Raw genomic sequence first — 57,671 nt, 5'->3', positions numbered from 1 at the left:
TTGGTTTACAATAAAGAATCAGTAGATCCTAAGGAATTAAGTACCTATGAAGATTTAGCGAATGAAAAATGGAAAGGGAAAATATTAGTACGCTCTTCCACAAGTCCATATAACCGATCATTGATCGCTTTTATGATTGCAAAAAATGGTTTTGAAAAAACAAAAGAATGGGTGAGTGGAATTGTAAGCAACATGGCAAGAAAACCAAGCGGTGGTGACACAGATCAAATTTATGCTGTAGCCGCTGGTGAAGGAGATATTGCAATAGTAAATAGCTACTACTTTGCAAGAATCCTTTCATCAGAAAATAAAAAGAATATCACAGAAAAGTTAGGAGCTTTCTTTCCGAGTGATGGTGTAATGGTGAATATTAGTGGCGCAGCAGTAACAAAAAACGCAAAACACAGAGAAAATGCCATAGCTTTATTGGAGTTTTTTGTAAGCAAACAGGCTCAAGAGCTATATGCTAAAAAAAATCAAGAATATCCTATTGTTGAAGGTATTGAAACTTCTGATGTGTTAAAATCTTGGGGAAATTACCTACAAAGTACTCTGCCTATAAGTGAGCTTGAGAAGCATCTCTTTGAGGCTGTTATGATAGCAGATGAATGTAAGTGGAAATAAAATTTTATAGCTTCCTTCTACTTTACTTTACAGTTGTGTAATTGAAATTAAGAAAGTAGAATAAGCTCAAAAAAGGAGCTATGGACAAGAGAAGGAATTTATTAAATATCTCAGACCTCACAATCGGTGATGTAGAAAATATAACTAAATTAGCCAACCAATACCTTGAAGAAAAAGTTGAAAATAGTCATGTTCTGAAAAATAAAATAGTCATAAACCTATTCTTTGAAGATTCAACACGTACGCTCGCATCTTTTGAAATAGCAGCAAAAAGCCTTGGAGCAAATGTTGTAACTTTGCCAATAAAATCTTCTTCTATTAATAAGGGAGAAGATCTAAAAGATATGATAAAAACATTAAATGCAATGAATCCTGACTATATGATAATCAGGCATAAAAGTAGTGGTATTATTAATACATTGGCAAAGCATGTCAACTGCTCGCTAATCAACGCAGGCGATGGAAGCAGTGAACACCCAACTCAAGCTCTTGCAGATTATCTCGTAATTATCAGTCATAAAAAGCAAATAAAAAACCTCAAAATTGTGATATGTGGAGATATTTTGCACAGTAGAGTTGCAAGATCAAATATAAGATTGCTAAAAATGTTTGGAGCAAAAATAAGCTTAGTTGCACCACCAGCTTTGATTTGTAAGCATTTTCCTGAAGTAGATTCAATTCATTATTCATTAATCGAAGGTATAAAGGATGCTGACGTAATTATGCTTTTAAGATTGCAAAAAGAGCGCATGAATAATAATTATTCAGAAAAAGAATATTTTCACTTGTATGGACTTGATGCACAAAAACTATCGCACGCAAAACCAGATGCAATTGTTATGCACCCAGGACCAATAAATAGAGGTATCGAAACTAGCAATGATATAGCAGATTGTATTATTTTACAGCAAGTAAAGTTTGGATTAGCAACGCGTAAGGCAGTACTGCACTATTTAATAAATGTTTAAGTTAAAAATTAATGTTTAAGGAATTTTAGACATAATGACCCTCCTATAAAGAAAAGATTTAGAAAAATATAACACACCTTATGACAGAAATTAAGCGTACGTGTACGCACTGAAGTAGACTGTGCTATATTTTTTATTGAGAAATTAATTGAAAAGTCTACAGACTTGAATAAGGTGGATTTCGAGCTCTAAAATACCCTCATTTTTACTGATAATAATCAACTTACCAAATGTGTCAAGTATTTTTTTGCATTTAATTTACAACTACGAACGTTTATTTGCAAAAAATACTATAAACATAAAATGATAGATGTCATAAAAGTAGCCAGCACTGGCATCCAGTTAAATTTGTGAGTTAAAAGTTATGCTAAAATATAACGTTTCTAATGATGATGGAAACCAGTGTCAGCTACTTAGATGACACCGTTTAGTACGCAAATTACCACAATGTTCATACAGCTGTATACTGATTTCTTTAATGTCCGTACAGTTGTATGTCAGCTACTCGAATGGCAATTTCAGATAAAACCTAGATAAAAGAGAAAAATAAATTTTTACATAATCATACTTGTACAATAACTAAAGCACTTTTTACTGTAGATTAATCATTTGATTATAGTATCATTTTAATTAAGCCTATATTTGCAATGTTTATGAAATATAAAGCATTCTTCATACTATTAATTGTTATATCTAACCTGCTTGCTGCAGAACAGCCTGAAGAAAATAAAAATGAAAGCAGTATAAATCAAGAAGACGTATCGAAAAGCAACACTGATGCTGAAAAAACTTCTCCGCTTCTGAGCGAACTCAAAGAAAGCACAGACTCAACAAATGTAGTCGAAGTACCTTCCAGCGAGCCAAAAGAAAGCACAACCCAAAATGTAATCAATGAAGAAGTACCTTCAAGTAATCAAACAAACCTACAGTCTGAAGAGGAGACTAATATAAAAGATACCAAAGCTCTAACAAGTCCTTTATCAGAAGAAAAAAAAGAAGAACCTGAAGAGAAGAAAATCAGTCACAATAATCAAACAAACCTACAGCCTGAAGAGGAGATTAGCAAAAAAGACACCGAACTTTCAACAAGCCAATTAACAGAGAAAAAGAAAGAAGAACAGCCTGACAATATAACACCTGTGAAAAAAGAAAATGAAGAAAGCGAAAAATGGACAAAGCTAAACAAAGAAATAAAAAAACATAAAAGCAAGTCTATATATAAAAGACAATATGATAGCCTAAATGAGCACCTTCCTAAAACTATATTTACTGATGATTACAGTAAGCAATTTTTTTACTGCATCAAGAAGGGCAACTTAATTTGTCTAAGAGGAGTAATAAATAAGCTAGAAAAAATTGGATTAACAATTCAAGAAATACTAAGATTTAGAAATAAATTGGGTGATACTCCTCTAATTTATGCAGTGAAACAAGGTGAAATAGACACAGTTCGCTTTCTCTTATTACAAGGTGCTGATCCTAGAGTAGTTGATAATAATTTTAAGTCCCCTATTGAAATAGCAATCGAAAGGAATCAGATCAACATAATAAACGCAATTGCCGAAATGATTCCATACCTTTTAGAGGATAAAGAAATAAACAATCAAGAAAACTCAGAGATGTATAACTTTGCTATAAAAACAAAAGAAAACACGTGTGATGCAAAAGATAATTAGACTTTTGATATTAATTTTAGTTGGTCATTTATGCTATGGAGATGATGCAATCAATGATTTTTTAAGCGCTCTGCATGATGTAAAATACGTATCTTACAATACAAAAGATTTTGCTAAATTTTTAGTACAGTGTAATAAAGCCAGCATACCACAAGATTTTAAGAAAGGTTTTGGTCCTAATTTAAATGGTGCTAATTTTAGTCAATTGTATTTAAGCAAATCTATTTTTGATGGAGTAAGTTTAATTGGTGCCGATTTTTCTAACACCGATTTATCAGATGTGTCTTTTATCGATGTTGATTTACGTGGTGCCAATTTTTCCAATGCTAATTTACATGGCGTTAAAATAAAAGGCACAAATTTAAGTTTTTCAAAATTTGCTTCTACAAATTTAACAGATATCATATTTGATCAGTCTAATATCAGTTATGCTGATTTTATCAATTCTAATCTCAACAAAGTAAGTATGCGTAATATAATTGGTTTGCATACCAAGTTTTTGAATGTAAAAATGAATTTCTCCAATTTATCAAACTCAAGTGCCAGCTACATCAATTTTAGTGATAGTGAAATAAACGACACTGTTATGCAGAAAAATAATTTCGACAACGCAAGTTTCTTTGGAGTGGATGCACATAAGCTCAAGGTACAATTTTCTTCATTAAAAAATGCTAACATATATGGTGCAGAAATAAAAAAATCGGATTTTACAGGTAGCAATCTTTCAAACGCCTATTTTAATTCTTCCATTATAGTCAACAGTAATTTCGAAAAAGCCAATTTAAGCAATTCACAAATTTCCTATGTGAAAGGGGATAATTCAAACTTCATTAAATCTATACTAAATGGTTCCAAGATAAAACATGCATATGTTTTCGAAGCAGACCTTCAGGATGCTGACTTATCTAATATTGATTTTAGTTTTAGTGAATTGTATAAAGTTAACGCCTATGATGCTAACATTTGTCACGGAAAGTTTCATAATACTAAAGTTGTGAATTCTGACATGAATGGTTCGTTCTTTGACCATTCATTGTTTACCTCTGCAAAAATAGAAGATTCAGATCTTTCCACAACTTCAATGTATAAGACAAAAATTAAAGACTCTCAAATTTATAATAGTACTCTTTCCCACCATAATATGGATTCGAGTGAGATAGAAAATTCAATATTCTTCAAATTATTAGCTGATAATTCGAGCTGGTCTAAGTCAAAAGTCACTAATTCAAACTTTATTGAAAGTGATTTCAAATCCTCCGTGTTTTATGATAATACCTTTAGAAAGACTAGTTTTTTTCTTAGCAATTTGAGTGATTCGACAATAAGTGATATGTCTTTCCTCTCTTCAAGCATATATAAAAGTTCAATTGCTGATATTCATTTAACAGATTGCAAATTTGATAATTCAATTTTGATTGACAATCAAGGACAGACAAAAATTACAAATCTAGAGAATGCCATAACTTCAATTAAAGATCTGCAAGAGAAAATATCGCAGGGCAAAAAATTTGATGTAAATTATTCTTACTTTGAGTTTAAGGATATGAATTTAGAAAATGCTAATTTTTCTAATTCAATATTAAGTAGAGCAAAGTTTGTAAACGTTAATTTGAATAAGGCAAATCTTGAAAAAGCCGATTTACGTTATACTGTCTTTGATAATTCCTCTCTTATTGATGCCAATTTATCAAATTCTAATTTAGAGGGCTCTAGTCTTTTAAACTTTGATTCAAAAAATACAAAGTCTTAAAAAAGCTCTATAATGTACTTGTTAAATAAAGAAAAATGACCGTAAAAAATGAGGGCATACTACTGATTCTATCCTCTCCTTCTGGAGCTGGAAAAACTACTATATCAGAAAAATTACTTGAGCAATCAACTGATTTAGTTATGTCTGTTTCTATGACTACACGCAAACCTCGTCCCGGTGAAGTAAACGGAAAAGACTATTTTTTCGTTACTGAAGAAAAGTTTCACGAACTATGTAAGGCTGGTCAAATGCTTGAATATGCCAAAGTTTTTGAGAATTTTTACGGTATACCAAAAGATTTTATAGAACAAAACCTGAGCAGTGGAATAAGTGTTTTACTGAATATAGATTGGCAAGGAGCATTTCATTTGTTTGAAATCTTAAGAGAAAAAGTTGTAAGTGTTTTTATACTACCTCCCTCAATGGAAGAGCTTAGACTGCGTCTACAAAGGCGTAATAGTGATGATGAAATTGAAATAGAGCGTAGATTAGCCGAAGCGCAAAAAGAGATAAGTAAAAGTAATAAATATGATTACGTAATAATTAATGATGATCTTGATAAAAGCGTAGAAGAGATAAAATCAATACTAAGTAAAGGAATGCTTAAAAAATTAGAAGAAAAATCAAGTTTGAAAGATCTATAAAAACATTGATTTGTCTCTTTCAGAGCACTCATGCTTCACAGTTTAGCCACATTTATTATTTTTTAAGATAAAATAGTTAAAATAGTAGACAAGTGCTAAAGTGGGGATTTGACTATGACAATAGATTTTCTAATAGAAACTAGTTTTCTGCCTTTTCACCTATATTTCGATAACATCTAGCTCAATTTAAAAGTTTAATACAATTCGTTAACGCCAAATAGCTTTTAATATTGAGGTTTTAATATGAGTATAGATCTAAGTGTATTAGTTACTAATGTAAACAAACTAGATAAATATATAAACAAAAATAAAAAACAAGATAAAAAAGACAAGAAATTGTATAATATTATAGAGAGAAAGGTAAAAAAAGAAAAACATCAGCATGAAAAACCAAGAAGTCGAGATGGAACACTCAAGGAATGTAAAAGGTTATTTAAGGAAGGCGCTAGTCCTGAAGTATTAACTAAATTAGAAGAATCGCTTAGAGAACAGGAAAAATATCATAGATATTATGTCCAATGTTTCCTTCCAGTGCTAGGTGAAGTAATAGAACGATCGAAAAGAATATCAAATGAAACAAAAAACCAAGTAATTTCTGAAGTCACTAAAAGTTGTTTTAGTAGGTACAGCGAACAAGACAGTGGCTACGGTAGCGATTTTGAAGATGAAATAAACGGAATATCAGATTCTGATAGCGATTTTGAAGATGGAATAAACGGAATATCGGATTCTGATAATGACGTTCAATTACTAAATGCAATCCAAAATGGAAACAACAGGAAATTTAGAAAATACCTAAAAGATTGCACAAATATCAGTGGCATAACAGATGAAAAAGGAAATAATATTTTACACCTTATTGCATCGCTCAAAAAGAAACAAAAGCTTAAGTTTCTAGATACCTTGATAAAAATAGCTAACGAGAAAAATTTAGTACAACTTGTTGATAGTGAAAATCAAGAAGGAAAGACTCCTTTTCAGGTAGCACTAATTAACAAGATAATAAAAGGGAAACATGATTCTCACACAATCCAAGATAACGATAACACACTTAAGTTTCTTGCAAAATTGTTAAAGTATGGAGCCAAGCTAAGCTTACCTACAGAGGATTTAGAAAAATTATCTAAAAAGCAAAATGAATACTATCTTAAATTTTTAGAAAAATTGGCTGAGCGAAAACCAGAAATAAAAACAAAAGTTGAAGAAGTTATAGCCCATACCATAAATACTCCAGATAGTAATGATAATTATCAACTACATTTAGCAATTAAAGATAAAGATGAAAAATCTTTTAAGGAATTATTGAAAAAAGGAGCAGATATTAACCTTAAAGATGCAAATGGCAATAATTCTTTACACCATATTGCCTTGCTGAGAGGGAAGCAAAAAGTTACATGCTTGAAATTAATATCAGCCTTAGTAAAAGAAAGAAAAATATCTGAAGATAAATTAGATGAAGCTATAAAAGCAACTAACAGGCAAGGAAATACACCTCTAGAATTAGCACTAAAGAAAAAAGCAGAAAAAAAAAGTATCGAATACCTATCGCAAGAAACAATTTTTGATTTAGCAACTAATTATGATAATACAACAAAGTTTTGTGCAGCATTATTACAAAACGGTGCTAACCCTGATTCTTTATGGTTAGAAGATCCAGAATTCCATACTAAAAAGTACTATTTAACTTTACGAGATCTAAAAGATTGTTCAAGCACTCCACAGAAAGCACAGGAGAAAGCTAAAGAACTAAAAGAGAAGCTTGAGGAAAAATACCACTGTGGAACTGCTTCGAAAAAATGTCAATCAGGCATTAAAAAGCTAGGTTCTGGTGTAAAAAAAGGAGCATCTGCTGTATGGAAATGCATTGATCCGGGCAGGAGAGCTAGTGTATTGTTAGCAATCACAGTAGCAACTACTATTATTACAATGGTAACACTTTCTTGCTTCCAAGGACAAATTGCAATTGGAGCAGCGTTACCCATCATAGCTATAACAGGAGTGGTCTGTCTGATATTCACTTTGGGACTTAGCGACATTAGGAAGTCTGTTAAGGAATTAACCAACGATAAGCAAAGCCGTAAAGATGATCACCTAGCTGCAAAACAACCTGAAAATATTACTGAACAACAAAATTTAGCTAACAACTCAGCAGCACAAGAGCAGTCAGAACATACAGAAAGCCCAGCTACTCAAATGAGCTATGTATCAATACTACGTCAATTTATAAATAAACCAGATGGGTTAACTAATAAATTCTCTTTTCCGGGACGATGAAATCAATCTCATCGCTCAGAGTTTTTTCAGCAACTTTTTTATAGTCAATTTCTACACTAACTTGGCTTTTCTCTTCTTTAAGCCATGCTATAGTATGCTTCATCCAGTTTTTATCATCACGTTCAGGGAAATCTTCACGAGCATGAGCACCCCTGCTTTCCTCGCGATTAGCTGCGCATTCCATGGTAATAACTGCTTGTGGAATCATATTGGCAAGCTCCAGCGCTTCAACCAAATCACTATTCCATATCATACTGCGATCTTCAACTGCAATGTTAGGCATCATTTTTGCTACTTCTTTTATAGCTTTTTTACCTTCCTCTAAAACTTCAGCAACACGGAATACCGATGCATATTTCTGCATAGTGTGCTGCATTTCACTTCGTATTTTTGCTACTTTGAACTCTCCAGAAGCAAATCGCATTTTATTAAATCTATCTACTATCAAGTCTGTGCAGTCTGAATGCAATTTTTTATGTGGTGTATCAGGTTTCAATTTTTCTTTTGCCCTAAGCGCGGCAGCTCTACCAAAAACCACAAGATCAAGAAGCGAGTTAGAGCCAAGTCGATTTGCACCATGTACAGAAACACATGCCGCTTCTCCAATTGCAAACAATCCATCCACTACTTCTTCCTTACCTTCCTTCAGTGTTATCACTTCTCCATGATAGTTGGTTGGAATACCGCCCATGTTGTAGTGAACAGTTGGAATAACAGGTATCGGATCTTTAGTAACATCAACTCCTGCAAAGGTTTTTGCTGTTTCACTAATACCTGGCAATCTGAGTTTGATCACTTCCGGATCAAGATGCGATATATTCAAGTACATGTGATCTTTCTTTGGCCCAACTCCCCTTCCCTCTCTAATTTCAATTGTCATTGCTCGACTTACTACATCACGAGAAGCCAAATCTTTTGCCTTTGGCGCATAACGTTCCATAAACTTCTCACCCTGAGAATTAACAAGGTACCCACCTTCACCGCGGCATCCTTCCGTCATCAAGCACCCTGAGCCATATATTCCTGTTGGATGAAATTGCACAAATTCCATATCTTCAAGTGGCAACCCAGCTCTTACCACCATGCCATTACCATCACCTGTGCAAGTGTGTGCACTTGTTGCAGAGAAATAAACACGTCCATAACCACCTGTTGCTATTACCACAGAATGTGCACGAAATCTATGCAACGTACCATCACACAGCGACCAAGCTATCACCCCACAGCATGTCCCTTTGTCCATAATCAAATCGATTACAAAATATTCGACAAAAAATTCAGCGTTAAATTTAAGACATTGCTGATATAGAGTATGAAGAATTGCATGCCCAGTTTTATCTGCTGCTGCACAAGTACGCTGAGCCGATTTTCCTTTACCAAAGTGAGTTGTCATTCCACCAAAGGCACGCTGATATATTTTTCCATCTTCCGTACGAGAAAAGGGTACACCAAAATTTTCAAGTTCAATCACAGCTTTGGCAGCATTTTTACACATATACTCTATTGCATCTTGATCGCCAAGCCAGTCTGAACCTTTTATTGTATCATATGCATGCCAGCGCCAGTCATCTTCAGCAATGTTGCTCAAGGCTGCACTAATTCCGCCTTGTGCTGCAACTGTATGACTCCGTGTAGGGAAAATCTTAGAAATACAGGCAACTGAAAAATTAGTTGCAGCCATTCCAAGTGTTGCTCTAAGCCCTGCTCCACCTGCACCTACTATCACCACATCATACTCATGCTCTATGATTTCATACGCTGACTTATCCATATCCACTTATTTTATCATCACAGGCTTATAATATCACAGAAGTAGAAAAAATCTATACAAGTTTTCTGGATGTAAGCTTCTGAAACAAATCTATAGTAAACGATGTAATAACAACCATAGGGTGTTATGAAAGTAGCTGACATTGGAATGACACTACCATAAAGGAATAAGTGTAGTTACTTACATAACATTGATGACTTATGCCTATTTAATTAGATCTAAAATTAGATAGAAAAAGGTAATCTTGATAAAACTCATTTACAACAAGTTCTCTCGCACTTGAATTTTCCGTTTGCACTTTTTTGTATCCTAATTTATGGCTTATTGAATCTTTATATGAACTAACTGCTTTATATATCTTACTTACCTCTCCTGGAAAGATACCACCAACAATTATAACGCATAACCCTGCAACTGTTGCAAAAGCTAGAGTTAAACTTTGCCTCCAGCTAGCTTTTTTTTCTTGTATACCAGCAGGGCACAATTCACTTGACATTTCTTTTAGATACTCATGCCACATGTGATTGCAGTTTGTACATTTCACTTTTCTTCCAGATTCACCTATTTGCCCACGAGATACTAAGTAAGTTTTAGTACAATTATGACATTGTATTTTCATAGTGCTTACGTATAAAATAATATAAATTTGATATCAATATGTATATAATAAATGAAAAATTTGCAACTAAAAAATTACAAGATGAGATAGAAAATATTTGGAAAGATAAAGAAAAACTTAACGACTATAATCTAAAACACGAAGCAAGATTAATAATCAAAGAGGTAATTGAGTTACTTGACAGTGGTAAAATTAGAGTAGCAGAAAAGCTATCAAGTGGAGAATGGATAGTACATAAGTGGATAAAGCAGTCAATATTATTACATTTTCTCACTGAGGAAAGCAAAATAATAGACAATACCAATTGCTGGTTTGACAAAATTGGTAGCAAGTTTAGTGAATGGAATGAGGAAAAATTTTACCAGTCAAAAATTAGAGCAGTCCCTGGATGTTTTGTCCGCCAATCTGCTTACATAGGTAAAAATGTTGTTCTAATGCCAAGCTTTATCAACGTTGGTGCATACATTGATTCTGGCACAATGATAGACACTTGGTCAACAGTTGGTAGTTGTGCACAAATAGGAAAAAATTGCCATATTTCCGGTGGAGTGGGAATAGGCGGAGTTCTCGAGCCTATTCAAGCTTCTCCAGTCATTATAGAAGATAATTGCTTCATTGGAGCGCGCAGTGAGGTAGCCGAAGGTGTTATAATAAGAGAAGGATCAGTCCTTAGTATGGGGGTGTTTATTGGAGCATCAACAAAAATTATTGACAGAGAAACAAGCAAGATATTTTATGGTGAAGTACCACCTTACTCTGTAGTTGTACCAGGATCTACTCCACCTAAAAACAACATTTCAACCTATTGCGTAGTTATAGTAAAAAAAGTGGACGAGAAGACGAGATCAAAAACTTCTATAAATGAAATATTGAGAATCTAACTACTTACCGTCACTTTTTTTATCATTATTACTAACTATAGTAATGGCATATGCGCATAATTCTGGAAAAGAGATCCCGTTTTCTTGAGACAGCTTGTATAATTTTTGCAAACTTTCTTTAACTTTATTAGGAATGTTTCCTCCACGCTCCTTTGCAAGCCATGAATCTTGATGGTGAATTGGATGAGTATCACCCTTTGGATTTCCTATATATACTGCAAAAGGTGCATTCTGTCCTTTGAAATCACACTGTACAGTAAATTTTTTTATAGACTCAGCCATTTAAAGACCTCTACTTTTCTTTTTAACCGATTTTATAGAAGATACAAGAGGTGGTTTTTTGATAAAATCTTGCCTATTAAACACACTTTCTTTGCCTTCTAAAGCTCGACGAACATCGGCTCTGCTTAGCTGTGACTCTTTTGCTACCCTCATTCCATGCTTTACCATAATATTAGTATATGCTAACACTTTTTTTACTAACTCTAGATCACCATTCAACATTTGAACCAATGCTTGAAATACCTCCGCTAAAGTTAATCCATCAGCACTTACAACCTTATTTTCTACAAAATTGATAGCTTCTTTAAATTTATATTCAATACCATCATCTTGAGGTATAAGGGTAACATAATCCGTATCTTGATTGTCCATAACCAAAGCAATACTACTCATATGTTTTTAAACTTATATTATATATATAAATACTCCACTATTTTATAGTATGGCACGCTATAGTTAAATGTTTATTAATAATATGCTCACTTATATACACGAATTAATTGATAAAAGCCAAGGATCAATATCTATCAGCGATTTCATAAGTGCTGCTCTATATCATAAAGAGTACGGTTATTACATGAATAAATTACCACTTGGCAAAGATGGTGACTTCATTACTGCGCCTGAAATTAGTCAGCTATTTGGTGAAACAATTGCAGTGTGGATAATGAATACATGGGAAAAATTAGGAAAGCCATCAAAATTTTCTCTAGTTGAACTTGGACCAGGTAAAGGAACACTCATTCACGATATAATAAGAGTTACTAAAAAATACAGCTGTTTTTTTAGCTCAATGAACATTCACCTAGTTGAAATAAGTCCTCTTTTACAGAAAACACAAAAGGGGAAATTAAAGGGATTAGATATTAATTGGCACACAGATGTCGACAACTTACCAAATCAGCCAACTATTTTTTTTGCAAATGAGTTATTTGACGCCCTTCCAATTGACCAATTTATTTATCGTGATGAGCAGTGGTATGAAAATAGAGTAATAAAACAAGATGATGGCAGTCTTTCATTGTCACTCCAGTGCTTAACCAGACCAAAAACTGGATTCCAGACTGGAATGACAGGGGGTTTCAATGGTGCAGTAGTGGAAGTATGCCTAGCCGGAATCGAAATATTAAAGAAACTTGAGAATAAGATAGTCAATAACGGAGGAGCTGCCCTGATTATAGATTATGGTTATGTATATCCTGAATATAAGAGCACTTTGCAATCGATAAGGCAGCATAAATATACTAATTTTCTTGAAAACGTCGGTAATAGTGACATCACTGCACTTGTGAACTTTCAATCATTAAAAGATTCATTAAGGCACGTAAATTGTGAGATTTTGACTCAAAGAGAATTTTTACACCTTTTTGGTATAAAGGAAAGAGCACAAGCTTTAATGGAAAATGCAAGTAATGAACAGAAGAATAAGATCTTCAGTGAATTTTTAAGGTTAACTGAAAATATGGGTACTCTCTTTAAGGTAATGCTGATTCACCATTTGTAGTCTTGTGTAGTTCTTATGTTAAACATACAAATACTAAAAAATTTACAGAATAAAAAAGGTAAAAAAAACGTATCTGTTCAGCAGAGTAGCAAAATAAGATAGACAGATAAGACTATCATAGGAACAAATAGGTGTCATGCAAGTAGCTGACACTGGCATGACAACAAAAAAGTTACTCAAATGACACCCTTTTGATGCACAATTTTTGGTGCATCACGTACTGATTTTCATCCAAGACGATGTCATGCAAGTAGCTGACACTGGCATCCAGCCTTTTCGCGCAAAAAACGTTGTAAAGTGTTTACCAACTTAGTTGGATCCCAGCTGGAATGACACTTGGTTATGCAAGAAATCTATTGTCAAAAAAAATTACTTCCGCATATTTTGAATCTGATTATAATGACAATTAGAGATATTTTAAGAGCTCAAAATCTATCTTTGTCTGCAGACTTTCAGTTAACTTTTCAATAAAAAACGTAGCGTATCTTTTTCAGCGGTCTGTCATATGTGCGCTGCATTTTTTTCTAATCTTTTTATACAGGAGGATTTTATGTCCAGAATTCCAGATACTTGACCTTTACTTTAGCTAATAACAGGCGCCTGTGATTTTTATAAAGAAAGTGTAGGAAAAACTGTTTCCAGGCATAAATTTGCCATGTATACCTAAAAAGTAATTATATTAGCATAATATTCATACTTATATGCCAATATTAATATTCTTTGAATGGAATACGAAATTAATGTTGAAAAAATATGTACCAAAAAATTTATGTGGGATCTATGCCGAAGCTCAAATTGCATGACACCATTTATTTTTATGGTTTTGTCTATTTTATTTTGCCACTCTGCTAAACGGATACATTTAATTCCATTTTTATCGAGCAGATAATTGTCATATATTAGCTTAGTTCTCCTGTTATACTTAAATATAAATCAGCATAGCCCTAATTTTTTTATATATTTTACTTCTTTCTCTATATTTAATAATAGGCTTGAAAATAAATGGTAAACCTATAATTGTTAAGCTTAGAGCTAGGATTGAAAGTACACAAAAGGCTTTGTGTTTATTATTTAGCTCCTTCAAATAAAGTATCAAAAATCTACAAAATTTTTTGTAATTTTCTTCAATATTTTTTTTGCTATGAGCCTTGTCAATAAACATATCTATTGCAGTATAATCATTACTACAATTAATTGCCCCTTTTTCTATTAATAGCTGAGCTATATCAAAATAATCCTTTTGAATAGTAAGATGCAGAGGTGAAAAACCTTGTTGATCACAAATATTCATATTGGCTTTTACTGCTAACAACATTCTTACAATTTCTACATGGCCTTTTTTAGCTGCAAGTAGCAGAGGAGTTCTGTTGCATCTAGTGACGGCATTAACGTTTACCTTAAGCTCCAATAAGAACTTAACTGCTTTAGTATCACCATTATAGCTAGCTTTATGTAACCTGGTGTTACCGCTACAATCTTGGTCATCTGCTTCTATTCCCTTTGAAACAAGAAATGTTACCATTTGCCTATTATTATGCTTAATAGCGCAATCCAGTGCATCAAAACCATGTTTATTTTTTGTGCAAATAAACTCTTTTAACTTAGCTTTTGCTTGCTTTACAATAAGCTTTACCAGTTGCATTTTGTTGTTATATGCTGCTAGAAAAAGCGTAGTATTATTTTCTGCATCTTTTGCTTCTATGTTTGCACCTTTCTTTATCAGATATTCTATAATCTCTGCTCTACTTTCATAATGTGTAGTACATTGATAAATGGTCAAAAATAAAGGAGTACGAAAGTTGTTATCTTCACATTCAAGATTTGCTCCGCTATCAATTAAAATCTGGACGCTCTTTTTAGAACCGTATAATGAAGCTATGTGAAGAGGAGTATAGCCTTCCTCAGCATCTTTTTCATTAACTTTTGCGCCTTTTGTTATTAAAAAATCCATTAATTCTGTGTCATCTTGTAGTGTAGCAAGGTGAAGTGGAGTAAATCCATTTTTATCTCTAGAATTAATTGTCAGTTGATTAACAAGAAGTTTAGCAATTTTTTTGTGTCCATGCATAATAGCATAATGCAGTGGATTTCTATTTTCATTGTCCACAACATTAAAGTCAGCTTCGTGCTCTAATAATGATTTTACTCCAACTAAATCGCCTTCTTTTGTAAACTTATGCAAGAGAGTGACTCCGCTTACATCTTTTGAGTTAATATCAAATCCACTTTCTACCAATTGATGTATGTCTTCCTCACACGCCATACCATTTTAATTAAACCCTTTTCACATTAACAATACTCCCACTTAATTAAGTTTGAATGAATCTGTAAGAGAGATATCACAATTTATTGAAGTTACTAAATCCGATATATTAAAGTCCACAATTTCCTGAATAAAGCCCTGACGATATTTTGCACACATCCATCTGCACACGCTCTCCAGGTACTTTACAGTTATAACGCTTGACCTGTTTGCGATAATGACGTTTAACATGCAGAAGACTTACATCATGTTTTTTGAAAATTTTGTGTATAGTATCCAATGACAAGGATAAATCATATAGACGTCTTAACTCGGTTTGAATACGCCTTGCCCCTAGCTTTCTAGTTTGTCTTAGATGAAGAATAAGCTGCTCATCTGAGTCATTGATCTTTTGCAAAGGTGAAGTTTTAGGCTTACTACTGAGATCTACTAATCCTTTTTCACCTAACTCTTCATAACGTTTGTACCATTTACGTAAGGTAAAACGTGAAATACCATAATGCTGACATACCTTTCCTGCATGACCCAACTCTTTGTATAGTTTTATCCAACTCAGACGTAGTTTAACCCTAGAATTTATCCTTTGCAATTGTAATAAGGTCTATAAACTACTGCAAATCCAAATTTCTATTTGATCTTACATTCTTATTGTAATAACCTCTATGGATCACACAGCATTAGTCGTGTATCTGAACAGATACTTTTGTACATGGATCAGCTTTATGTGTATCAATTCTGTCTACTTCAAGTTTCCAGCAAAACTACTTTCTAATGTATTGCTTTCAATCAAGTTCTTTGTTAAGCTCACTGTTAGTGGATGTTCAATTATCTTAACATAAAAATCAAGGCAGCTTTAGGTATAAATACGAGTAACTCGTATAAGTAAAGAGGCTATAAGAAGTTTCTTACCATTCTATTCAAACGGGTTTTAAACTTTTGAAATGTCATGACATTGTTGATACGTTTGTCAAGAAACGACAGGGTATCTGCAAAATCTTCTGAATAATCATTGATAAAAAAAAGTATCGTACTTAAGTACACTCCAGCTAATATTGCTCTTTTTGTATAGTAGTTAAAATCTGTTGATTGATCATGAATGCCATACCAAATTGCGCTAACAGTTCTGTACAAGAGTTTACTAGAAAAATATGTATTTTGGGGTAATATAGAGAATGATAAAACATTTTTTAAAAACTCTCTGTAATTTTGTAACTTAGCATAGTTTGAAAGGCGTATTTGGACAGCTAACTTTATCCGCTCTCTTACCTTCATATCTTCTAAATTGGAATTCCAAAGTTCAGTTTCCATTGAGCTATTTAAGTCCTCTGCTATGTACTCCAAAGCACTATATATTCCATTTTGAAATTTACAAAAACTATTGGCTAGGTTAAGGTTCGTGCACACTTTCAATAAGGTTGCATCACTTATTCCTTCAAATGGAATAACCTTAATCAGCTCATCTACTATTAACTTTTGTTCCATACAATATTATACTAAACATCACATATAATTGTACCTGAGATTTTCAAACATTCTGCAAAATGCTTCACCGCGCTCTTCAAAATTTTTCCACTGATCAAAAGAAGAACATGCAGGAGAAAGTAATATCGCTACTTCTTCTTTGCTATTTATGGCCTCTTCAAAAGCCAGTTTAAATGCGTTTTCTAGATTATAGCACTTCATATAATCTATTTTGTTCTCCATAATGTTTGCAAAAACTTCAGTTGATTCTCCAATAAGAAAAGCTTTTCTAATCTTGGTTAAATGCTTGCTTAATGATTCTATTCCGCCTTTTTTGCTTTTTCCGCCAACAATCCAATATATGTTTTTATAAGATAAAATTGCCTTTTCGGTCGATTCTGCATTGGTTGCTTTGCTATCGTTGATAAAAAGTACATTATGTATTTTGCCAAGAAATTCATTTCTGTGTCTTAGCCCTGGAAAGGATTTGATTTCATTGACAATAGTGCTGCTATCTACTCCAAGTAACTTGCACACAGCGTGTGCAGCTACTATATTTTCTACATTGGATACTAGGTTTATTTTCACGTCGCTTACTGATAAGCTATGATTCTCTAGTTTCCCAGTGCCTAGGCACTGGGATGACAAAGAGGGTGACATCGAAGCTGAGATTGGAATTTTGTTCCCAGTGAATTTATTGAATACATCAGCGGTAATTTTGTTATCACATCCTATCACGGCAATCTTGCTACTGTTTATCAGTTTTAATTTAGTTGCTATGTAGTTATTCATACTTCCATGTCTATCTATGTGGTCTGGTGTGATGTTGAGCAATACAGAAATGTCTACATTAATTTTATTTATTAGCTCCAATTGAAAAGAGGAGAATTCAATTACATAAATTTCTGCATCTCTTTCTAAATCCAAAATAGGCACACCTAAATTCCCGCCAATAGCTACTTTTTTCCCTGTGGATTTTAATATGTGCCCTATTAGTGACGTGGTGGTTGATTTGCCATTTGTTCCGGTGATGCCTACAACCTTCTGGCTTGTAGTTTTAGTTTCAAGAAATAGCTCAATGTCTGATTTTATTTTGCAGTCAAAGCTTCTTGCAAGTTTTACTACCCAATGCGTTGGTATTGGCACTCCAGGGCTCAAAATTAGTGTGCTTATCTCATGCCAATTATACTCATTGGGATGAGTAAAGTTACACTCTTTATATATCTTTTTTGCATTTGCTATTTTCTCTTTATTATCATCCCATGCATATATTTTTGCACTGCTTTTTGTTAGAGCATTAATAACGGACAAACCAGTTTTACCAAGGCCGAAAACCGCAACACTTTGATTTTTGTATTTGTTTAGTTGCACTTCTAGATAACTTATGCGAACCATTTTATAAAGATATAATACAAATTATAATGACTTCTTCCATAGTTTTTGGCAGTGCTTAACTTTATTGTCACAACCTTAGCCAATAGAAAACTCCTTGACACATTTTGCCAACTCCCTTACCATTACAATAAGAGTATTTATCCTTTAGAATTAATTAAGAGAAAGTTTTTTCTCGACTTGTTGTATAATTTGATAAAAGTGATCAAAATCTAAGCTTGCACTACCAATTAAAACTCCTAATAGATTTGGAATACTGAGCAAGTTTCCTATATTTTCTGAGCTGACTGAGCCACCATATATAATGTGTTTTTTACCAGCACACAATTTTATTATCTCTATCACCTCAGCAATTGCGTCATTATTTGGCACATTTCCTGTTCCTATTGCCCATATCGGTTCGTATGCTATGGTATATTCACCTTGTGTTGGCAAACGGTTTTTGCATTGATATTCTATTACTTCTTTTGTTTTTTTATTTTTATAATCTTCTGAGTTTTCACCTACACAGATGATTGGGTGTAATCCTGATTCTATTGCTGTTTTCGATTTAAGTTTTATTTCACTATCTTTTTCATGAGCCCTTTCAGAATGTCCAAGTATTACGTAACTACATCCTAGTTCCTTCAACATTCCTGCACTAATTTCACCTGTGTAAGAACCAAACTCTTTATGATGGCAATTCTGTCCTCCTATTTTAATATTATTGTTCAACTCTATACTGCTTGGAAATGATGTAAAAGGAGGGCAAATTACTAATTTAGAGGTAATTTCGTTGCTCTTGTTGTTAAGTTTGCCTATAAAGTCAACAAATGAAGAACGTGTTCCATTCATTTTCCAATTTGCTACTATTAAAAAAGACATCAATTTTTCTTATATGAATGAGAGTGCCGGCTGTCGGACTTGAACTGACAACCTACTGATTACAAGTCAGTTGCTCTACCAATTGAGCTAAGCCGGCATTTAATACACTGACAATATACAATTATCGATGAATTTTCGTCAACTAATTTTTAAAAAACTGCATACTAAGATCATATGAAAAAATTTTCACTGAAGCCAAAAAAGAGTCTAGGGCAAAATTTTATTTTATCGAATGAGATAACAAAAAGAATAGTTGCCTTAGCTGGTAGCCTGAAAGATTTTAATGTTATTGAAATTGGTCCTGGGTATGGTGCGTTAACAAGAGAAATATTGGCGTATAATCCAAAGTTTCTACTTTCTATAGAAAAAGATAGTAGTTTAGTGAAACATCACGAACAATTGCTAAATGAGCATCAGGGAAAATATAGAATTATAGAAGCAGATGCACTTAATGTTGTAGAAAAAGAGCTGGTAGAATGTCCAGTCAAAGTCATTGCTAACTTGCCTTACAATATCTCAGTAGCGTTATTTTTAAAGTGGTTAAATAATATAAAATTTTTTACGAATTTGACGTTAATGTTCCAAAAGGAGGTAGCAGAGCGTATTACAGCAGAACCTAATTCTAAAGATTATGGTTCCCTATCAGTGCTAAGCCAGTTACTATGCGACATAAAAAAGGAATTTGATATTGAACCTAAGGAATTTTTTCCAAGACCAAAAGTATATTCTTCAGTAATTACAGTAAAACCTTTACCCACTCCAAGATTTGCAGTAAATTTAGAAACCTTAACAAAGCTAACACGTGCTGTGTTCGCTCAAAGAAGAAAGATGCTGAGAAATAGCTTGCAAAGTATAACTAGTGATGTCTCAACTACTCTTGAGAATGCTAAACTGAGTGGAGACGAACGTCCAGAAAGCTTAACTATTGAGCAGTTCTGTTTGCTAGCAAATAATGTAATTTTGCGATAAATATATTAGGAGCTACATCCCTCTTCTATCCTATTTTGATCTAAAAATAGCTGGAGCCAGGCTAATTTTGCAAAAGCTCTATTGCAATTTCATTAATTGGCGTATAAGCTTTAAATAAAGCATATGAAAAAAATGGAAGCTTGTTATTCGTTTGACGATGTACTTCTCTTACCGGCCTATTCTGATGTATTGCCTCGTGATGCAGACACAAGAACTTATCTAACAAATAATATAGAACTAAATATCCCTCTCATATCCTCTGCAATGGACACTGTCACTGAATCAGGCTTTGCAATAGCTATTGCCCAACATGGTGGAATAGGTTGCATACATAAGAATTTATCAATAGATGAACAAGTGTTAGAAGTAAGAAGGGTGAAAAAATATGAAAGCTGGATCGTGTATAACCCAATTACAATTTCCCCAGATAAAACGGTTGCAGAAGCAGTTTCATTAATGAGAGAGTATAATTATTCCGGCATTCCTGTAGTTGATCAACGCAAGTTAGTGGGAATTTTAACTAATCGAGATGTGAGGTTTATTGAAGACCAGAACATGAATATAAAAGTTTCCGAGGTAATGACAAAAGATAAGTTAGTAACAGTTCGAGAGCAGGCAGTAAACAGCGCCTCAGCAATGAAATTGTTGCATGCAAATAGAATAGAGAAGCTTTTGGTTGTTGATGAAAATTCTTGTTGCATAGGTCTAATCACAGTTAAAGACATCGAAAAATACAATAGATATCCAAATTCATGTAAAGACAGTAAAGGTCGACTCAGAGTTGCCGCTGCAATTGGTACTGGTAAAAAAGATGGTATAGAAAGATGTGAAGCTTTGATCGGAGAGGAAGTCGATGTGGTTATTGTAGATACCGCTCACGGTCATTCCGAGAACGTTATCAGCACCATTAAGGAAATAAAAAAGATGTATCCGAATACGCAATTAATCGGCGGAAATATTACAACAAAGGAGGCTGCTGAAGCGTTAATTGATGCTGGTGTTGATGCAGTAAAGGTTGGAATAGGGCCCGGATCAATTTGTACTACCAGAATAGTTACAGGTGTTGGTATGCCGCAATTCTCTGCAATCAAGAATGTTGCAGAGGTGTGTAGAGCAAAAAACGTCAGACTAATTGCTGATGGTGGAATAAAATATTCGGGAGATGTTGCAAAAGCTATTGCAGCTGGTGCTGATACTGTGATGATAGGTTCAATCTTTGCTGGTACTGAGGAAAGCCCAGGTGAGATTATCATGTATAAGAGTAGAGCATATAAGGAATATCGAGGAATGGGATCTATTAGTGCAATGAAACGAGGGTCAGCTAGCCGTTATTTTCAAGATTCAAAACTTGATTTAGTCCCACAAGGAGTAGAAGCAAGAGTTCCTTTTAAAGGTCCAGCTTCAGGAGTGATCTGTCAGTTAATTGGTGGGTTGCAAGCTGCAATGGGTTACACTGGCAACCGTAATATAGAAGAGATGAAAAAAAACTGCAAATTTGTCACTATTACTTCATCAGGGTTAAGAGAAAGTCATGCTCATGATATAATCATTACACAGGAAGCTCCAAATTACGCTTACCAAGCATCTAATTTATCATCTGATTCAGAGTAAATACAATCCCCTTTTGAGTGGGTCATTTCAACACTGGTACACAATTGATATTAGATGTCATCTAAGTGGCTGACACTGGAAAATCGATTGTAAATAAACTGACTACATAAAATTTTTGATCAAAATCAGTGCTATAAGTTGGAATAGCAACTTAAGGTAGATTGCCAGCTTAATATATTTTGATAAATCCAAAAATTATTTTAGCTATAAGAGAGCTTTGCTTTTTTGCTCCATCAGAATTGGCTTACTTTTAGTGATTCATGGAGTTAAAAAAGTCAGCATTGCTCTTTGTTAAAAGTAGTTTGTCACGTAAAAACTCCATTGCTTCAACAGATCCCATAGGGTTAAGTATCCTACGCAATACCCATATTTTATTTAGTATGGCCTTATCAACTAATAGCTCTTCCTTCCTTGTTCCGGATTTTGTAATATCAATAGCAGGGAATATACGTTTATCAGCAAGTTTTCTATCTAGTATAATTTCAGCATTACCTGTGCCTTTAAACTCTTCAAAAATAACATCATCCATTTTTGAACCAGTTTCTATAAGGGCTGTAGCGATGATTGTCAAAGAACCACCATTTTCAATATTACGAGCTGCTCCAAAAAAGCGTTTTGGTCTTTGCAGCGCATTTGAATCTACACCACCGGTTAGAACCTTTCCAGACGAAGGAATGACTGCATTATAAGCACGTGCAAGGCGAGTTATAGAATCAAGCAAAATCACTACATCTTTTTTGTGTTCAACCATTCTTTTAGCTTTTTCTATTACTATTTCAGCAAGTTGGACATGACGGTAGGCAGGTTCATCAAATGTAGAGCTTACCACTTCACCCTTTACAGAGCGTATCATATCTGTTACCTCTTCGGGTCTTTCATCTATAAGTAATACTATTAGTTCTATTTCAGGATGATTTGTAGCTATAGAGTGAGCCATTTGCTGAAGCAATATCGTTTTTCCTGTACGAGGTGGAGCAACTATCAATGCTCTTTGTCCTTTTCCAAGAGGTGTAACTATATCTACAGCACGCATGTTTATATCTTTTTTATTATCTCCGCTACTGTTGTTTTCAAGGATGAGGCTTTTTTCAGGATAAAGTGGAAGCAAATTATCAAAATGTACGTACTTTCTTAATTCACTGATTTCAGTAGAGTTTATACTGTGAACCTTAGTTAAAGTAAAATATCTTTCTTTATCACCAGGTGGCCTTATTTCTCCACATGCCATATCTCCTGTACGTAAATTAAACTTCTTTATTTGGCCATTGGAAATATAAACATCATCGGTACTTGGAGCATAATTTGCACTTGATGAACGTAAGAAACCAAAACCATCAGGCAATATTTCCACTACTCCACTTCCTGTGGTTATGCCTCCTTCTTCACTCATTTTCTTCATTAAACTGAATATCATTTCCTGTTTTAGCATCCTGCCATTGCCTTTACCACTAGTTGAAATTTTTCTTTCTTCAGCTAGCTCTAACAATTCTTCTGCTGTTTTCTCTTTCAATTCGCTCAGGTCCAATGTTTTCTTGTTTTTTTCAGCACCTTCACTGGTCATTTGTTTTACTGCGTCAGCATTATGAATTTGTTCGCTTTTTTCAGGTTGACCTACAACCTCTCCTTTTGCTAAGACATCTTCATTGATTGTTGTCATAATCCTCCAAAAATTTTAATTGATGCTTACTAACCTAAAATGTGAATATAAAACAATAAATTAGGCTGAGCTAGTTTTTAGTGCGTATTTAGACTTAATTATTATTAAACTAGATACTTTACTTACATTATACTGATAAAAACTAACAAGTCAAGTCAATTTAATATTAACAAAGTACAAGAATTTGAGAATCATCAATAGCTATTATTTATATTTTTTAATCTTTGTTTCTTCTCTTCTTCTACTTTCGCTTTTTCTACTTCCGCTTCTAAATTTTCCTGGCTACATAAACCAAGTAGTACAGGATCTTGAGGTTTGATATTGAGTATGTTATGATGAGATCCATCTCTTACCTGCTCAACTGTGTAATTTGTTGTACTAACTAGCTTAGCTATCACATTATTGTTCAAGATAGGAAATTTTTTTACCAAATAATAAATCGCATTAGGTTTATCTCTACGCCTTGCTGTGGAAGCAAAGGCAAGAAAGCTAATCGTCTTTGCCCTTTTTTTTATATTTTTTATAATCAAATTTGGTACACGATTTGGATTTTTTTTGCAATTATCGATTTCTTTTTCAGTAATTATTTCAGAAATAATAGGGTCATACTTTTCAACTTCTATTTCCTCATCAGCTATGTCTTGTACTTTTTCAAGGGATAACTTGCAACATTGTGCTATTTGATCAAAAGTTAAGCTAGTGTTATCAACCAACCAAGCAGCTACTTGCATGAGAAATTGTTCATTTCTATCTTTATTGTCTTTAGAAGATTCCATTGACATCGAAAAAACATCTCCCATTTTAATATTCCTTTACTGTTATAGAAATAAAATATAAACCATTAAAACTAAAAAAGCATTAACTTTGTCATCCAATGGCTTTTTGGTTTATATTTCTTATCTCTTAGAACCTGTTCATAATCTTTTGAGGAGGAAAGAAGTAAAAGCAAATTTGTAGGCTAGTATTAAGTTTACGCTCGCAATTTTTCCAAAGTCGCCTACATTTTTCCAACCAGGCAAAAGATCTCTCACGTTAGCTAGTTGTTACTCTCTAATCCTGAAAATTGGCGTTCTATACTGTCTTAAACGTTTTATAAGCTCGTTTCAGCTTATGTAGGTAAAACCTAGAAATATTGTGAAGACATAAGGTGCACATAGTGCAAAAAATTAAAAATAAGACGCCAACTGTATAATACTTTTGTCGTTTAATCTGCACAGATTGAAGATAATAAAATACCTTCAGTCTTATGATAAGGAAAATGTGTAAAGTAATCTTTTTCACCTCTGTGAGCTACTTGAATTAAAAAAGAAGAGATACTAACCTCTTGCATTCAAACTCACATAAATCATGAATTATGCATGTTTCACACGAAGGTTTTTGCGCTTTGCAAACATATCTACCATGCAAAACTAGCCAATGATGAGCATAAAGTAGGTATTTTTTTGGCACTACATTCAAAAGAGACTGCTCTGTTTTAAGTACATCTTTTTCTTTCACAAGCCCAACTCTATTGCTCACTCTAAAAACGTGAGTATCAACTGCCAATGTTGGAATACCAAGCCCTGAATTTAAGAACACATTAGCGCTCTTTCTCCCAACCCCTGGTAAAGATACCAAATCATCGAAATTAGTAGGCACTTTGCTATTGTACCTCTCAATCAATATTTTACTGAGCCCGATTATATTTTTTGCTTTGGAATTATATAAACCAATACTGCTTATGCATTTTCTCAGCTCACTTTGCCCAAGATTCAACATTTTTTCTGGCGTATCAGCGATACTAAATAGCTCCTTTGTAATTTTATTAACACTTATATCGGTCGTCCGCGCTGACAGAACTATTGCAACTAATAACGTAAAATGATTGGTATAATTTAGCTCTATTTTTGGCGTAGGATTTGATTGCTTGAATTTTTCAAATATCAGTTCTACTTTTTTTGAGTCCATGCATAGAGCTAAAAGCTTATACTACACTGGTTGCTGTGCAAATTCAATTCCTTTGTATCCGTTCAGAGGTATGGTAAGGATAAAAAAGAATTGACATAACATATCAAAGTAATAATAACAGAAAATGTTGATAGTAAGGTAAGGCTAGATGCTTCAATTGTTGATCAGTATTGTAGAGTTATGTAAAAACTTAGAGCAAAAAGTAGCAAAGCTTGAAGAAAAAAATAAAATCTTAGAAATAGAGAATGCTGAACTAAGAGAGAGACTTGGCTTGAACTCAAGGAATTCATCTTTACCAAGTTCAAAAGAGCTGTACAAAATAAAAAAAGACACACCAGAAGATAAGTCAGAGGGTGGCAGGAAGATAGGGGGTCAAGTTGGTCATAAAGGAAATTATCGGATAAAAATGGAAGCAGATGAAGTAATTAGAGTAAGATTACATGATACTTGTGAATGTGGTGGAGAAATTGCAGTATGCAACAAACCCTATATTCACCAGAATGTTGATCTCCCAAAAATTAAGCCTTACGTAGTGGAATACCAACTAGAACATGGGCGCTGTCGTAAATGCGGAAAAAGAAGGAGTAGCAAATTACCAGAAGGAGTTACACCTGATACCTTTGGTCCTAGAGTTAAGTCAGTAGTTGCATCACTAAGTGGGTTTTATAAGAATTCAAAGCGAGAAATAGCGAATATCATGAAAGACATCTTTAACATGAGTATAAGTGTTGGTAGTGTGTCCAATAGCGAAGCAAGGGTCTCGTCAAAATGTAAAGAAGCCTATGAACAAATAGAGGAAGAAATGAAAGCAAGCGAAATTTTGCATATTGATGAAACCAGTCACTATAACAAAGGTAAATTGGAATGGTGCTGGATGTTTGCCAACAATAAAGCAAGTCTTATGAAGTTAGCAGATACAAGAGGAATGAAGTTTTTAAAGAATAGTGCATTTTGTGATTACAAAAATCGGGTAATTACCGACAGATATGGAGTTTACAACCACTTCAGTGATGAAAAACGACAAATTTGTTGGGCTCACTTATTGAGAAATTTCGAGAGGTTATCTCATAGCTGGAATAGTGAAGTAATGAGACTTGGCCATTGTTTAAAAGATGCAGCTAATGGATTATTTACATTAAAAAACGCTTTGTCAGAAAATGAAATTAGTATTTCAAAGTTCACTAAGCAAGCTAAAGAGTTACGAAGATTTATGCAGTACTGCATGATAAAAATATCTTATATACTTGAAGCAAAAGGAGCTTCACGAACGGTAAAGGGTATTATAAAATCCGAGCCAATGATGTGGACATTTTTGGATGATCCAGAGAATATTCCATTAACGAATAATCATGTTGAGCGACAAATACGGCATTATGTTGTCTATCGTAAGAATTCATATTTTGCACAGTCAGAGCGAGGGAATAGATTCCTTGAGCGGATAATTTCGTTGTATCTCACTTGGAGGCAAAAAAAGTTAAATCCATTTCAAAACCTTCTATCTATTGTCTCTTAAGCCACACCTCTGAACGGATACGTATAGTGATACGCCTTTGCATATTGCTGCTCGTTACTGCGGATTAGATATGGTTAAGCTTCTTGTAGAGAAAGGTTGTAATACTAGTGCCATAAACAATCATAAACAAATGCCTTCAGAAATAACAGGAGATCGGAAGGTAAAGCAGTTTCTTAATGAGAACAATGGGTTATCCCCACTACATTATGCTGCCAAAGAGGGTAATTTGGATTTGCTTAAAGTGCTGTTGAATAAAGGTGATAATATCAATGCTAAAGATAAGTATGGGTGGACGCCTTTGCACTATGCTGTTGAGCATAATAGATTTGATGTAATGAAATTACTCATTAATTCTAACGCTATTAGCATTGAAGCCAAGGATAGAAATGGTAAGACACCTTTACATGTAGCTGCTCGGCAAGGTTGTATAACTTCAATAAACCTTCTTCTTAGTAAGGGAGCTAATGTTACAGCTAAAACAAATAACAGTGATTGGAACTGGACACCCTTACACTATGCTGTCTATTATAATAAACCTGATGCAGTTAAGTATCTTATGAGTAGAGGTGCTAATGTTAAGATTAGAGACAAAAAAGGCAATACACCTGCATATTATGCTGTAGGTGGGCACAGAGCATATGATAGAAAAAAAAGATCTACAAGTGATAGTAATCAGCAAAGCTATGCTGCTCAATCTCAGGAAGACAGAGAAGACAGATTAGAGGTGCTAGAATTGCTTATAAGTGAAGCTGACATTGAGACTAAAAATGATGATGATCAAACACTTTTTCATATTGCTGCTCAAGGACGCAGATTACGTGCTGTCAGGCTTCTTGTAAATAAAATTGAGAGTGTAAATTTTGAAGATAGTTTATATGAAGAACCTAATGAATTAATAAGAGCCGTTCGTCAAAGAGAAAGGTTAAAGTCTCTTATAAATGAAAAAGATAAGTTTAGTTATACACCGCTGCAATATGCTGCTAAAAATGGTAATTGGGGTATGGTAAATCTCTTCCTTGATAAAACTGCTGAAAGAAATCCAGATGATGTTGCAAACAAGGATCAATTCTCAATAAGCTGGACCACTGTCCACTATACTGTTTACAATGGTGATTTGAATCTACTTAATAACATATTTCAATTTCTTTCAGATAAAGAGACTATTATTAATACTAAAGACAATAGTGGTTGGACACCTCTACACTATGCTGTATATTATAATGCTTCCGATATGGTGAAATTTCTTGTGAATGAAGGTGCTGATATCAGTGTTAAAGATAAGGATGGTAAAACACCGTTAGGTATTGCTAGAGGTAAAGGACATACAGATATCGTTCAATACTTGGAAGAAAGAAGTAGAGATTATGCCCGTGGTAAAAAAGCTATGCATTTTGCTGCTGAAAATAATAATGTGGAAGCTCTAAGTTTTCTTGTTAGCAAAGGAGAAAATGTTAATGATTGTGGTGATGATTATTGGAGACCTCTACACTATGCTGCTAAAGCTGGAAGTTTAGAGGCTGCTAAGTTCCTTGTAGAGAGTGGTGCTGGCTTCTATTCTAAGGAATATGAGACTACGGATGGTCAGGCTCCTATACATATTGCTGCTTTTCATGGTCATAAAGATATTGTAGAGTTTTTTGTTGTCGAGAAGGGAGTAGACGTTAATTGGCAGGATGGTTACACTTCCGGTGTCCACACTTATGGAAACTACTCGACACCATTACACTGGGCTTCCAAAGGTGGTCGTCTCGATGTAGTAGAACACCTTGTAAGCTTAGGAGCTAATATCGATGCTAAAGATTGGTATAGTAAAATACCTATAGATATTGCCAGAAGTGAAGGACATACAGATATCGTTCAATACTTGGAAGAAAGAAGTAGAGATTATGCCCGTGGTAAAAAAGCTATGCATTTTGCTGCTGAAAATAATAATGTGGAAGCTCTAAGTTTTCTTGTTAGCAAAGGAGAAAATGTTAATGATTGTGGTGATGATTATTGGAGACCTCTACACTATGCTGCTAAAGCTGGAAGTTTAGAGGCTGCTAAGTTCCTTGTAGAGAATGGTGCTGGCTTCTATTCTAAGAAATATGAGACTACAGATGGTCAGGTTCCTATACATATTGCTGCTTTTCATGGTCATAAAAATATTGTAAAATTTTTTGTTGTCGAGAAAGGAGTGGATGTTAATTGGGAAGATGGTTACAGATCTCATGGGAATTGGTGGACACCATTACATTGGGCTTCCAAAGGTGGTCATCTTGATGTAGTAGAATACCTTGTAAGCTTGGGAGCTAATATCGATGCTAAAGATAAGAATGGTAAAACACCTATAAACATTGCTAGAGGTGAAGGACATACAGATATCGTTCAATACTTGGAAGAAAGAAGTAAAGATTATGCCCATGGTAAAAAAGCTATGCATTTTGCTGCTGAAAATAATGATATGGAAACTCTACGTTTTCTTGTTGGCAAAGGAGAAAATGTTAATGATTGTGGTGATGATTATTGGAGGCCTCTACACTATGCTGCTAAAGCTGGAAGTTTAGAGGCTGCTAAGTTCCTTGTAGAGAATGGTGCTGGCTTCTATTCTAAGAAATATGAGACTACAGATGGTCAGGCTCCTATACATATTGCTGCTTATTATGGTCACAAAAATATTGTAAAGTTTTTTGTTGTTGAGAAGGGAGTAGACGTTAACTGGCAGGATGGTTACACTTCTGGTTTCCACACTTATGGAAACTACTCGACACCATTACACTGGGCTTCCAAAGGTGGTCGTCTCGATGTAGTAGAATACCTTGTAAGCTTAGGAGCTAATATCGATGCTAAAGATTGGTATAGTAAAACACCTATAGATATTGCTAGAGATAATGGACATAATAATGTTATCAATTATTTAGAGAAAGAGCTCAATCAAGAAAGAGGAAGCCCTGCACAACGCAAACGCCGTCATCACCATGGAGATCATAGTCGTCATCATAATCACTTATCACGTAAACCTCTTGCTATAGATTCAAGTAATCAACCTGAGATAGCAGCAAGTAGTGGCACAAGACCATCTTCATGGATAAATGGTTTGTTTGGGTGGGTAAAAGGTTCTGTAGGTGGTTTATTTTATTCTAGAGCTGCTTTATCTGAGGAAGCATCAAATACTGCAAGTTCAATACCACAAGTTAATGAGCAATTTGTTAAAGCTTCGGTAAGTAGTAGTAGTTCAACAAGTACCACACTACCATCTGATGGTACAGATAAAAAACAAGAAAATGGAGGTTTCTTTCGAGACAACATCGATTATGTAAATGCAAATATAAAACAAATTCGTGAAAGGCAAACACCTGTTAAATTTAAACCTAGTGGCGGAAATACAATACTAGAAATGGGAGATCACTATCTATCACAGGTTGATTTTAATGGTACAATAATATTACTTGATTTATTAATTAGAAAAGTTACAGGTCAGAAGTATATTTCTACAGTAGATCAGTCTATATCTCCACTAGAAGCACAGGGCTATGCATTAAATATTACAAAGGAATTTGAGAAAGTAGTAGAGCAAGCTGCACAGGATAGCAAAATATCAATGCACCGGTTGAATATTGATTTTGTGAAAATACAGAAAGAAGTTACAGGAAAAATCATGGGTGGTAAATTTAATGAGATTTCAGGGATTTTAAAATCGTATGTAGAGAAAGCATATCCTGATGAAGAAGCTGGTAAATTAAGTCCGAAAAAATTTGAAAAGTTTATAGCTCAATTTAATAAGGGTCTGCTAAATCAATCAATAGAGCAGATATTACACAACAGAGATGGTAGATTAGAAGTTGATGATGCAAAGCAAATGAGTTTAGAGCCTCAAAGTTATTTAAGTAATGCTTCAGTTCACAGCCATTCAGAAGTATCAACTTGTCTTTCTGAGATAGGAGTAACCAAGCTTGGAGGTAATATCAATAGGTAGGTTATAATATAAGAGGTGGAGCTATAATATGCCAAGTAGTGGAAAATTTAAAGTGAAGGTAGCAAAATTAGCCAAAATAATTAGGGAAACCAGTATCAAGTTTGGTGGTCTTAATACTAAAATGGATGAAGTAGACATTAAATGCTAAGTGGTTAATGTGTTTTCCACATTGAACTTACAGCACGTAGCTTTGATATAGAAGTTTGGGTAAAGTTATGATAGTAATTTATATAATTCTATGTGTAATCTTTATAGCCATTTTAGACAGTTCACTAGATTCTTAATTAGGGGATATTTATAACTTAGAGAAGGTTTTCATAAATGTTGAAGTGAATAAGTAGGGATATTATGTTTTTTCTTTGAGTTGTGAAATTTCAGCATGAGAGAGACCGGTAATTTCAGCGATAACATCAATAGATACACCGGCCTTGAGTGAGTTTTTGGCAACTTCGATTTTTTCTTCTTGTCTACCTTCTTGTCTACCTTCTTGTCTGCCTTTTTCAGTAGCATCATCGAGTTTTTGAGCGAGGACAGCCTGTTCATCACGAATACGCTTGATCTCTTGTTCATAGGCTATAAATTCTTTTTCTGACCAGTTGAACCTATTTAGTTCTTCATATGCTCTTTTAATTATTAGATCACTTCCTATTATTCTTTCTAGTTCTTCTTCACTAGTTTCATCTGCATATCTAAAGAAGTAGATCCATTTCTCGACTATACTTGAAAGCTGATCTTCTTTGGTTTTTGGAAATTTAGGCAACTCAATAAATATAAAGTAAAAATCTTTTAGATCATGTTCATTAGTATCTTCATCGCGAATAGTATGCTTTGATTTGTACTCAGACTTATCAGGAAACAGTACACAATCTGCTATAGCAATAAAAATAATTTCCTTAAGGTCATGGTATTGATCGCCCTTACTAGCTTGTCTTGAGTAAGTCTTAGCAGCATAGTATTGTGCACGTTTTTCAAAGCCCTTAGTTTTAGCGACCTGCATCTCGCAAACGTACTGAACACCTGAAGAATCTCTACAGAGGACATCAACAATACTTTGTTTTTTAGAAGCAATATCAGGGTCTTGAATAGTACTTAAGAACTCTATATCCTGTATTGCATTTTTGCCAGTAAAGCCGAGAATATCGTTGAGGAAGTGAATGAGGATGTCTTTATTCTTTTCAGTACCAAAGATACGCCGAAACGCAACATCATTTTTGGGATCAAGAAACTTCGAAAGAGCCATGATAAGTTAACCTAGAAAGCATTGGTAATTGTACACAATTCTGAAGAAATATTCAACTAAAATTCAAACATAGATCCACAGGAGATAACATTTCTTACTATTACCCACAAATATAAATGTTTGTTGCATAGCTCTTAATGGCATAACTTTTGCTTGAAATAACTGTTTATATGGTGCAATTTACAGCTTTTAGTTGCTAAAATTATAACTCTTAGTTTAATAATTTTAATCTAATAAGCTTTCAGGTTAATAAAATTAAATCATTTGAGTAAATACAATACTATGTTTTTATTTGTGGGTAATAGTAAGGATAACATTTCGGGCTGGGTTTTTACAACTATTTCTGTTTTTAAATTAGTTGAGACACCTAATAGAGAACTTGATTTGCATTGATATTCAAGCTATATCCTGATCAGACTGAGAGTTGGAAATATGGCAATAATTCTTTTAGACACAAAAACTATAAATCGTATAGCAGCGGGAGAGGTAATAGAAAGGCCAGCGAGTGTAGTAAAGGAATTAGTAGAAAATGCAATAGATGCTGGAAGTTCAGAGATAGAGATCAAAATAGAAAGTGGTGGACGTAACCTTATAACTGTGACAGATGATGGAAATGGAATAGAAAAGGACGACTTAGAACTAGCATTTATGAGGCATGCCACTTCAAAATTAAGCGATAGTGAGTTAATAGAAATCAAGCACCTTGGGTTTAGGGGAGAAGCTTTACCTTCAATTGCAGCAGTAAGCAGAATGAAATTATCGTCTAAGGCAAGTGGAGCAAAGGAAGCATGGTCTATAAGGTATGAGGTAGGAGAAAAAATAAGAGAGATTACACCTTGTTCTTTGCTACAGGGTACATATATTGAAGTTCGTGACTTATTTTTTGCCACTCCAAATAGATTAAAATTTCTAAAAACCGAGAGGGCAGAAACACAAAGCATTGTTGATATTGTAAATAACTTAGCAATGATTAACTATAGTATTGGGTTTACTCTCACTTCCGGTAATAAAAAGCTCTTAAAATATGTTAAGCAAACTTCATTATTTAACAGATTATGTGAAGTAGAAGAAGAATTTCAGAGCAATTCACTGGAAGTTAAAGAGGAAGAAGAAAGCATCAAACTTACGGGATACATCTGTAAACCAACTATTAGTCGTGGCAATTCAACTCAGATCTATACGTTTGTTAATGGAAGGCCAATAAAAGACAGTCTACTTATAGGTGCAATTAGGTATGCATATCATGATTTTATTCCAAGTGGGAGGTATCCTTTTGCAGTACTGCAGTTAGAAATACCATACGATCAAGTAGATGTAAATGTGCATCCAAATAAATCAGAAGTAAGATTTCAGAATAAAAGGTTGATATATGAAATAGTAAGAAGAGGGATAATAAAAGCATTATCAACGAGAATAGGCGTATTCGCAGTAAATGATCAAAGTATTGAAGAGTTTGATAGCCAAGAACAGGTTAATGATGAAGAGAAAAAAAATCAAAAAGAGTTTTATGAAAAGAGGCCAAGTCTTTTAGAAAATCGTTTAATGAAAGAATTCAATGCACCAGATGAAAGAAGGCGAAGCTTACCAGAAACGTTTAAATATGGAGAATCTCCACCCCAAAAGGGAACGATGGTTTTAGAAAGGAAGCAAATTGATTTAATAGAGCTCTAGGATATGCACGCTGTCAGGTCTACAATACTTACATTATTGCTGAGGCTAAAGGCAAATTAATTATAGTAGACCAGCACGCAGCTCATGAGAGATTGATATACGAGTGCTTAAAGCAAAAATCAAGCATAAAAAGACAAAAACTTCTTTTTCCTGAAACAGTTGAAATCAAAAACCAAGCAGGAATGGAGATGGTTGAAGCTTATAAAGATAAGCTTTTTGAAATGGGTTTTGGTATTGAAATAGAATCAGAAGATAAAGTAAGGGTTAAAGAAATACCTGCAATTTTAGGAACAATAAATGTGAAAGAGATGGTGATGAATATAGTTGATAGATTAATAGAGATAGGAGATACGCTACCTATAGAAGAAAAAGTGAACAAGATATTAGCTACTATTGCGTGCCATGGGTCAATTAGAGCTGGAAGGGAAATGAAGTTGGAGGAGATGAATGAGTTGATGAGACAAATGGAAGAAACACCGTATGCTGGGCAATGCAATCACGGAAGACCAACTTACATAGAAATGAAACTAAGTGATATAGAAAAATTATTTGAAAGGAAATGAGTTCAATTTGTCAAAAAAGATTACCAATTAAGTATACGTGATAGCTCTTTTAATTATAGAGTATAAAATGTGAAAAAAGAGAATAATTGCTCTAACTTTTTAGACTACAAAGTAATAGGACAGGAAGTAAGAAATTGGAGGTTAAAGCGAGGTTATACTCAAAAGGATTTAGCGGAGAAAATCGGCGTAACATATCAAATAGTACTACAATATGAAAAAGGAACACGTAAAATTTCGATTGAGAAATTATACGCTATGGCAGAGGTATTATCAATTAATATTACGGATCTTATTCCTGTATCAAATGAAAAAATCTGTCTTGAAGATGAGGGAGAGGAAATTAGTAAGAAAATATAAAAAGATTAATGATCAGGAGTTACGTAGAATGTTTTGTTTACTAACCAAATTTGCTCAAGTTAGTGAAAAAAGTAGTAGAAAATCGGAAAAAATAAAAATTGCAAAGGGTCTGGTTAAAGCAGGAATTTCTGTTGATATTGTTGCAAAAACAATTGGTCTCTCTGCTGATGAATGTGTTGAAGAAAAAGTCGGTTCTATCTACTACAAAATAGGAAAGAAGATAAAAGAATGGAAGAGAGTACACTCAAAAGGATTTAGCAGAGAAGATAGATACAACACGTGACGAAATAAGCAACTATGAACAAGGACGTGTGGCTATTCCACTGGAAAAATTGTATGCAATAGCGGAAACATTATCGATTAATATTACAGATCTACTAATAGAAGAAGATGAAGGTAGTAAAGTGGAAAATGAGCTACCTGATTTGATTAAAGAATACAAAGAAATTGAGAGCCAAGAACTACGTCATGTACTAATAAAATCTCTGTTTGAAAGCATACAAATTTGCGAAGAGAAAGTGAAAAGAGCAGAAAAAATGAAAATTGCAAAGAATTTAGTTAAAAAAGGAATTTCTACCGATATTATTTTGCAAATAACAGGCCTCTCTTTAGGCGAAATTCAACAAGTTTAAAATAAAAAAATCACCATATATTAATATCTTCACCTATTCATGAAAAAATAAGTAAAAAAGATTGAAAAATTGATTTGACTTCACTCGAAAGCTATGGCTCTATGCCAATGCTGATAAAAAACAGCAGTAAATATTTAAAAAAAGTTTGTTGTTAGTGAAGGGTAAATTATATGAATAAAAGTAAAGAAGAAATCGAATTCAGAATATTAGAAAGCAAAGGTAAAGCACTACTTGATCGTGAAATAATGGAAACGTTTCTAAGTGCAGTACATGAAAGGCCACAGGCTCAAGAAATTGCTAAAAATCTGGTGAATACTTATACAGGAGTAGGAAGGATTTTAGGCCGAGAAATGGATGACCTGAAAGTTATAGAAGGAGTAACTGATTCTGCAGTAGCAATGATTATGTGTGTTAAGGAAACACTAGAAAGGGTGCTCAAAGAAAAGCTTAAGAGTGAGCCAATAATGGACTTACAAGGGCTAGTAGAGTATTTGAACGTAAGTATAGGACACTCAGAAAGGGAATGTGTAAAAATACTGTATTTGAATAAGAGGCGCCAATTAATCGGAGAAGAATCCTATATTGGTGAAATGGAAAAAGCACCAGTATACATAAAGGAAATTATAAGAAAAGCATTAATAAAAAATGCAACATCAATAATAATGTCACATAACCATCCAGGTGGGAGCTTAGAGCCGTCAGAAGAGGATCAAGCAGTAACGAAGAGCTTAGCAGCAGCGTGTAGTACTGTAAGTGTTAGATTGTTTGATCACATTATTATCACAAGTGCAGGCTATTTTAGCTTTAGAGAAAACGGATTGTTATAGCAGAAAGTATTTGCAAATCTACTCACTATAATTTATAATGAGTAATAGAATGTATAAATTAAGATTTGTATATTTAAAAAGTATTTTTAATATGGGGGTTATATGACGAGTAAAGATCAGAATAAAAAGACTAATGTTAATCACAAGAAAATATTTGGTGCTCTTGAAGGTGTTGATATAAAGCAGTCTAAATTTGTGAGCAAAATTAATAATCAGAAGGAGATAAATCGGGAGGCTTCCCCTAGCAGAAACATTCAAATCAACTACGGGAAAAGCCTTGACTATGTTTATGGCATAAAACCTTTAAATGATCAAGCAGAAGATTTAAATCCATTTGCTTCAAATTTGCAAAAAATAAAACCAAGTGCAAGCGAAAGTGAAAAGTTGAGCTGGTTTAAGAGTGCGATAGTAGAGGCAAAAAGCGTAAATGAATTACACAAAAATATAGACCAAGTATTAGCATCTGGAGCAAGGCTAAATGCATGTAATGATGGCGAATGGAGTATTGCAGAGTATGTAGTATTGGGTACACACTTTCACAGATTAGAAAAAAGTGATCGAAAAAAGCTAATACGTAAACTAATGCTAAGTGGTGCAGAGTTTCATGATACTTTATTGCAGAATAAACTGATAGGTGAAATCTGTAATGAGCTACAACCAGAAGTTCAGCCACAGGTAGAGAAGCAACTAGAAGAACTGGAAAAAGCTGGCGAAAGTGCTGTTCAAGAAGGAGAATTAATAGATATCGAGATAGACAATACAACATCGTATATAGAGTTCTCTGAAAATAGTAAGATAGAAGTAGCCAAAATACTAGAAGCAAACAGAAAGTTAGGAAGTAATATTTTAAAAATTGGTAATGATGCAGTTGAGGTTAAAAGCGAGAAGGGAGGTACAAGAAATTACGTTGATGTATCAGGTGGAGGCTCTATTGTATTAGAATTTCCTACGAGCACTGGTAAGCTTAATATCATATTGTGCCATGATGTAAAAAAATATGATCAAGTACAAGTCAGAGTAGAAAACAAGGAAATGTGGGCTGAATTACAACAAAGAGGGGAAGAAATTGGAAAAAATTGCCTTTTTGCTGGAGTAAAACTTAAAGAAGCAGTAGAGAAAGGTAATTTCACTAGATGTGGCATATGGAGTGAAAAGTATGCTATAAAAGAGATTAGCAATGATGAAGTATTGTCTCCGTCTTCATGGGTAAATAGGGTATGTGGAGGTAGTAAAGAAACCTTTAGGGCACTTTAATTTAAAGGTTCCAGAGTCTGGCTATTATATCTGGAGCCTTTGAGCTATAGTAGAAAATATTATATATGGTTCTTTGCGTGGAAAGAAGTCTAGACTATGAAGTAGGGCAAAAAGTAAAAAGTTGGAGGTTAGAGCGAGGGTATACTCAGAAGGATTTAGCTGAGAAAATTGGTGTAAAGTATTGGGTAATACTGCAATATGAGAAAGGGAATCGTAGAGTTCCAATTGAAAGGTTATATGCTATAGCTGAGGCACTATCAATCAGTATTACGGATCTCATTCCTGTATCAAATGAAAAAATCTGTTTTGAAGATAAGGGAGAGGAAATATTAGATCTAGTAAGAGAATATAAAAAGATTAATGATCAAGAGTTACGTAAGATATTTTGTTTACTAACCAAGTTTGTTCAAATTAGTGAGAAAAGTAGTAAAAAAGCAGAGAAAATAAAAATTGCAAAGGGTCTGGTTAAAGCAGGAGTTTCTGTTGATATTGTTTCACAAGCAATTGGTCTCTCTGCTGATGAATGTGTTGAAGAAAAAATAGGTTCTATCTACTACAAAATAGGGAAAAAGATAAAGGAATGGAGACTGGTAAGAGAGTGCACTCAAAAGGATTTAGCAGAGAAAATGACTACAACACGTGATGAAATAAGTAACTATGAGCAAGGAAGGGTTGCTGTTCCACTTGATAAATTATATGAAATGGCAGAGGCGTTATTGATTAATATCGTGGATCTACTTGAACCAGCAGAAGATGCAGATGAAAGAGTAGGAAATGAATTACCGAATTTAATTGAAGAATACAAAAAGATTGAAAATCAAGAACTACGTAATGCACTAATAAAATCTATGTTTGAGGGAATACGTATTTGTGAGGAGAAAGTGAGAGAGATAGAAAGGATTAAAGTTGCAAAGGATCTAGTAAAAGGTGGAATTTCTATTGATATTATTTTGCAAGCGGTAGGTTTACCTGTTGATGTAGTTTTAGATGGGTAACTCATGAAAAAATTATAGCAAAAAGTTTTTTTCTTAAATGGAGGTATATGTGTTTGTTTCTGCAAGCAATGTTAGTTATGGAATAGGGCAAAGAATAGAAAATTGTAGGTTAATTCGAGGTCATACTCAAATAGGATTAGCAGGTCAAATAGGTTTAACATACCAAGAGGTAAACAGCTATGAAAATGGGTATAGTTCTATTCCAATTGAAGTACTATATGTAATAGCAAGAGTATTATCAGTTGATGTTGTAGATTTATTACCTGAATCAGTAATAGTAAGGGAAGACAGCTATGAAGACGAGGAAATACTCTATCTAACAAAAATATACGAGAATCAAAAGTTAGGCAAAATAGTACCTTCATTAGTCAGGTTTGTTCATATTAGCGAAAAAATTAATCAAGAAGAGGCAAGATTAGAGGTAGCAAAAAATCTAGTAAAAGAAGGAGTTGCTACTGATGTTATTTCCCAGGTAACGGGCTTATCTATTTATGAGTATGATAATACAGAGAGAGAAATCTGCACTGATTTTATATATTACAGAATAGGACAAAGAGTAAGAGAATGGAGATTGATAAGAAGGTATACTCAAAAAGATTTGGCGGATAAAGTTGGTTTAACACTCAAGGAAATACACGAATATGAAAAAGGGTATACTGCCATATCATTAGATAAATTATATGAAATAGCAGGAGAATTATCAGTGAATATTAAAGCTCTGCTACCTAAAACAAGAGAAAGCAAAAAGCTATTGAGTTTAATGGATGAGTACAGAGAACAAGAATCATTAGTCAAATCTCTATCTGAAGATATGAAAAGCGGCAAGGAAAAAGTTAAAAAAGCAGAGAAAATCAGGGTTGCAAAAAATCTAGTGAAGGCGGGTGTTTCTACTGATGTTATTTTGCGAGCAAGTGGCCTAACTGCTGATGAGTGTGAAAATTGAATTGTGTTTAAGATATAAGTAAAAATGGTTAATATATTATCTATTCTAAACCCTTATTTAGCTCTGCAGAATTTTTTTGGCATTTCTACGTATCAAGATAAAACATCACAGAATTTATCGACTACTTTTTGATTTTCCTCTATCATTGCATTTGCTTCTTGCTGAAGAGATTTGATATTTTTTGATGTAATATTATCCATGTCAGGTGATGCTATTTTTAATTGCGATTGTATTCGTATATATTTATCACCTATAACTTGATCCAACTGATAATTTACTGCATCTAAACTTGAAGCAAACATCACATGTAGTAGTGGCTTGATCCATCCTATTTTTCCAAATCTCCTTGAATTAGCTATGCTTCTATCTGTTCTACCAGTACCTAGTGATAACAGTATAATCTCATCATTTGGAAACAATTTCTTACCACTTGCATATGCGCAAGCCGCTGGATTATTGGCAAACACCCCGCCATCCACTAATACTCTGTCTATCTGATCAATTTTTAAATGTTTTGGTATGAAATAAGTGGGTGCAGCCGTTGCAGCTCTGAGTGCATCTTTCAGCTTAATATTACCTTCTTTCCAGCTTTTAAAGAAAAATGGGCGTATCCGTTCAGAGGTATGGTAAGGATAAAAAAGAATTGACATAACATATCAAAGTAATAATAACAGAAAATGTTGATAGTAAGGTAAGGCTAGATGCTTCAATTGTTGATCAGTATTGTAGAGTTATGTAAAAACTTAGAGCAAAAAGTAGCAAAGCTTGAAGAAAAAAATAAAATCTTAGAAATAGAGAATGCTGAACTAAGAGAGAGACTTGGCTTGAACTCAAGGAATTCATCTTTACCAAGTTCAAAAGAGCTGTACAAAATAAAAAAAGACACACCAGAAGATAAGTCAGAGGGTGGCAGGAAGATAGGGGGTCAAGTTGGTCATAAAGGAAATTATCGGATAAAAATGGAAGCAGATGAAGTAATTAGAGTAAGATTACATGATACTTGTGAATGTGGTGGAGAAATTGCAGTATGCAACAAACCCTATATTCACCAGAATGTTGATCTCCCAAAAATTAAGCCTTACGTAGTGGAATACCAACTAGAACATGGGCGCTGTCGTAAATGCGGAAAAAGAAGGAGTAGCAAATTACCAGAAGGAGTTACACCTGATACCTTTGGTCCTAGAGTTAAGTCAGTAGTTGCATCACTAAGTGGGTTTTATAAGAATTCAAAGCGAGAAATAGCGAATATCATGAAAGACATCTTTAACATGAGTATAAGTGTTGGTAGTGTGTCCAATAGCGAAGCAAGGGTCTCGTCAAAATGTAAAGAAGCCTATGAACAAATAGAGGAAGAAATGAAAGCAAGCGAAATTTTGCATATTGATGAAACCAGTCACTATAACAAAGGTAAATTGGAATGGTGCTGGATGTTTGCCAACAATAAAGCAAGTCTTATGAAGTTAGCAGATACAAGAGGAATGAAGTTTTTAAAGAATAGTGCATTTTGTGATTACAAAAATCGGGTAATTACCGACAGATATGGAGTTTACAACCACTTCAGTGATGAAAAACGACAAATTTGTTGGGCTCACTTATTGAGAAATTTCGAGAGGTTATCTCATAGCTGGAATAGTGAAGTAATGAGACTTGGCCATTGTTTAAAAGATGCAGCTAATGGATTATTTACATTAAAAAACGCTTTGTCAGAAAATGAAATTAGTATTTCAAAGTTCACTAAGCAAGCTAAAGAGTTACGAAGATTTATGCAGTACTGCATGATAAAAATATCTTATATACTTGAAGCAAAAGGAGCTTCACGAACGGTAAAGGGTATTATAAAATCCGAGCCAATGATGTGGACATTTTTGGATGATCCAGAGAATATTCCATTAACGAATAATCATGTTGAGCGACAAATACGGCATTATGTTGTCTATCGTAAGAATTCATATTTTGCACAGTCAGAGCGAGGGAATAGATTCCTTGAGCGGATAATTTCGTTGTATCTCACTTGGAGGCAAAAAAAGTTAAATCCATTTCAAAACCTTCTATCTATTGTCTCTTAAGCCACACCTCTGAACGGATACTATTATGGATCATTTGTTTTTCACTGCCTTTACTTTATATTTTTATTATAGGTTGCAACTCCATAGAAAAAGCAAAATTATGAAAGGACATCAAAAAACGTTAAGTTCTTCTCTTAACTGAGATATACTATGTACTATAGCATAGTATATATTTATATATATAGATTTTTGCCATCTTGCCAACTTCCCTAAACCCGCTATAGAAGAGGACTTTACCCATGCTATCTAGTTGGCAACTTTTTGCCATCTTGCCATCTTACTATTTCTTTAAACTATTGATTTTCTTATATTTTTATCAATTTTAAGTTGGTAGAATGGCAGATTCTTCAGTTTGCCAACTTGCCATCTTGCCAACTTACTATACTATTTTGCCATCTTGTTTTGTAGAATTATGTATCACCCAAACGTCTTGATTTTCAACTGGTAAGGTTACTCCGTTATTTGGTGAAAGATAATAATCTGGCTTTACCAGCACATGTTGATTTTCAGAAATTTTTAACTCCATGTCTTTAACACATAAATAGCCGTACTTTGATTTAGTGCTTGATACTTTATATCCAAGAGCTTCCTTAAAGAACTTTATGTGGCCAAGAGCTGCAAGATGGCTAATCCTTTCACGGATGCTACGTTCACTTCCAAGGCCTAGCTTTCCCTCAAAATACCTAGCAAAGTGTGCCGCGGTGTAAGTTTCGCCTTTATATGCTTCATTAGCAATTAACTCTAAAATTATATCACATCTTCTTAGACGTTCTAAATCCAATTTAGTATTATAGCTAGACCTTACTATTCTTTCTGAATTTAATGTATCATCAGATTGTACAAACGCACCGTTATGCCAATAAAATGAAATCTTTTCTTCGTTAGATGCAGAATAATTTGACTTCTTACGGCAAAGTACTCGTTCATTACCAGAAGCATCAGCTTTATCTGGCTTTGACAAGTACCAACGAGATCTTACGGTATTATTCCACGCAGTTGAACCACCTGTACCTGTTTTACGTATTATTCCTGAATCAGAAGGATGAGCACATAATAATACAGCTCCTTTTATTACTTTCACTATTTTTCCACAACAACTTTGAATAAATTGTCTCACATGAGAGCGATTGTTTTCATTGCCACCAAATAAGTCTGCTGCTGTATCTAAAACTACTAGCTTTGGTTGAAATAATTTAATATCTTCAAGTAATTCTTCAAAGCAATGAGTTAATTTACCTATATCTTTGTTATCAAATACCATGAGTAGATTATCTTTCCACACTCTCGATAAAAAGCCAATATTATCATGAAAGTCACAGGATTCCATATCTAACTGATATAATCTATTTATAGCACACTGTCTTCGCCATAGCTCTTCTGTATCATCTTCACAAAATACACCATATGTCTTCATCTGCTCAATTTCCATTCCCAACCAAGATTTACCTGTGCTCGCTGCTGTCATTAGTTGTTGAGCAAGTAGAGACTTTCCCATACCACCATCACCGTAGAGAGCCGTAACACTTCCAATAGGAAGCCAATCTTTAACAATCCATTCTCTTTCTGGAGCAATATTAGCCCAAGCTCTGGTATCTATTCTCAACGATTTTTTTAAAGGAGCCTTTTTTGTACTAAGAATGAACTCTTCAACATTTACACCTTCTTTCACGCAATCAGCAGCGTCCCAACCCTTTGGTTTATCTTTAGGTATTTCCAAAATGCAAAGTTCTTCAACTCCAAGACAAGTAAGTTTCATAGCAGATTTTTCAGCGTATTTCTTACCTGGTTCATCATTATCTGGCCAAATAATAACATGTTTACCTTTGAGTGGTGTCCAATCTGTCTTCTCAATAGGTGCATTTGCTCCTGACATTGCTGTTGTTGCAGTTATTCCTTTCTCTATCAGCGCTTCTGCACATTTTTCTCCTTCAACAAGAATAACTTTATCGGACTTCAAAATACCTGGAATATTATAGAGTGGCCTTATCTTCGGTGCACCAAAGTCGGACTTTTTTATATCAAAAGGAAGATATCGCTTTCCATTATTATCATCATAACGATAGACTCTAACAATAGCTTGGCCGTTTTCATCGTAATAATCCCAATATGCAGTTGGATTACTTGAAGTTTTGAAATGACCAAGCCACTCAGCTATAGAAGCCATTACTTCAGGAAACTCTATTCTTGTACTTTTTCTATTTACTCCCGCCCAAAGGTCGATAATGTCACCACTGCCATTAAGTTAAGGAAAAGTGATGAACTGTATTATAAAATCAGGTAAGATTCACAAATTAAAAGAAGTAATGACATGAGTAAAAAAAAGAATAATCATGTTTATAAAAAATAAATTGATGAGTTTAAACTTTATAAACGCACACAGAGCATCCTCAAAAGACTTCTCACGAAAAAGAAAGCTGCCCTTCGTTAATGTATTTCTCCTGATTTTTAGAAAGAGTGTAAAGTCATTACAAGTGATGCTTAATGAGTTTGTTCTGCATACAAGAAAAGATTATACAATTACGGCAAGTGCATTTACTCAAGCAAGAAAGAAGCTAAAACATACTGCGTTTTCAGAGTTAAATGATGATATAGTTTCCCTATACTACCAAGATCAGGAATTTAAAACCCACCATGGCTTCAGAGTACTTGCATTTGATGCTTCAATACTGATTCTGCCAAAGAGCGACAAAATAATAGGTGAGTTTAGCTCAAGAGCAGTATGGAATGGAATCCAGAGATTTGAAGACTATACAAGTGCAACCTTTGAAGTTTGCTACGATGTGCTAAATAATATTGCAATAAAATCTGTGCTAAGTAGAGGTGACAGCTATGAGGTTGATTTAGCAATCGGTATGCTTGAATCCATAAAATCAGACGATTTGTTAATCTGTGATAGAGGATACGTATCTTATCGATTTCTTGCTGAGCTTACAGGAAGGAAAATCAATTATATAATTCGCTGTTCAAGTTCGTCTTTCAATGAAATAAACGCTATGTTTAAGCCGGAAAGCCCATCTAGTACGGTGGTAGTGTCTACCGCACCTATTAAAGTAGCAAGACAGCTACGAAAGCTAGGATTACCTGATGAGATGAAATTCAGGTTAGTCAAAATAATACTTTCTTCTGGCGAAGTTGAAGTGTTAGTAACATCTCTGTTAGATGAGAAACGTTTTACAGTTGAAGAGTTTGAGAGATTATATTACTTGCGCTGGGGAGTAGAAACATTTTTTTCTAGGCTGAAGGGAAGATTAAATTTAGAGAATTTCACAGGAAAAAGTATTGAAACTATCAAGCAGGATTTTTGGTCAACTATCTTCATCAGTAATCTAGAAAGTATCATGATAGAAGATGATGAAGAGACATTGAGCTCACAGAATAGTAAACTAAAAAAAAGCATCAATAAATCTGTCTCATTTAATGCGATTAAAAACTTAGCCTTTGATATTTTTTCTACAGAGTCAGACATAGACTGCATTATGGATCGACTATCACAGTTATTTTTGATGAACACTTTAGTGGTGAGAAAAGGGAGAAGAGTTGATCGTCATAAGATATCTGATATTCGTTCACTCAACTACCAGAAAAGAGCTAGAAAACATGTGTTTTAAATTCAAGATATCTTTTCAGTATCATTGCATTAGTACATTCTTTGCAAAATAACCTGCAATTATTACTTTTTTAAATAACTTGCACTTTTCAGACTCCCTTTTCTTAAAAATTCACCCTAGTATTTACCATAATTATCAATCACTTCAAATTTTTTGTCCAATCTTAACTTCTCTTTCCCTTAACTTAATGGCAGTGAAGATGGTCCTCCCTTCTGCTTGGGCTTTGTTAGTAAGCTCTTTCAGGTACTTGTTGGTTAGCTACTTTTAAGTCAGGTTTATCTAGCTTATCACTAGGCTTTAATACTGATTCTATTCTTTGTAAAATATCTACCTTACTTCCACTATAAACTTTGCCCCGTAGTTCAAGACTAAGGGATTTAAGATTTGGAAAGTTATCACTCTCTAATAATGCTTTTACGCCTTCATCACCAATGTTGTTACCCCTCAAATCAAGAGAAGTAAGGTTTGTAAGATTGCCATTAGCTAACTTTTTTGCTCCCTCATCACCAATATCTACATTAAGATAAAGTTTTGTAATGTGTGTTTCTCTTTGTAAGAACCTCACTAACTTGCTTATTCTGATGTTTCTTTTCAATAACAAAGCATCATCTTCAATATAGCGATAAGAAGAATCATCTATGTAGTCATCAAGATCTACAAATGATATGTTATGCTTCTCTATCCACTTATTCAGTTTTCGAAATTTTTCTTCAAAATTTTCTTTTCTGTAGCCTGAATTTTTGTCGAGACATTTATCCTGCGACAACTTGCTTAGTAGTGTTTGTAATTCTTTAACTTCATCAGCGCTACCTTCTAGGACTTTTCTTAATATAGAGCTAAGTTGTTTTTTTTTGATTTGTGTACTCTTTTTCTCAACAGATGAATTTTCAACCTCAGAACGTAACACATCTACATGATATGGCAAATAAGTAAAAAGATATTGTAAACCTTCAGCATCAATATCATGCGATTCTTTTGATCTGAGCCAAGACATAAGAAAACAGTGAGTATCATTACCACAAAATTTCAACTTAGATTTACCTATATAGTTAGGCTCCAATACAGTATGTTTTTTAAAGAGTAACTCAAATATTTTATCTGTTGTTTGGTTACTTTTTTCTGTATCTCTAATTTTCACTGCTAACTGTGCACCTTCCATAGCCTGGTCACCTTCACTATTAAAAAACATGGTGTAAGGAGTAATTGAATCAATAGTTTTGTATGTTTCCATATCCCAGTGCACAATTTTTAGTAAAGATGCGATTAATTTTCCGAACAGAGATTCTTTCCTAACATTACCAATAAGAAAATCCTTTGTTGAGCTAAAGGAATTTAATATCTGGCACCTAAGGTGAATTCCTTCACTTTTAAATCTTTTATATACCTCTGCAGCAACTCCTCCACCAATAGAAAAGCCTCTTAATATGATATTATCTGGGTGCACTCCTTCTTCTAGTAAATCTAAAACACGCTTTATCCCTACTGCAACTGAGTCTCCACCTCTGGTATAAAATTTTACATTTGATCTAATCATAGTGTTATTGATAAACAACATAGTTGCTAAAAAACCTATACTAAGAGCTATAGAAGCTAATATTGCTAACGCTGGCGGTGCAAAAAGGTACAATGTTGCTATTGTAGGAGTGAAAACTATTAAAGCAATTATATTATAAATTACATATCTAGGTTTAGAATATCCAAGTACATTTGGGTTGTGCCATTCGGAATGATATGGATAATTACATAAATCTACAACTGTATTTTTATCACACCAACTCCAATCTGCCTCAGTATACTTATCTACATCTTGACAGTTACCAGGAAAGTAAATTATGTATTTTGTATCTTTATTAATCTCCTTACAGAATTTTATAGTTGTACGAGTAACTTTTACCATTGACTGCCTCCATTATTATAGGCCAAAATTTAAGTATACTTGTAAAAAATTTACCAACTTGCTTATGTCTACTTAAATGTTAGCTAATACCAAAATATCACCTTTAAGGACTAAAATTCATTTTATCCCCTAGTAATTGTTATTATAAAACTGATGTTTAGCAACTGTCAACTATGTTGTGATACCAATATTCGTTATTGGAAACACAAATGGGACGTTTTATAAACTCGCTTAACTCCTTGATTATAGGCAAAAAGGGCTCTTTTCCATTTGTTCGATTACCAATGAGATTTGGTATGAAAATTCACAGTAATATTAATTCCCATTACATAAGATATTTAACTATCTCTAAGTTGTCTCCTTTAGCAGCCCAGTATAAAGAAGTGCTGCCCCAATTGTTCCCTACATTAACATCAAGTTCTCCCTCATCTGCAAGGTACTTAATCATACCTAAATACTTAATGTAAGCAGCTACATGTAACAACGTGCCACTCCTTATCTCACCAAGTTCAGATTTAGGTGGTAAAAGGAATCCTTTATAATGTATGCTAAATTTATTCCTCTCCCAACACTTATATGTCTCTTGATCTTTTTCTTTTAACTTCTCTTTTATTTTTTCAATTGCATTACCTTCAACATCTATTGTGCTGAATACCCCCTCCCATCATTTTGAGTATACATAACTCACCTCAACCGAAAAACAACATAATCCTAATTATTACATACCTTGATACAGGAGTCAACATATATTCCTGTGAAGTTTAATTATAGGTTATTATTGTATCTTGATCAATCAAGGTTAAGAAAAAGTAATTCATGAAGAACGTACCAAAATTTTAATTATTTACTTTACTCAAAATCGCAAAAAGGTCGTATATTTGCGAGAACAAGCCGCATAAAAATAGAGTTGTGAAAAGAGAAGCTTGAAATCTTTGCAACAAAGTTAGGTAGATTAGTTCATACGTGAATTTAGATGAAGTAGGCTAATATAGCTGACTTTGCGGTGTAGTAAAATTGTTATAAAGAAAAGTTCGAACGTATCAATTGGTAGACCAACGCATTCCAAAGAAAAAACTTCTCACGTTCCTTGATTTTAACCACTGGAAATAGTTATTTTATTTAAATTTTTAGTAAAATGTATTACTAAATTAACATTAATTCATTTGATATGAGAAAGAAAAATTGAGGTAAGTCTATAGTAAAAATAGATAGCTGTTCAAATTTTCAGCTTTTTGCATAAAGTACTAAAAACTAGACAAATTATATATTTAACCTATCTTAGCATTACGACTTTGCCTACGTGACCACTTTCTACCACGCTGCTAATAGGTATTAAATTAGGCAAATCTTTTGTCAGTAAATTTATTTGACCTGATAAGGCTGGCTTTAGCTTAAGAAGACATAAAATAAACCCTATTCTTCAAAGAATCTTATTTTTCTTCCTTCAACCTTACCTACACTCTACTGGACTTAATATGTATATTTCACTATAAGTACATCCAAACCCTGAGCACTTCCATTGATAAAAGATCATCTGTAAAACTGTCCTAAGTTATCTCTTACGTTAAGAACATCCCTAACTGATATTAGAGTATCTGGTCCTCGTGCACCGTTATTGAATACAGCATATGATAAAACCATTTGATCTCCATCAGTAATACGTTCGCATCCTCCACATTGTGTATATCGTTGTAATTGTCGATTCGCTTCTGCACTTTTTTGCCGTACCTGCCCTGCAGTTCCAGCAAATTTTAGCTCTATCCCAATTGGATGAGTATCATCTCTTTCCACAAATCTTGACAACACTAGATCTATTCTTCCACCTCTTTCTAATTGAAACTCAATAACTACTCTAGCAGGATTGCCAAGAGTATAAAATAACCCATGTAATACAGCTTGAAATTCAGCTTCACTTGTTACCAATCCTTGCCTTAATGGTTGTATAGCATTTTGCTCTAACAATGGAAACAACACATTAGAAATTTCCTGAAATAATTCCGTATGCCTATTGACATCTTGCCAGCCGGTATTCATCATTACACTTGCAGCTGCGTGTACCTGTCCAACACCACCTATTCGTGAAAGATTACCGTGGAAATGCCCACGATTTCTTGAATAATCATCAGGTGACTGAAATGGTGTTAAAATAACGTTTATTTGAGGATTATCATCAACCATTTCACACAATACTTCACGCACTCTAGCACCTTGCCAATGTGGACGTGATAAATCTAAGGCCATTACTGGAAACTGGTGACGCAACATTCGACGGATGTTAAGTACAACTAGTGAGTTAATACTTAGTGCAAACAAAACCATTGTCAGAGCGCGTTCTCGAACATTTACTCCTGAGGCCCCTTGTCTTACTGGATATAACATTCTATCGTCATTATGGTAATTGAATAGGTATTTTGTTACTCTTACCAAATTTCCCCCTATCCGAGCAGTACCTTTTTCAAATGCAATATTTGCAAACGCAAACCTAGATGTGTAGGAAAATGGATTAGAACCAGGTACTGCACGTGTGCAAGAGGCTGGATACAATAAATAATTTTCTACATCTCTTGCAACTTCTCCCTCAGTAGGATTAAGTAATCTTCTTACCAAAGAAGGTTCTTGCTCTAGAAAGTGTTCTGTACCAAGCTGCAGACGTTGAGCATTATGGTTAAAGTTTAGCCCTACACAAACAGCATTTCTTGACGAGGTATGAACAGATACAGATGAAATAGGACAGTTTCTAACATAACCCCTAGCTTGTTCCAATGCTTGTCCAGCGTGTTCTTGACCTGCTTTGAGTTCAATTATAATGGGAACTGAATTATTTAATTTTTCCTGACCACGCACAAGCAAAGTAATATCTGCATATCCTCTACCTATAAGTAATTCTAGGTAGATATCAGCCATAGCGCGGTACCTAAAATTTAATAAAAATCCGGATAAAAAACCATGATCGTCAGACTCGTTATCAAAATTCAATTCTTGGCGATATTCATCGTAGACATTGACGATGTATTGTAAAATTCTTCTAATGTCTCTTCTTACTTCTAGACTGTTATTATTTGCTAACCCATTTACTCGATCTAATAAGTTGCCTTGCTGCATGATTGGAACAATTTCTCTAAAATTATTGATGGGAGATGCATGATTTCCATCAAAATCCCTTCCTTGAGGAAAAAATACACACTCTTCTCCCCGCTGAAATATTTTATACTCTTCCCAAGCCAGATCCTCCTGTAAGTGCTGTAACTGATTCTCTTCTACCCATAGCCTTTTCTTCACTGAATCTTGATCCAGGACTGTTCTCATTATCAGCAATAGTGTAGCATCTTACTATTCTTATGCCATCTTCATCTACGTCATTAGTTAGAACAGCAATTTTTAGATTTCCTTTCCCATTATTATAATTATCAAAACGAAAGTAAATTCTTTCACCATTTGCAATACCAGGGTCAAAATCTATAATACCAGAATCAAATGCAGTAGCAAACATGCCGAAAAAGAATGCAGGAAAAAAACGACTCCTACCAACCGAGTGTAAAAAAGATGGACACTGGTCTAAAAAAAGTCCAACTTTTCTATTTAGCTCATCACAATCTCCATTTAACAAATCTTGAATTAATTCAGTATCTTCATCATCATTCCGCATAAACACTCCTAATTATAACTACGACTAGACACACCACTAACACCAGCACTTTCTAACACGGTCTGTGGATCACTGAAACCACTACCTTCAGGAGACAAATGTGCAGACCTCCCTAGCTGAGAAAATAATCCCTCTGCTACCCTGCTATAGTCGATACCATCTTTCATACCTGACACATAAACCGTTTTTAGATCATTAGTGATACCATCTTTAAATAATTTTAAATCCTTATCTGAACAAAAATCTTTGACAAATTGCAAAATTTCCAGCACTTCATGCTTCTTTACAATTTTATTACTGCTATTATCACGTTGCCAATCAACAATTAACCCTGCAAGCACATCTGTTATCGGATCTATGTTCTTGGAAAATTTAACCACAGCTTTTTTATGCTCATCAAAAAAATCGCATTTCCAAAGATTCACAATAATCATTCTTGCCTTAATTTGAATATCTATCTCAGGATCCTCTAACATCGAATTTGAAAGCGAGGAAAGGAGAAACGCGTAACCACAATGTGAAAGTATTTTCTTCTCTTCAGACACTAAAACCTTTTCCTGAGATAAGTGCTTTATTACATCTTGAACTGTATCAACGAAACCACACTGTATTAATGTGCTAAGAGGCTGATACATAGCTCCTTTGCCTTTATCTGGTAACTCAAGTAGTAATTTATGCTTTATTGGATCAGTGATTATTTCATGCAGAAGAAAATCTAAAACGGTAGCAACATTATGGTTAGCTTGAATAGCAGATAAATTAGCAACAGCTTTAACCATCAGGTTATCAATCTTTTCCTTTCTTTCCTGATTTATACGACGATGGAAGTATTCTACTCCTTCACTCCATTTAAATCCCACAGCTTTATTAAAACCCTCTACCGCATTATCATGCTTTTTAAATTCTCCAGATTTTTTATCAATCCAAAAGCTAAGTACAGGATCTTCACTATTCATAGCATTTAACAATTCATTTCTAACATATTTGCGGTTGTTAGTTGCAGGCCTGCCATCATCATCTACTTCTTCAGAAGAGAAGCCACTTTTGTAAGACTCAAGTTGTTCCTGAAAAAGCTGAGGAATCTTATCTGTCACGCAGTACCTGCATGCCATATTATATCTACAAAGTGGATTATTTATTTCACCTATTTTTTCTTCAGTTAACATTCTTCCTAGAGTAGCAGTGTTTAACCTTGTACCTGACCAACAATTCTCATCACGAAATACGTTGTATAAGAATTGTAGTTCATCATCTTTAAGATATTCTACTTCTCCAGTATAGGTTTTTACCCATTTTTCGATAGCTAAACGCCTTCCGGCAGCAATATTAGAATCTGAATATTTAATGATATCCTGTAATTTCTTAAGTATTGTAGCATGGCGATCTGTCCATCTTGGCATTGTACCTCCTATATAAAAATATTTGCTGCATTATGCAAAGTTAGAATCAAATAGCAACACTAAAATTATCAAGGACAAGAAAAATTTTATGAAAAACATTTTTTATATTTAAATATCATCTATTTTGCACTTAACTGATGCGTAGAATTGGTGAGAAAATCAAATAGGCCATAGCGAGAATAGCAGAAGAGTTAGATGTAGGCTTTAATATATTAGACTAATGGATAAAGAAGTATAATAAGTTGAAAAGCGCTCTAAGGGAGCTACAGTACTTAAGCTTTTTCCTTGAGCTGTGAAATATCAGCTTGAGAAAGGCCTGTAGATTCAGCTATTAAGTCAACAGACACGCCAGCCTTAAGTAGGTTTTTGGCCACAGCTATTTTAGCTTGTTTTTCGCCCTCTTCCTTACCTTTTTCTGCACCAATTTTAATACCTTCCGCTTTACCTTTTTCATGGCCGATTTGGATGCCTCTTTCTTCTCCAACCCTAAGGCCCTCGTCAAATTTTTGAGCTAAAGCAGCTACCTCATCCATTATGCGTTTTTTCATTTGTTCATATGCTAGTAACTCTTCTTCTGACCAATTAAACTTATTCATCTCTTCATAAGCTCGTTTTATTATTACGTCACTACCAACTATCTTATCTAGATCCTCTTCCCTTGTTTCTCCTGCATAGCGAAAAAAGTAACACCATTTTTCTACTATATTTTCTAGTTGGTCTTCTTTTGTCTTTGTAAATTTTGGTAGTTCTATGAATACGAAGTAAAAATCCTTTAAGTCATGTTCAAAGCTATTTTGATCTAAAATGACATGATTAGATTTGTACTCAGCTTTATCTGGAAAAATAATACAATCAGCAACGGCTATGAAGATAATTTCCTTGAGATTATGATAATTATCACCTTGATCTGCTTGACTTGAGTAGGCTTTAGCAGCATAATACTGAGCACGCTTTTCGAAGCCTTTGGTCTTAGTGAACTGCATCTCTATAATGTATCTTGAACCTTGAGAGTCTTTACAAAGAACATCGACAATACTTTGCTTTTTAGCGGCAATCTCAGGGTCTAAAATGGTAGCTAAGAATTCAACATCGTGAATAGCAGCTAAGCCAGTAAAGCCTAAAATATCGTTCAAGAAATGAATGAGAATATCTTTGTTTTTCTCAGTGCCAAATATTCTTTTAAAGGCATAATCATTGCGTGCATCAAGAAACTTCGAAAGAGCCATGAGAAAGTAAGATAAAAAGCATTAATTATTATACACAATTGTGAGGAAATGTTCAATCTTTTTATTGTTTTAAATGTGTTGATGAAAAAACGTCTGTCAGAGATCATCTGAGAATTGCATTTAAGGCTTTAGATGAAAGAGGGGATATCATCTTTTTATAGTTGCCTTATAAAAGGCCTTAAAACCCCAGCAAATGAATTGATGAGCTATTAAGAGCTTAAAAATATTTATTTTCAGTGTGAGAGACTAACCTCCTAATAAAAATACGAGCCTAAAAGCTCAATTACGATTTACCTAACATCGTGAGGACAGGTTTGTCAATCTCTCACACCTTACATTTTAAAATATTAAAAAAATAATATCAACATGTTTCGGTAGCAAATTTACGTTGAATCTATATCCTGTAAGTATGGGCGAAAAAAAGAAGGTTATAATATATACAGATGGAGCATGTTCTGGAAATCCGGGGCCTGGTGGATGGGCAGCCGTGGTGATGTATGAAAATAAAAGTATCTTTATCAAAAAACGCATCTCTGGAGGTGAAAACAAATAACAAAATGGAGTTAAAGGCTGTGATTAACGGGCTAAAGATGTTGAAAGTTTCTTGCAAAGTTGTTTTACACACTGATAGTCAGTATATTAAACAAGGTATAACAGAGTGGATCAATAAGTGGAGAACAAATGGTTGGAAGACAGCCAATAAAAAATCAGTAAAAAACATTGAGTTATGGAAGGAATTGGATGAAATTGTCTTGCAGCATGATATTAACTGGAAGTGGGTTAGAGCTCACAGTGGTAATACCTATAATGAAGAGGCAGATAGACTTGCTAGAAAGGAATCTAAAAAGCTAAAATATAGAGATTGTGAGATCAAGAAATCACAAAAAAATAGAGGGAGCTCTAAGTTTCATAGATTGGAGGGAGTGTTATGGGTGCGCCAAGAAAAGCGTTTAGAAGACAGTTGGTGAAAATCCAACCTAGGCAAAGTCTAGCCAGCAGCCTAGAACAGACCATTATGCTGCGTAAGGTAACGAGCGTAGTAAAGCTAGTGGAATGGACAACACAGGATACAACGCAAGTGAAGGTATTGAGTCCCGAAATTTCCTATATCATAGAGGTCGACATTTTTCATATGATGGAAGACAGCATGAAGGATAACGATAAGGCAAGTTATCACTCACTCTATCGTGATCGGAGGCCGTGTCATGTGTTGAGATGGATTCTAAATGAACTTGGGAGATCCTTTGTATTCCTACTAAGGTACGTTGGAGCAAGTCAACAAAGGCGAGAATTAACGGAAGACACAAAGGAAGTCGGACTGATTGATAGTACTCAGAGTGTGGGAAAGCTACATACAAGGGGAAGCGATCAGCGGTATAGTAACTGGTTTAGGGATTGTTACACCAACACAACAGAGGTTGGGATATGATGCAAGGAAAACTAAATCAGATAGCAGTAATCAAAGATGCTGTGAATGCTACACTGAAGAGCCGTATGCGGGAAATTCGCAAGTACGGTTCTGTTGGGGGGATCATAGCAGTTAAACCTAATAGGAGGATTTAAAGTTATGATCTCTACCGGACCAATAATTCTTTTAGACACAAAAACTATAAACCGTATAGCAGCAGGAGAGGTAATAGAAAGGCCAGCGAGTGTAGTAAAGGAATTAGTAGAAAATGCAATAGATGCTGGAAGTTCAGAAATAGAGATTAAAATAGAAAGTGGTGGACGTAACCTTATAACTGTGATAGATGATGGAAATGGAATAGAAAAGAACGATCTGGAACTAGCACTTATGAGGCATGCCACTTCAAAATTAAGTGATAGTGAGTTAATAGAGATCAGACATCTTGGCTTTAGAGGAGAGGCTCTGCCTTCAATTGCAGCAGTAAGCAGAATGAAATTATCATCCAAGGCAAGTGGAGCAAAGGAAGCATGGTCTATAAGATATGAGGGAGGAGAAAAAATAAGAGAGATTACCCCTTGTTCTTTGTTGCAAGGTACATATATTGAAATTCGTGACTTATTTTTTGCCACACCAAATAGATTAAAATTTCTAAAAACCGAGAGGGCAGAAACACAAAGCATTGTTGACATTGTAAATAACTTAGCAATGATTAACTATAGTATTGGGTTTACTCTCGCTTCCGGTAATAAAAAGCTCTTAAAATATGTTAAGCAAACTTCATTATTTAACAGATTATGTGAAACAGAAGAAGAATTTCAGAGCAATTCGCTGGAAGTTAAAGAGGAAGAAGACGGCATCAAACTTACGGGACACATCTGTAAACCAACTATTAGTCGTGGTAATTCAACTCAGATCTATACGTTTGTTAATGGAAGGCCAATAAAAGACAATCTACTTATTGGTGCAATTCGATATGCGTATCAGGACTTTATTCCAAGTGGGAGGTATCCTTTTGCAGTGCTGCACTTAGAGATACCATACGATCAAGTAGATGTAAATGTGCATCCAAATAAATCAGAGGTAAGGTTTCAGAACAAGAGGCTAGTATATGAAATAGTGAGAAGAGGAATAATAAAAGCATTATCGACTAGAGTAGGCACGTTTGCAGCAAGTGATGTTGAGTCTCAAAGTATTGAGGAGTTTGATAGCCAAGAGCCGTTTAATAGTAAAGAGAAAAAAAATCAAAAAGAGTTTTATGAAAAGAGGCCAAGTCTTTTAGAAAATCGTTTAATGAAAGAATTCAATGCACCAGATGAAAGAAGGCAAAGCTTACCAGAAACGTTTAAATATGGAGAATCTCCACCCCAAAAGGGAACGATGGTTCTAGAAAAGAAGCAAATTGATTTGATAGAGGATCACCCTCTAGGATATGCACGCTGTCAGGTCTACAATACTTACATTATTGCTGAGGCTGGAGATAGGCTGATTATAGTAGATCAACATGCAGCCTATGAGAGATTGATATACGAGTGCTTAACAAGCATAAAAAGACAAAAACTTCTCATTCCTGAAATAGTTGAAATTAAAAACCAAGCTGGAATGGAGATGGTTAAAACTTATAAAGATAAGCTTTTTGAAATGGGTTTTGGTATTGAAATAGAATCAGAAGATAAAGTAAGGGTAAAAGAAATACCTGCAATCTTGGGAACAATAGATATAAAAGAGATGCTAGTTGATATAGTAGATAAGTTAATGGAAATAGAAGATACGCTACCAATAGAGGATAAGGTGAACAAAATATCATCCATAATCGCTTGCCACGGGGCAGGAAGAAAAATGAAATTGGAAGAGATGAATGAGATACTAAGACAAATTGAGAAAACTCCATATTCTGATCACGGAAGACCAACGTATATAGAAATGAAACTAAGTGATATAGAAAAATTGTTTGAAAGGAGATGAGTTCAGTTTGTCAAAAAGGTTTCCAATTAAGTATACGTAACAGCTCTTCTGGTTATGGAGTATAAAATGTGAAAAAAGAGAATAAATGCTCTAATTTTTTAGATTACAAAGTAATAGGACAGGAAGTAAGAAATCGTAGATTAGCAAAGGGATATACTCAAAAAGATTTAGCAAAAAAAATCGGAACAACATATCAGGTAATACTGCAATATGAAAAAGGAACACGAAAAATTTCGATTGAAAAGTTATACGCTATAGCAAAGGTGTTATCAATTAGTATTACGGATCTTATTCCTGTATCAAATGAAAAAATCCGCCTTGAAGACGAGGAAGAGGAAATATTAAATCTAGTAAGAAAATATAAAACGATTAATGATCAAGAGTTGCGCAAGGTGTTTTACTTGCTAGCAAAATTTACCCGAGTTGGTGAGAAAAGTAGTAGAAAATCGGAAAAAATAAAAATTGCAAAAGGTCTGGTTAAAGGAGGAGTTTCTGTTGATATTGTTGCAAAAACAATCGGTCTCTCTGCTGATGAATGTGTTGAAGAAAAAACGGGTTCTATCTACTACCAAATAGGAAAAAAGATAAAAGAATGGAGACTAGTGCGGGAATATACTCAGAAGGATTTAGCAGAAAAGATGAGTACAACACGTGATGAAATAAGCAACTATGAGCAAGGACGTGTGGCCATTCCACTGGAAAAATTATATGCAATAGCAGAAACATTATCAATTAGCATTACAGATCTGCTCATAGAGGAAGATGAGATAGTAGAAAATGAACTACCTGATTTAATAAAAGAATACAAAAAGATTGAAAGTCAAGAACTACGTAATGCATTAATAAGATCTCTATTTGAAGGCATACGGATTTGCGAAGAAAAAGTGAAAAGAGCAGAAAAGATCAAAATTGCAAAAGACTTAGTAAAAAAAGGAATTTCTATCAATATTATTTTAAAAACAATAGGCATCTCTTTAGACGAAATTCAACAAATTTAAGTAAAAAAATCAGTATATATTAATATCTTTACCTATTAATGAAAAAATAAGTAAAAAAGATTGAAAAATTGATTTGACTTCACTCGGAAGCTATGGCTCTATGCCAATGCTGATAAAAAAACAGCAGTAAATAATAAAAAAAAGTTTGTTGTTAGTGAAGGGTAAATTATATGAATAAAAGTAAAGAGGAAATAGAGTTCAGAATATTAGAAAGCAAAGGCAAAGCATTACTTGATCGTGAAATAATGGAAACGTTTCTAAGTGCAGTACATGAAAGGCCACAAGCTCAAGAAATTGCTAAAAATTTGGTGAATACTTATACAGGAGTAGGAAGGATTTTAGGCCGAGAAATG

The 57,671-nt window shown here is 34.1% G+C and carries 42 protein-coding genes, 1 tRNA gene and 5 pseudogenes (2 of these 48 only partly in view); 25 read left to right on the top strand and 23 right to left on the bottom strand.

Annotated elements, in window-relative coordinates; translation table 11 throughout:
* The 6 genes from ABWU45_RS03980 to ABWU45_RS03955 all read left to right on the top strand — a co-directional run.
* Window positions 1–624 carry the 3' portion of an extracellular solute-binding protein gene (locus ABWU45_RS03980; RefSeq protein ID WP_353279050.1) on the top strand. Its footprint begins 393 nt before the window's first position, so 624 of the gene's 1,017 nt are visible here — the last part of the coding sequence; its start codon lies off the left edge, out of view; its stop codon occupies window positions 622–624.
* A gap of 80 nt (window positions 625–704) precedes the next feature.
* Window positions 705–1,592 (top strand): aspartate carbamoyltransferase catalytic subunit, encoded by an 888-nt coding sequence (locus ABWU45_RS03975; protein ID WP_353279049.1) that lies wholly within the window; start codon window positions 705–707, stop codon window positions 1,590–1,592.
* A 653-nt stretch (window positions 1,593–2,245) separates the two neighbouring features.
* Window positions 2,246–3,268: an ankyrin repeat domain-containing protein gene (locus ABWU45_RS03970; RefSeq protein WP_353279048.1), complete on the top strand. Its 1,023-nt coding sequence runs from the start codon at window positions 2,246–2,248 to the stop codon at window positions 3,266–3,268.
* The gene (locus ABWU45_RS03965) at window positions 3,252–5,018 is read left to right on the top strand and encodes a pentapeptide repeat-containing protein (protein WP_353279075.1); all 1,767 of its coding nucleotides are present in this window, start codon (window positions 3,252–3,254) and stop codon (window positions 5,016–5,018) included. Before ABWU45_RS03970 ends, ABWU45_RS03965 begins: the two co-directional genes overlap by 17 nt.
* A gap of 35 nt (window positions 5,019–5,053) precedes the next feature.
* Window positions 5,054–5,662 (top strand): guanylate kinase, encoded by a 609-nt coding sequence (gene gmk, locus ABWU45_RS03960; protein ID WP_010406904.1) that lies wholly within the window; start codon window positions 5,054–5,056, stop codon window positions 5,660–5,662.
* A 243-nt stretch (window positions 5,663–5,905) separates the two neighbouring features.
* Window positions 5,906–7,936, top strand: coding sequence for an ankyrin repeat domain-containing protein (locus ABWU45_RS03955; RefSeq protein WP_353279047.1), 2,031 nt, complete (start codon window positions 5,906–5,908; stop codon window positions 7,934–7,936).
* On the opposite strand, the gene sdhA is transcribed toward ABWU45_RS03955, so the two are convergent.
* Window positions 7,908–9,707, bottom strand: coding sequence for a succinate dehydrogenase flavoprotein subunit (sdhA, locus tag ABWU45_RS03950; protein ID WP_353279046.1), 1,800 nt, complete (start codon window positions 9,705–9,707; stop codon window positions 7,908–7,910). The two genes, ABWU45_RS03955 and sdhA, sit on opposite strands and share 29 nt — an antisense overlap.
* A gap of 208 nt (window positions 9,708–9,915) precedes the next feature.
* Window positions 9,916–10,326: a zinc-ribbon domain-containing protein gene (locus ABWU45_RS03945; RefSeq protein WP_264374967.1), complete on the bottom strand. Its 411-nt coding sequence runs from the start codon at window positions 10,324–10,326 to the stop codon at window positions 9,916–9,918.
* A gap of 38 nt (window positions 10,327–10,364) precedes the next feature.
* Here ABWU45_RS03945 and dapD point away from each other — a divergent pair, with 38 nt between their 5' ends.
* Window positions 10,365–11,207 carry a 2,3,4,5-tetrahydropyridine-2,6-dicarboxylate N-succinyltransferase gene (gene dapD / locus ABWU45_RS03940; protein ID WP_353279045.1) on the top strand — a complete coding sequence of 281 codons (843 nt, stop codon included), beginning with the start codon at window positions 10,365–10,367 and terminating at the stop codon, window positions 11,205–11,207.
* Here dapD and ABWU45_RS03935 read toward each other — a convergent pair whose 3' ends face one another.
* Together ABWU45_RS03935 and ABWU45_RS03930 are read right to left on the bottom strand one after the other, a co-directional pair.
* Complete coding sequence (locus ABWU45_RS03935) at window positions 11,208–11,489, bottom strand: DUF2610 domain-containing protein (RefSeq protein ID WP_007302102.1); 282 nt, start codon at window positions 11,487–11,489, stop codon at window positions 11,208–11,210.
* Window positions 11,490–11,882 carry a hypothetical protein gene (locus ABWU45_RS03930; protein ID WP_264374965.1) on the bottom strand — a complete coding sequence of 131 codons (393 nt, stop codon included), beginning with the start codon at window positions 11,880–11,882 and terminating at the stop codon, window positions 11,490–11,492. It abuts the gene before it with no gap.
* An 82-nt stretch (window positions 11,883–11,964) separates the two neighbouring features.
* Here ABWU45_RS03930 and ABWU45_RS03925 point away from each other — a divergent pair, with 82 nt between their 5' ends.
* On the top strand, window positions 11,965–12,993 hold the full coding sequence (locus tag ABWU45_RS03925) for a class I SAM-dependent methyltransferase (protein WP_353279073.1): 1,029 nt from the start codon (window positions 11,965–11,967) through the stop codon (window positions 12,991–12,993).
* A 922-nt stretch (window positions 12,994–13,915) separates the two neighbouring features.
* On the opposite strand, the gene ABWU45_RS03920 is transcribed toward ABWU45_RS03925, so the two are convergent.
* The 6 genes from ABWU45_RS03920 to ABWU45_RS03895 all read right to left on the bottom strand — a co-directional run bounded on the left by ABWU45_RS03920 (window position 13,916) and on the right by ABWU45_RS03895 (window position 19,070).
* Window positions 13,916–15,256: an ankyrin repeat domain-containing protein gene (locus ABWU45_RS03920; RefSeq protein ID WP_353279044.1), complete on the bottom strand. Its 1,341-nt coding sequence runs from the start codon at window positions 15,254–15,256 to the stop codon at window positions 13,916–13,918.
* A 109-nt stretch (window positions 15,257–15,365) separates the two neighbouring features.
* Window positions 15,366–15,845 (bottom strand): helix-turn-helix domain-containing protein, encoded by a 480-nt coding sequence (locus ABWU45_RS03915; protein ID WP_353279043.1) that lies wholly within the window; start codon window positions 15,843–15,845, stop codon window positions 15,366–15,368.
* Window positions 15,846–16,147: 302 nt separating this feature from the next.
* Window positions 16,148–16,738 (bottom strand): COQ9 family protein, encoded by a 591-nt coding sequence (locus ABWU45_RS03910; RefSeq protein ID WP_007301970.1) that lies wholly within the window; start codon window positions 16,736–16,738, stop codon window positions 16,148–16,150.
* A gap of 18 nt (window positions 16,739–16,756) precedes the next feature.
* Window positions 16,757–18,112, bottom strand: coding sequence for a UDP-N-acetylmuramoyl-L-alanine--D-glutamate ligase (murD, locus tag ABWU45_RS03905; RefSeq protein ID WP_353279042.1), 1,356 nt, complete (start codon window positions 18,110–18,112; stop codon window positions 16,757–16,759).
* 150 nt (window positions 18,113–18,262) lie between these two features.
* A complete protein-coding gene (locus tag ABWU45_RS03900; protein ID WP_353279041.1) occupies window positions 18,263–18,973 on the bottom strand; it encodes a triosephosphate isomerase in 711 nt (236 codons plus the stop codon).
* A gap of 24 nt (window positions 18,974–18,997) precedes the next feature.
* Window positions 18,998–19,070: transfer RNA gene (locus tag ABWU45_RS03895), tRNA-Thr, on the bottom strand.
* A gap of 77 nt (window positions 19,071–19,147) precedes the next feature.
* On the opposite strand from ABWU45_RS03895, the gene rsmA reads away from it, so the two are divergent.
* Window positions 19,148–19,942 (top strand): 16S rRNA (adenine(1518)-N(6)/adenine(1519)-N(6))-dimethyltransferase RsmA, encoded by a 795-nt coding sequence (gene rsmA, locus ABWU45_RS03890; protein ID WP_211908479.1) that lies wholly within the window; start codon window positions 19,148–19,150, stop codon window positions 19,940–19,942.
* A 123-nt stretch (window positions 19,943–20,065) separates the two neighbouring features.
* Entirely contained in the window at window positions 20,066–21,553 is a 1,488-nt protein-coding gene (gene guaB / locus ABWU45_RS03885; protein WP_353279040.1) for an IMP dehydrogenase, read from the top strand.
* A 250-nt stretch (window positions 21,554–21,803) separates the two neighbouring features.
* Here the strand turns inward: guaB and rho are convergent, their stop codons facing one another.
* From rho to nth, 4 genes and pseudogenes are all read right to left on the bottom strand, one after another.
* The gene (gene rho, locus ABWU45_RS03880; protein WP_264378026.1) at window positions 21,804–23,210 is read right to left on the bottom strand and encodes a transcription termination factor Rho; all 1,407 of its coding nucleotides are present in this window, start codon (window positions 23,208–23,210) and stop codon (window positions 21,804–21,806) included.
* Between the two features lie 194 nt (window positions 23,211–23,404).
* The gene (locus ABWU45_RS03875) at window positions 23,405–24,010 is read right to left on the bottom strand and encodes a cell cycle transcriptional regulator TrcR (protein ID WP_010402270.1); all 606 of its coding nucleotides are present in this window, start codon (window positions 24,008–24,010) and stop codon (window positions 23,405–23,407) included.
* A 114-nt stretch (window positions 24,011–24,124) separates the two neighbouring features.
* Window positions 24,125–24,239: pseudogene (locus ABWU45_RS03870) on the bottom strand (IS5/IS1182 family transposase); the annotation flags it as partial.
* A 270-nt stretch (window positions 24,240–24,509) separates the two neighbouring features.
* Window positions 24,510–25,157 (bottom strand): endonuclease III, encoded by a 648-nt coding sequence (gene nth / locus ABWU45_RS03865; RefSeq protein WP_353279039.1) that lies wholly within the window; start codon window positions 25,155–25,157, stop codon window positions 24,510–24,512.
* A 160-nt stretch (window positions 25,158–25,317) separates the two neighbouring features.
* Between nth and tnpC (ABWU45_RS03860) the strand changes: the two genes are divergently transcribed.
* Together tnpC (ABWU45_RS03860) and ABWU45_RS03855 are read left to right on the top strand one after the other, a co-directional pair.
* Complete coding sequence (gene tnpC, locus ABWU45_RS03860) at window positions 25,318–26,670, top strand: IS66 family transposase (protein WP_353279066.1); 1,353 nt, start codon at window positions 25,318–25,320, stop codon at window positions 26,668–26,670.
* Between the two features lie 70 nt (window positions 26,671–26,740).
* Entirely contained in the window at window positions 26,741–30,625 is a 3,885-nt protein-coding gene (locus ABWU45_RS03855; protein ID WP_353279072.1) for an ankyrin repeat domain-containing protein, read from the top strand.
* Between the two features lie 346 nt (window positions 30,626–30,971).
* Here ABWU45_RS03855 and ABWU45_RS03850 read toward each other — a convergent pair whose 3' ends face one another.
* Complete coding sequence (locus ABWU45_RS03850; RefSeq protein ID WP_353279038.1) at window positions 30,972–31,865, bottom strand: Rpn family recombination-promoting nuclease/putative transposase; 894 nt, start codon at window positions 31,863–31,865, stop codon at window positions 30,972–30,974.
* A 432-nt stretch (window positions 31,866–32,297) separates the two neighbouring features.
* Here ABWU45_RS03850 and mutL (ABWU45_RS03845) point away from each other — a divergent pair.
* The 6 genes and pseudogenes from mutL (ABWU45_RS03845) (at window position 32,298) to ABWU45_RS03820 (ending at window position 39,107) form a co-directional block, all read left to right on the top strand.
* Window positions 32,298–34,099 (top strand): annotated as a pseudogene (mutL, locus tag ABWU45_RS03845) (DNA mismatch repair endonuclease MutL).
* Between the two features lie 69 nt (window positions 34,100–34,168).
* Window positions 34,169–35,088: pseudogene (locus ABWU45_RS03840) on the top strand (helix-turn-helix domain-containing protein).
* A 170-nt stretch (window positions 35,089–35,258) separates the two neighbouring features.
* Complete coding sequence (locus ABWU45_RS03835) at window positions 35,259–35,915, top strand: RadC family protein (RefSeq protein ID WP_353279037.1); 657 nt, start codon at window positions 35,259–35,261, stop codon at window positions 35,913–35,915.
* A gap of 102 nt (window positions 35,916–36,017) precedes the next feature.
* A complete protein-coding gene (locus ABWU45_RS03830) occupies window positions 36,018–37,169 on the top strand; it encodes a hypothetical protein (RefSeq protein ID WP_353279036.1) in 1,152 nt (383 codons plus the stop codon).
* 65 nt (window positions 37,170–37,234) lie between these two features.
* Window positions 37,235–38,164, top strand: a complete 930-nt coding sequence (locus ABWU45_RS03825) for a helix-turn-helix domain-containing protein (protein WP_353279035.1) — start codon at window positions 37,235–37,237, stop codon at window positions 38,162–38,164.
* 37 nt (window positions 38,165–38,201) lie between these two features.
* Window positions 38,202–39,107, top strand: coding sequence for a helix-turn-helix domain-containing protein (locus ABWU45_RS03820; RefSeq protein ID WP_410541954.1), 906 nt, complete (start codon window positions 38,202–38,204; stop codon window positions 39,105–39,107).
* Window positions 39,108–39,199: 92 nt separating this feature from the next.
* Here ABWU45_RS03820 and ABWU45_RS03815 read toward each other — a convergent pair.
* Window positions 39,200–39,709 (bottom strand): annotated as a pseudogene (locus ABWU45_RS03815) (patatin); the annotation flags it as partial.
* Window positions 39,710–39,820: 111 nt separating this feature from the next.
* On the opposite strand from ABWU45_RS03815, the gene tnpC (ABWU45_RS03810) reads away from it, so the two are divergent.
* On the top strand, window positions 39,821–41,173 hold the full coding sequence (gene tnpC / locus ABWU45_RS03810) for an IS66 family transposase (protein WP_353279066.1): 1,353 nt from the start codon (window positions 39,821–39,823) through the stop codon (window positions 41,171–41,173).
* A 379-nt stretch (window positions 41,174–41,552) separates the two neighbouring features.
* On the opposite strand, the gene ABWU45_RS03805 is transcribed toward tnpC (ABWU45_RS03810), so the two are convergent.
* Window positions 41,553–43,337: an AAA family ATPase gene (locus tag ABWU45_RS03805; RefSeq protein WP_353279033.1), complete on the bottom strand. Its 1,785-nt coding sequence runs from the start codon at window positions 43,335–43,337 to the stop codon at window positions 41,553–41,555.
* A 166-nt stretch (window positions 43,338–43,503) separates the two neighbouring features.
* Here ABWU45_RS03805 and ABWU45_RS03800 point away from each other — a divergent pair, with 166 nt between their 5' ends.
* Entirely contained in the window at window positions 43,504–44,781 is a 1,278-nt protein-coding gene (locus tag ABWU45_RS03800) for an IS4 family transposase (RefSeq protein ID WP_353277994.1), read from the top strand.
* 226 nt (window positions 44,782–45,007) lie between these two features.
* Here the strand turns inward: ABWU45_RS03800 and ABWU45_RS03795 are convergent, their stop codons facing one another.
* From ABWU45_RS03795 to ABWU45_RS03770, 6 genes are all read right to left on the bottom strand, one after another.
* Window positions 45,008–46,678, bottom strand: coding sequence for a hypothetical protein (locus tag ABWU45_RS03795; RefSeq protein ID WP_353279032.1), 1,671 nt, complete (start codon window positions 46,676–46,678; stop codon window positions 45,008–45,010).
* A 325-nt stretch (window positions 46,679–47,003) separates the two neighbouring features.
* Window positions 47,004–47,162, bottom strand: a complete 159-nt coding sequence (locus ABWU45_RS03790) for an ankyrin repeat domain-containing protein (protein WP_353279031.1) — start codon at window positions 47,160–47,162, stop codon at window positions 47,004–47,006.
* Window positions 47,163–48,208: 1,046 nt separating this feature from the next.
* The gene (locus ABWU45_RS03785; protein WP_353279030.1) at window positions 48,209–49,957 is read right to left on the bottom strand and encodes a hypothetical protein; all 1,749 of its coding nucleotides are present in this window, start codon (window positions 49,955–49,957) and stop codon (window positions 48,209–48,211) included.
* Window positions 49,884–50,324, bottom strand: coding sequence for a hypothetical protein (locus ABWU45_RS03780; RefSeq protein WP_353279029.1), 441 nt, complete (start codon window positions 50,322–50,324; stop codon window positions 49,884–49,886). The genes ABWU45_RS03785 and ABWU45_RS03780 overlap by 74 nt, the downstream gene beginning before the upstream one ends.
* Before the next feature lie 8 nt (window positions 50,325–50,332).
* Window positions 50,333–51,724, bottom strand: coding sequence for a hypothetical protein (locus ABWU45_RS03775; RefSeq protein ID WP_353279028.1), 1,392 nt, complete (start codon window positions 51,722–51,724; stop codon window positions 50,333–50,335).
* Between the two features lie 272 nt (window positions 51,725–51,996).
* The gene (locus ABWU45_RS03770) at window positions 51,997–52,950 is read right to left on the bottom strand and encodes an Rpn family recombination-promoting nuclease/putative transposase (protein ID WP_264731832.1); all 954 of its coding nucleotides are present in this window, start codon (window positions 52,948–52,950) and stop codon (window positions 51,997–51,999) included.
* A gap of 409 nt (window positions 52,951–53,359) precedes the next feature.
* Between ABWU45_RS03770 and rnhA the strand changes: the two are divergent.
* The 5 genes and pseudogenes from rnhA to ABWU45_RS03745 all read left to right on the top strand — a co-directional run.
* A pseudogene (gene rnhA, locus ABWU45_RS03765) lies at window positions 53,360–53,786 on the top strand (ribonuclease HI); the annotation flags it as partial.
* A gap of 92 nt (window positions 53,787–53,878) precedes the next feature.
* Window positions 53,879–54,379 (top strand): hypothetical protein, encoded by a 501-nt coding sequence (locus ABWU45_RS03760; RefSeq protein WP_353279027.1) that lies wholly within the window; start codon window positions 53,879–53,881, stop codon window positions 54,377–54,379.
* 138 nt (window positions 54,380–54,517) lie between these two features.
* Window positions 54,518–56,320, top strand: coding sequence for a DNA mismatch repair endonuclease MutL (gene mutL / locus ABWU45_RS03755; protein ID WP_353279026.1), 1,803 nt, complete (start codon window positions 54,518–54,520; stop codon window positions 56,318–56,320).
* Window positions 56,321–56,388: 68 nt separating this feature from the next.
* The gene (locus ABWU45_RS03750; RefSeq protein ID WP_353279025.1) at window positions 56,389–57,318 is read left to right on the top strand and encodes a helix-turn-helix domain-containing protein; all 930 of its coding nucleotides are present in this window, start codon (window positions 56,389–56,391) and stop codon (window positions 57,316–57,318) included.
* A gap of 170 nt (window positions 57,319–57,488) precedes the next feature.
* A protein-coding gene (locus tag ABWU45_RS03745; RefSeq protein WP_353279024.1) for a RadC family protein crosses the window boundary here: on the top strand, window positions 57,489–57,671 show its 5' portion. The gene runs 474 nt beyond the window's last position; 183 of the gene's 657 nt are visible here — the first part of the coding sequence; the start codon lies at window positions 57,489–57,491; its stop codon lies beyond the right edge, outside the window.

The sequence above is a fragment of the Wolbachia endosymbiont (group B) of Longitarsus flavicornis genome (genome assembly GCF_964028135.1).
In the GTDB taxonomy this organism is placed as follows: domain Bacteria; phylum Pseudomonadota; class Alphaproteobacteria; order Rickettsiales; family Anaplasmataceae; genus Wolbachia.
This window is presented reverse-complemented; position numbering and strand designations above follow the sequence as displayed.

Bases quoted from the DNA above. Each gene is read 5' to 3' on its own strand.
- ABWU45_RS03875 (WP_010402270.1), bottom strand. From the start codon at position 24,010: ATGGGAGATGTTTTTTCGATGTCAATGGAATCTTCTAAAGACAATAAA.
- rho (WP_264378026.1), bottom strand. From the start codon at position 23,210: ATGACAACAATCAATGAAGATGTCTTAGCAAAAGGAGAGGTTGTAGGT.
- ABWU45_RS03795 (WP_353279032.1), bottom strand. From the start codon at position 46,678: ATGGTAAAAGTTACTCGTACAACTATAAAATTCTGTAAGGAGATTAAT.
- mutL (WP_353279026.1), top strand. From the start codon at position 54,518: ATGATCTCTACCGGACCAATAATTCTTTTAGACACAAAAACTATAAAC.
- ABWU45_RS03830 (WP_353279036.1), top strand. From the start codon at position 36,018: ATGACGAGTAAAGATCAGAATAAAAAGACTAATGTTAATCACAAGAAA.
- ABWU45_RS03925 (WP_353279073.1), top strand. From the start codon at position 11,965: ATGCTCACTTATATACACGAATTAATTGATAAAAGCCAAGGATCAATA.
- ABWU45_RS03825 (WP_353279035.1), top strand. From the start codon at position 37,235: ATGGTTCTTTGCGTGGAAAGAAGTCTAGACTATGAAGTAGGGCAAAAA.
- ABWU45_RS03930 (WP_264374965.1), bottom strand. From the start codon at position 11,882: ATGAGTAGTATTGCTTTGGTTATGGACAATCAAGATACGGATTATGTT.
- nth (WP_353279039.1), bottom strand. From the start codon at position 25,157: ATGGACTCAAAAAAAGTAGAACTGATATTTGAAAAATTCAAGCAATCA.
- ABWU45_RS03770 (WP_264731832.1), bottom strand. From the start codon at position 52,950: ATGGCTCTTTCGAAGTTTCTTGATGCACGCAATGATTATGCCTTTAAA.
- ABWU45_RS03975 (WP_353279049.1), top strand. From the start codon at position 705: ATGGACAAGAGAAGGAATTTATTAAATATCTCAGACCTCACAATCGGT.
- dapD (WP_353279045.1), top strand. From the start codon at position 10,365: ATGTATATAATAAATGAAAAATTTGCAACTAAAAAATTACAAGATGAG.
- ABWU45_RS03900 (WP_353279041.1), bottom strand. From the start codon at position 18,973: ATGTCTTTTTTAATAGTAGCAAATTGGAAAATGAATGGAACACGTTCT.
- ABWU45_RS03855 (WP_353279072.1), top strand. From the start codon at position 26,741: ATGGTTAAGCTTCTTGTAGAGAAAGGTTGTAATACTAGTGCCATAAAC.
- murD (WP_353279042.1), bottom strand. From the start codon at position 18,112: ATGGTTCGCATAAGTTATCTAGAAGTGCAACTAAACAAATACAAAAAT.
- rsmA (WP_211908479.1), top strand. From the start codon at position 19,148: ATGAAAAAATTTTCACTGAAGCCAAAAAAGAGTCTAGGGCAAAATTTT.
- ABWU45_RS03955 (WP_353279047.1), top strand. From the start codon at position 5,906: ATGAGTATAGATCTAAGTGTATTAGTTACTAATGTAAACAAACTAGAT.
- guaB (WP_353279040.1), top strand. From the start codon at position 20,066: ATGAAAAAAATGGAAGCTTGTTATTCGTTTGACGATGTACTTCTCTTA.
- gmk (WP_010406904.1), top strand. From the start codon at position 5,054: ATGACCGTAAAAAATGAGGGCATACTACTGATTCTATCCTCTCCTTCT.
- ABWU45_RS03970 (WP_353279048.1), top strand. From the start codon at position 2,246: ATGAAATATAAAGCATTCTTCATACTATTAATTGTTATATCTAACCTG.
- ABWU45_RS03965 (WP_353279075.1), top strand. From the start codon at position 3,252: ATGCAAAAGATAATTAGACTTTTGATATTAATTTTAGTTGGTCATTTA.
- ABWU45_RS03935 (WP_007302102.1), bottom strand. From the start codon at position 11,489: ATGGCTGAGTCTATAAAAAAATTTACTGTACAGTGTGATTTCAAAGGA.
- ABWU45_RS03920 (WP_353279044.1), bottom strand. From the start codon at position 15,256: ATGGCGTGTGAGGAAGACATACATCAATTGGTAGAAAGTGGATTTGAT.
- sdhA (WP_353279046.1), bottom strand. From the start codon at position 9,707: ATGGATAAGTCAGCGTATGAAATCATAGAGCATGAGTATGATGTGGTG.
- ABWU45_RS03850 (WP_353279038.1), bottom strand. From the start codon at position 31,865: ATGGCTCTTTCGAAGTTTCTTGATCCCAAAAATGATGTTGCGTTTCGG.
- ABWU45_RS03835 (WP_353279037.1), top strand. From the start codon at position 35,259: ATGAATAAAAGTAAAGAAGAAATCGAATTCAGAATATTAGAAAGCAAA.
- ABWU45_RS03910 (WP_007301970.1), bottom strand. From the start codon at position 16,738: ATGGAACAAAAGTTAATAGTAGATGAGCTGATTAAGGTTATTCCATTT.
- ABWU45_RS03945 (WP_264374967.1), bottom strand. From the start codon at position 10,326: ATGAAAATACAATGTCATAATTGTACTAAAACTTACTTAGTATCTCGT.
- ABWU45_RS03760 (WP_353279027.1), top strand. From the start codon at position 53,879: ATGGGTGCGCCAAGAAAAGCGTTTAGAAGACAGTTGGTGAAAATCCAA.
- ABWU45_RS03820 (WP_410541954.1), top strand. From the start codon at position 38,202: ATGGAGGTATATGTGTTTGTTTCTGCAAGCAATGTTAGTTATGGAATA.
- ABWU45_RS03775 (WP_353279028.1), bottom strand. From the start codon at position 51,724: ATGCCAAGATGGACAGATCGCCATGCTACAATACTTAAGAAATTACAG.
- ABWU45_RS03805 (WP_353279033.1), bottom strand. From the start codon at position 43,337: ATGGCTTCTATAGCTGAGTGGCTTGGTCATTTCAAAACTTCAAGTAAT.
- ABWU45_RS03800 (WP_353277994.1), top strand. From the start codon at position 43,504: ATGTTTATAAAAAATAAATTGATGAGTTTAAACTTTATAAACGCACAC.
- ABWU45_RS03780 (WP_353279029.1), bottom strand. From the start codon at position 50,324: ATGCGGAATGATGATGAAGATACTGAATTAATTCAAGATTTGTTAAAT.